General features: G+C 64.2%; 46 protein-coding genes (1 of these 46 running past the window's edge). 24 read left to right on the top strand and 22 right to left on the bottom strand.

What is annotated here, in order from left to right:
* The 4 genes from GS429_RS22110 to GS429_RS06550 all read left to right on the top strand — a co-directional run.
* Positions 1–706 (top strand): aldehyde dehydrogenase family protein (locus GS429_RS22110; protein WP_235920749.1); only part of this gene is annotated, 706 nt, incomplete at its 5' end.
* 80 nt (positions 707–786) lie between these two features.
* Complete coding sequence (locus GS429_RS06560) at positions 787–1,206, top strand: DUF7994 family protein (protein WP_160063858.1); 420 nt, start codon at positions 787–789, stop codon at positions 1,204–1,206.
* 286 nt (positions 1,207–1,492) lie between these two features.
* Positions 1,493–2,416, top strand: coding sequence for a DMT family transporter (locus GS429_RS06555; protein ID WP_328821276.1), 924 nt, complete (start codon positions 1,493–1,495; stop codon positions 2,414–2,416).
* Positions 2,417–2,595: 179 nt separating this feature from the next.
* Positions 2,596–2,958, top strand: a complete 363-nt coding sequence (locus tag GS429_RS06550) for a hypothetical protein (protein WP_160063854.1) — start codon at positions 2,596–2,598, stop codon at positions 2,956–2,958.
* Between the two features lie 146 nt (positions 2,959–3,104).
* Here GS429_RS06550 and GS429_RS06545 read toward each other — a convergent pair whose 3' ends face one another.
* Positions 3,105–3,509, bottom strand: coding sequence for a CBS domain-containing protein (locus GS429_RS06545; RefSeq protein ID WP_160063852.1), 405 nt, complete (start codon positions 3,507–3,509; stop codon positions 3,105–3,107).
* A gap of 195 nt (positions 3,510–3,704) precedes the next feature.
* Between GS429_RS06545 and GS429_RS06540 the strand changes: the two genes are divergently transcribed.
* The 5 genes from GS429_RS06540 to GS429_RS06520 all read left to right on the top strand — a co-directional run bounded on the left by GS429_RS06540 (position 3,705) and on the right by GS429_RS06520 (position 12,675).
* The gene (locus GS429_RS06540; protein WP_160063850.1) at positions 3,705–6,095 is read left to right on the top strand and encodes a PD-(D/E)XK nuclease family protein; all 2,391 of its coding nucleotides are present in this window, start codon (positions 3,705–3,707) and stop codon (positions 6,093–6,095) included.
* A complete protein-coding gene (locus GS429_RS06535; protein WP_160063848.1) occupies positions 6,088–7,140 on the top strand; it encodes a PD-(D/E)XK nuclease family protein in 1,053 nt (350 codons plus the stop codon). The genes GS429_RS06540 and GS429_RS06535 overlap by 8 nt, the downstream gene beginning before the upstream one ends.
* Positions 7,133–10,975 (top strand): UvrD-helicase domain-containing protein, encoded by a 3,843-nt coding sequence (locus GS429_RS06530; protein ID WP_160063846.1) that lies wholly within the window; start codon positions 7,133–7,135, stop codon positions 10,973–10,975. Before GS429_RS06535 ends, GS429_RS06530 begins: the two co-directional genes overlap by 8 nt.
* 204 nt (positions 10,976–11,179) lie before the next feature.
* Positions 11,180–11,698 carry an 8-oxo-dGTP diphosphatase gene (locus GS429_RS06525; protein WP_160063844.1) on the top strand — a complete coding sequence of 173 codons (519 nt, stop codon included), beginning with the start codon at positions 11,180–11,182 and terminating at the stop codon, positions 11,696–11,698.
* 131 nt (positions 11,699–11,829) lie between these two features.
* Positions 11,830–12,675, top strand: a complete 846-nt coding sequence (locus GS429_RS06520) for a bactofilin family protein (protein WP_160063842.1) — start codon at positions 11,830–11,832, stop codon at positions 12,673–12,675.
* A 56-nt stretch (positions 12,676–12,731) separates the two neighbouring features.
* Here GS429_RS06520 and GS429_RS06515 read toward each other — a convergent pair whose 3' ends face one another.
* Positions 12,732–13,703: a quinone oxidoreductase family protein gene (locus GS429_RS06515; RefSeq protein WP_160063840.1), complete on the bottom strand. Its 972-nt coding sequence runs from the start codon at positions 13,701–13,703 to the stop codon at positions 12,732–12,734.
* Between the two features lie 446 nt (positions 13,704–14,149).
* Here GS429_RS06515 and proS point away from each other — a divergent pair, with 446 nt between their 5' ends.
* Positions 14,150–15,631, top strand: coding sequence for a proline--tRNA ligase (gene proS, locus GS429_RS06510; protein WP_160063838.1), 1,482 nt, complete (start codon positions 14,150–14,152; stop codon positions 15,629–15,631).
* A 464-nt stretch (positions 15,632–16,095) separates the two neighbouring features.
* Complete coding sequence (gene gltB / locus GS429_RS06505; RefSeq protein WP_160063836.1) at positions 16,096–20,646, top strand: glutamate synthase large subunit; 4,551 nt, start codon at positions 16,096–16,098, stop codon at positions 20,644–20,646.
* A gap of 675 nt (positions 20,647–21,321) precedes the next feature.
* On the opposite strand, the gene GS429_RS06500 is transcribed toward gltB, so the two are convergent.
* Both GS429_RS06500 and GS429_RS06495 read right to left on the bottom strand, forming a co-directional pair.
* Positions 21,322–21,876, bottom strand: coding sequence for a peroxidase-related enzyme (locus tag GS429_RS06500; RefSeq protein ID WP_425438189.1), 555 nt, complete (start codon positions 21,874–21,876; stop codon positions 21,322–21,324).
* A gap of 458 nt (positions 21,877–22,334) precedes the next feature.
* Entirely contained in the window at positions 22,335–22,790 is a 456-nt protein-coding gene (locus tag GS429_RS06495; protein ID WP_160063832.1) for a hypothetical protein, read from the bottom strand.
* A 75-nt stretch (positions 22,791–22,865) separates the two neighbouring features.
* Between GS429_RS06495 and GS429_RS06490 the strand changes: the two genes are divergently transcribed.
* On the top strand, positions 22,866–23,348 hold the full coding sequence (locus tag GS429_RS06490) for a hypothetical protein (RefSeq protein ID WP_160063830.1): 483 nt from the start codon (positions 22,866–22,868) through the stop codon (positions 23,346–23,348).
* Between the two features lie 15 nt (positions 23,349–23,363).
* Positions 23,364–24,197 (top strand): hypothetical protein, encoded by an 834-nt coding sequence (locus tag GS429_RS06485; protein WP_160063828.1) that lies wholly within the window; start codon positions 23,364–23,366, stop codon positions 24,195–24,197.
* A gap of 26 nt (positions 24,198–24,223) precedes the next feature.
* Here the strand turns inward: GS429_RS06485 and GS429_RS06480 are convergent, their stop codons facing one another.
* Positions 24,224–25,213 (bottom strand): RAD55 family ATPase, encoded by a 990-nt coding sequence (locus GS429_RS06480; protein WP_160063826.1) that lies wholly within the window; start codon positions 25,211–25,213, stop codon positions 24,224–24,226.
* Between the two features lie 117 nt (positions 25,214–25,330).
* On the opposite strand from GS429_RS06480, the gene GS429_RS06475 reads away from it, so the two are divergent.
* Positions 25,331–26,380 carry an NAD-dependent epimerase/dehydratase family protein gene (locus GS429_RS06475; protein ID WP_160063824.1) on the top strand — a complete coding sequence of 350 codons (1,050 nt, stop codon included), beginning with the start codon at positions 25,331–25,333 and terminating at the stop codon, positions 26,378–26,380.
* Between the two features lie 108 nt (positions 26,381–26,488).
* Here the strand turns inward: GS429_RS06475 and GS429_RS06470 are convergent, their stop codons facing one another.
* Entirely contained in the window at positions 26,489–27,790 is a 1,302-nt protein-coding gene (locus GS429_RS06470) for an MFS transporter (RefSeq protein ID WP_160063822.1), read from the bottom strand.
* A gap of 81 nt (positions 27,791–27,871) precedes the next feature.
* Here GS429_RS06470 and GS429_RS06465 point away from each other — a divergent pair, with 81 nt between their 5' ends.
* A complete protein-coding gene (locus GS429_RS06465; protein WP_160063820.1) occupies positions 27,872–28,933 on the top strand; it encodes an NAD(P)-dependent glycerol-1-phosphate dehydrogenase in 1,062 nt (353 codons plus the stop codon).
* Between the two features lie 60 nt (positions 28,934–28,993).
* On the opposite strand, the gene GS429_RS06460 is transcribed toward GS429_RS06465, so the two are convergent.
* From GS429_RS06460 to GS429_RS06445, 4 genes are all read right to left on the bottom strand, one after another.
* Positions 28,994–29,830: an ABC transporter permease subunit gene (locus GS429_RS06460; RefSeq protein ID WP_160063818.1), complete on the bottom strand. Its 837-nt coding sequence runs from the start codon at positions 29,828–29,830 to the stop codon at positions 28,994–28,996.
* Positions 29,827–30,804 (bottom strand): ABC transporter ATP-binding protein, encoded by a 978-nt coding sequence (locus GS429_RS06455; protein WP_328821275.1) that lies wholly within the window; start codon positions 30,802–30,804, stop codon positions 29,827–29,829. Before GS429_RS06455 ends, GS429_RS06460 begins: the two co-directional genes overlap by 4 nt.
* A gap of 124 nt (positions 30,805–30,928) precedes the next feature.
* A complete protein-coding gene (locus tag GS429_RS06450; RefSeq protein ID WP_160063816.1) occupies positions 30,929–31,948 on the bottom strand; it encodes a lysylphosphatidylglycerol synthase transmembrane domain-containing protein in 1,020 nt (339 codons plus the stop codon).
* Between the two features lie 66 nt (positions 31,949–32,014).
* Positions 32,015–33,847, bottom strand: coding sequence for a S9 family peptidase (locus GS429_RS06445; protein WP_160063814.1), 1,833 nt, complete (start codon positions 33,845–33,847; stop codon positions 32,015–32,017).
* A gap of 300 nt (positions 33,848–34,147) precedes the next feature.
* On the opposite strand from GS429_RS06445, the gene GS429_RS06440 reads away from it, so the two are divergent.
* The 3 genes from GS429_RS06440 (at position 34,148) to GS429_RS06430 (ending at position 36,751) form a co-directional block, all read left to right on the top strand.
* Positions 34,148–34,837, top strand: coding sequence for a hypothetical protein (locus GS429_RS06440; protein ID WP_160063812.1), 690 nt, complete (start codon positions 34,148–34,150; stop codon positions 34,835–34,837).
* A 335-nt stretch (positions 34,838–35,172) separates the two neighbouring features.
* Positions 35,173–36,234 carry a glycosyltransferase family 4 protein gene (locus tag GS429_RS06435; protein WP_160063810.1) on the top strand — a complete coding sequence of 354 codons (1,062 nt, stop codon included), beginning with the start codon at positions 35,173–35,175 and terminating at the stop codon, positions 36,232–36,234.
* A 106-nt stretch (positions 36,235–36,340) separates the two neighbouring features.
* Positions 36,341–36,751, top strand: a complete 411-nt coding sequence (locus GS429_RS06430; protein ID WP_160063808.1) for an HIT family protein — start codon at positions 36,341–36,343, stop codon at positions 36,749–36,751.
* Positions 36,752–36,784: 33 nt separating this feature from the next.
* On the opposite strand, the gene trpB is transcribed toward GS429_RS06430, so the two are convergent.
* Complete coding sequence (gene trpB, locus GS429_RS06425; protein WP_160063806.1) at positions 36,785–37,936, bottom strand: tryptophan synthase subunit beta; 1,152 nt, start codon at positions 37,934–37,936, stop codon at positions 36,785–36,787.
* 353 nt (positions 37,937–38,289) lie between these two features.
* On the opposite strand from trpB, the gene GS429_RS06420 reads away from it, so the two are divergent.
* Positions 38,290–39,720 (top strand): hypothetical protein, encoded by a 1,431-nt coding sequence (locus tag GS429_RS06420; protein WP_160063804.1) that lies wholly within the window; start codon positions 38,290–38,292, stop codon positions 39,718–39,720.
* 60 nt (positions 39,721–39,780) lie between these two features.
* On the opposite strand, the gene GS429_RS06415 is transcribed toward GS429_RS06420, so the two are convergent.
* The 5 genes from GS429_RS06415 to GS429_RS06395 form a co-directional block, all read right to left on the bottom strand.
* Positions 39,781–40,614, bottom strand: a complete 834-nt coding sequence (locus GS429_RS06415) for a phosphate ABC transporter ATP-binding protein (protein WP_160063802.1) — start codon at positions 40,612–40,614, stop codon at positions 39,781–39,783.
* Positions 40,611–41,471 (bottom strand): PstA family ABC transporter permease, encoded by an 861-nt coding sequence (locus GS429_RS06410; protein WP_160063800.1) that lies wholly within the window; start codon positions 41,469–41,471, stop codon positions 40,611–40,613. The genes GS429_RS06415 and GS429_RS06410 overlap by 4 nt, the downstream gene beginning before the upstream one ends.
* Positions 41,471–42,409, bottom strand: a complete 939-nt coding sequence (pstC, locus tag GS429_RS06405) for a phosphate ABC transporter permease subunit PstC (protein ID WP_160063798.1) — start codon at positions 42,407–42,409, stop codon at positions 41,471–41,473. Before pstC ends, GS429_RS06410 begins: the two co-directional genes overlap by 1 nt.
* 8 nt (positions 42,410–42,417) lie before the next feature.
* A complete protein-coding gene (locus GS429_RS06400; protein ID WP_201293971.1) occupies positions 42,418–43,395 on the bottom strand; it encodes a PstS family phosphate ABC transporter substrate-binding protein in 978 nt (325 codons plus the stop codon).
* Positions 43,396–43,796: 401 nt separating this feature from the next.
* A complete protein-coding gene (locus tag GS429_RS06395) occupies positions 43,797–44,780 on the bottom strand; it encodes a YeiH family protein (RefSeq protein ID WP_160063796.1) in 984 nt (327 codons plus the stop codon).
* A gap of 386 nt (positions 44,781–45,166) precedes the next feature.
* Between GS429_RS06395 and GS429_RS22105 the strand changes: the two genes are divergently transcribed.
* Positions 45,167–45,532: a DUF7553 family protein gene (locus tag GS429_RS22105; RefSeq protein ID WP_235920748.1), complete on the top strand. Its 366-nt coding sequence runs from the start codon at positions 45,167–45,169 to the stop codon at positions 45,530–45,532.
* A 30-nt stretch (positions 45,533–45,562) separates the two neighbouring features.
* Here GS429_RS22105 and GS429_RS06385 read toward each other — a convergent pair whose 3' ends face one another.
* Both GS429_RS06385 and GS429_RS06380 read right to left on the bottom strand, forming a co-directional pair.
* On the bottom strand, positions 45,563–45,907 hold the full coding sequence (locus GS429_RS06385; RefSeq protein WP_328821274.1) for an NADH-quinone oxidoreductase subunit D-related protein: 345 nt from the start codon (positions 45,905–45,907) through the stop codon (positions 45,563–45,565).
* Positions 45,880–47,010: an MGH1-like glycoside hydrolase domain-containing protein gene (locus GS429_RS06380; RefSeq protein ID WP_160063794.1), complete on the bottom strand. Its 1,131-nt coding sequence runs from the start codon at positions 47,008–47,010 to the stop codon at positions 45,880–45,882. Before GS429_RS06380 ends, GS429_RS06385 begins: the two co-directional genes overlap by 28 nt.
* Before the next feature lie 168 nt (positions 47,011–47,178).
* Between GS429_RS06380 and GS429_RS06375 the strand changes: the two genes are divergently transcribed.
* The 3 genes from GS429_RS06375 to GS429_RS06365 all read left to right on the top strand — a co-directional run bounded on the left by GS429_RS06375 (position 47,179) and on the right by GS429_RS06365 (position 49,043).
* A complete protein-coding gene (locus GS429_RS06375) occupies positions 47,179–48,066 on the top strand; it encodes an acyltransferase (protein ID WP_160063792.1) in 888 nt (295 codons plus the stop codon).
* Between the two features lie 135 nt (positions 48,067–48,201).
* Positions 48,202–48,531, top strand: coding sequence for a DUF7577 domain-containing protein (locus GS429_RS06370; protein WP_160063790.1), 330 nt, complete (start codon positions 48,202–48,204; stop codon positions 48,529–48,531).
* 191 nt (positions 48,532–48,722) lie between these two features.
* Positions 48,723–49,043: a HalOD1 output domain-containing protein gene (locus tag GS429_RS06365; RefSeq protein ID WP_160063788.1), complete on the top strand. Its 321-nt coding sequence runs from the start codon at positions 48,723–48,725 to the stop codon at positions 49,041–49,043.
* 69 nt (positions 49,044–49,112) lie between these two features.
* Here GS429_RS06365 and GS429_RS06360 read toward each other — a convergent pair whose 3' ends face one another.
* On the bottom strand, positions 49,113–49,862 hold the full coding sequence (locus GS429_RS06360; protein ID WP_160063786.1) for a hypothetical protein: 750 nt from the start codon (positions 49,860–49,862) through the stop codon (positions 49,113–49,115).
* Positions 49,863–50,214: 352 nt separating this feature from the next.
* Between GS429_RS06360 and GS429_RS06355 the strand changes: the two genes are divergently transcribed.
* Entirely contained in the window at positions 50,215–50,460 is a 246-nt protein-coding gene (locus GS429_RS06355; protein WP_160063784.1) for a PRC-barrel domain containing protein, read from the top strand.
* Between the two features lie 284 nt (positions 50,461–50,744).
* Here GS429_RS06355 and GS429_RS06350 read toward each other — a convergent pair whose 3' ends face one another.
* The 3 genes from GS429_RS06350 to prf1 all read right to left on the bottom strand — a co-directional run.
* Positions 50,745–51,545, bottom strand: coding sequence for a helix-turn-helix transcriptional regulator (locus GS429_RS06350; RefSeq protein ID WP_160063782.1), 801 nt, complete (start codon positions 51,543–51,545; stop codon positions 50,745–50,747).
* Positions 51,546–51,737: 192 nt separating this feature from the next.
* Complete coding sequence (locus GS429_RS06345; RefSeq protein ID WP_160063780.1) at positions 51,738–53,879, bottom strand: COG1361 family protein; 2,142 nt, start codon at positions 53,877–53,879, stop codon at positions 51,738–51,740.
* 363 nt (positions 53,880–54,242) lie between these two features.
* A protein-coding gene (prf1, locus tag GS429_RS06340) for a peptide chain release factor aRF-1 (RefSeq protein ID WP_160063778.1) crosses the window boundary here: on the bottom strand, positions 54,243–55,226 show its 3' portion. 276 nt of this gene lie beyond the right edge of the window; the window shows 984 of its 1,260 coding nt (coding positions 277–1,260); its start codon lies off the right edge, out of view — the gene reads right to left on this strand; its stop codon occupies positions 54,243–54,245.

Raw genomic sequence — 55,226 nt, 5'->3', positions numbered from 1 at the left:
GACGACCGGCCAGCGCTGCGTCTCGAGCGAGCGCCTGATCGTCCACACGGACGTCTACGACGAGTTCAAAGAACGGTTCGTCGACATCGCCGAGGACATCGCCGTCGGCGACCCGCTCGAGGAGGACACGTTCATGGGGCCCGCGATCGAGCCCGAGCACGTCGAGAAGATCCACAAGCACAACGAGTTGGCCCGAGAGGAAGGTGCCGAGGTGCTCGTCGACCGAGCGGACCTCGAAGACGGAGCGATTCCGGACGGCCACGACGAGGGCAACTGGGTCGGTCCCTTCGTCTACGAAATCGACTACGACACCGATCTCCGGTGTATCAAAGAGGAAGTGTTCGGTCCGCACGTCGCCCTCCTCGAGTACGACGGCGACATCGAACGCGCCCTCGAGATCCACAACGACACGCCTTACGGCCTCGCCGGCGCGGTCATCTCCGAGGATTACCGCCAGATCAACTACTTCCGCGATCACGCTGAACTCGGGCTCGCGTACGCGAACCTGCCATGTATCGGCGCGGAGGTCCAGCTTCCATTCGGCGGCGTGAAGAAGTCCGGCAACGGCTACCCGAGCGCGCGCGAGGCCATCGAGGCCGTCACGGAGCGGACCGCCTGGACCCTGAACAACTCGAAGGACATCGAGATGGCCCAGGGACTGTCGGCGGATATCATGACCTCGAGCGAGAGCGACAACGACGACTGATCGTCGTTCCTCGCCCGATATCGAGAGTTCCCGACGGCAATCCGAACGGTTAACGGTCGCCGGCGGCGAATAGCAGCGCGATGAACACCCGAAAGCGGGTCGTTCGCCACGGACTCGTCGGTGGCGGATTCGTCACGCTGTTGCTGGCCGCCAGTTTCGGCCTCGCGCTCGGCGTTCCGACGACCGTCTCGACGGCGCTGCTGTTTTTCTGGCTCGTCGTCGTCGGGACTGCGATGTTCGCCGCCGGCAGGTGGGAGCGCGTAGTAGTCGGGCCGGCGGTCATCGGCTGGCCTCGCATCGCTGCGTTCGCCATCGTTGCGCTCGCAGTCGGCTGGACCGCCATCAGCGTCACGAGCCTCCTCGAGGGCGACGGCGTTACCGGACTCGGCCCCGTTGAGGTCGTCATCACGGCCGGAATGGTAGGGTACTTCGCGTGGTTCGCCCGCGAGTGCTGGGTCGGCGGCGCGCGGATCGACGAGGAAACGTTCGCTATCGAGTGATACGGTTTACTGTAGTCAATTACCGCCGATCACCGATCCCGTCCCTGGTGATCGGCGGTAACTAGTTACAGCAATCCGTATGAGTGCTCGAGCGGCGGGTTCGACGAGCAGCCGGTGCTGGCGGGAACCGCGTTCCGAATGGTATCATTCATCCCGTGACTGCGTTGGGGCTGTTCCGGTGACCCAACTACTTCCCGAGACAGACGCGCCTCCTCGTCGAAGGATCGTGTTGCTACGTGTCAACATAATAGTAATTTATTTGACAATAGCTCTCGAAGCGGAGGGTGTGGCGTCCACTCGATACACCACGGTCGGGCTGTTCGTCCTCCTCGCAGCCATCTGGGGACTGTCGTTCGTCGCGGCGCGCGCAGCCCTTGCAGACGTTTCTCCCGTACTGCTCGCCGCGCTTCGGTTCGATATCGCCGCCCTCCTGCTGTTCGGGTACGCCGCTGTGACCACGACGAGGTTGGTGCCCGCCAACCGGCGGGAGTGGTCTACCGTCGCGATCGGCGGCTTTCTGTTCATCGCGCTCCACCACGCGCTTCTCTTCGCCGGGCAACAGTACGTCACCAGTGCCGTCGCCGCCGTCGTCATCTGTCTCGACCCTATACTCGCCGCTGGGTTCGCCCGGGTGTTGCTTCCCCAGGAGCGGCTCTCGTGGGTCGGCGGAGTCGGGTTGCTTCTCGGCGTGGTCGGCGTCGGGATTATCGCGCGCCCGTCGCCAGACGCGGCACTACGGGCGGACGTCGTCGGCGTCGTCCTCGTGTTTCTCGCGGCAGCGGCGTTCGCACTCGGCGCAGTCGTCACGCGGAGAGCGCGTACGGGGACGGACTTCCCGGCCCAGTCGATGCAGGCGTGGATGATGCTGATCGGCGCGGTGATGCTGCACGCCGGTGCGATCGTTCTCCCGGGAGAGGAATTCGTGGCTATCACGTGGTCGTGGTCAGTAGTTGCCGGTCTCGGCTACCTCGCGGTGATTGCCGCGGGAGTCGGCTACTTTCTCTACTTCGAACTGCTCGAGCGACTCGGCGCGATCGAAATCAATCTCGTCGCGTACGTCACCCCCATCTTCGCCGCGATCGGCGGGTGGCTTGCGCTCGGAGAACAGCTACAGGCACAAGTCGTGGCCGGGTTCGGTGTTATCCTCGTCGGCTTCGTTCTCGTCAAACGACAGGCCCTCAGAGCGGAACTCGACAAATACCGAGCCTGAGTGACAGACGTTCGAGGGTGCAACACCCGGGTTGCGAGCCGTTCCACGAATCTCCCGTGCGTGTCGCTGCAAGACGCGCGTTATCGGCCCGGGGTCCGGCGACGTTCGATAAAACCGATCACCCGGTATCGATCCCTTCCGGGAGTACAGCCAAGGTGAAGGCGATACAACCGTACCCCATGACGGACGATACCAGCCCCGATCGGTCCGAGGAATCGGAACCGACGCCAGCCAAAGCGGATCCGACGGACTCGTTCGATCTCGAGCACTCGGAGCGCGTTCGGCTGGGTGTCAGTCGCGGCGAAACCGATATCGAACTCGGGCCGCCGCGGGACTACCCCGACCGGGCCGACGTCTCGGTCCGACCGGAATCGGCGGACGGCCACCGAGTCGTCCTGAGCATCGACGCGATGGCGGGGGACCACGGGACGGGTCACGCCGACATCGAACTGACGCCGGCGGAGGCCCGTGCGCTCCGCGACCGCCTCGACGAAACCGTTCGCTGGATGACCGAAGACGACGATTCGACGTCCGATAGCTGACGCCAATGGGGTCGCTCGAGGCCGCACCTCGAGTGTGAACGGGATAGACGACGTAACTCGAGTTGACGACGGTCACAGCGGACGTAACGACCAGTCATCGGTGGTGACCAACCGTCTCCGTCCCCGGAAAGAACCGCTCGTAACCGTTACTCCGGGCTCGGCGTCTCTTCTCGCGAGAGGTACGAAGCGAGATCGGAGGTCGTGACCATGCCGATAACGCCCTCGTCCTCGTCGACGACGGGGAGGTGATGGAAGCCGTGCTCGACCATCACGTCCGCGGCATCGCGGATGCTGTCCTGAGCCGAGGCAGTGATAACGTCCTCGGTCATGTACGTCGAAACCGGCGTCTGGTCCTTCGGCTTCCGTTCGGCGACGATTCGAACGAAGTCCGTCGTCGTCAGAATCCCCTCGAGTTGGTTGTCGTCGTCAGTGACGACGACCGAGCCGATTTTGTTCTCGAGCATCGACTGTGCGGCGTCCTCGACGAGCGTGTCCGGCGACACGGTGTGGAGCGACGGGGACATGATTCGGGCAACGAAAATATCGTCCATACACGGTTGTACTCCTTATACATTATAAGAATTGCCGAACCGGACCTTGCTACGTTTCCGTGAGCTCACGCCAGCGCACTTGCAGACGCGTACAGGCGGGTGTCGACGACTCGCCAGAGCGGCCGACGAAATCACGTTCGCGCTGCGGCGCACATTTAAGTATCAACTCGGCCTTACTGGGTGACGTATCCACTGATGGCGTCACCGCCGCCCACCCTCCACGGAACCTGTAAACTCCGTTCCACACCGGTGCCGAGTACCGAGCTACTCGAGCACGTCGCGACGGAGTACGCCGCTCTCGCCGACGAGTACGGCCCCCGGAACGTGCTGGTCCTGAAACGTCATCCGACGGGTCTCGACCCCCTCACCGAAGCCCTCGCCGGCGTCGAAGCGACGACCGGATCGCCCCGGTCGCCCCGCGTCGAATCGCTACCCGAACACGCCTCGAAGGTGCTCGAAGAGTACGATCCGACGCTCGACCGACTCGAGTACGAAGAGCGGATCGAACTCATCTCGCTGGTGATCGACGGCGCCAGCCGCGACGTGCCGGACTACCTCGAGCGCGCTTCGACCCACGAAAGCTTCGCCCGAGACGTGGGGCAGTTGCTCCTCGAGGCGACGCGCCAACGGCTGGGACTCGCCGATATCGAGGCCGAAGAGGCCGACGAGCGTCTGGCCTTTCTGTACGCGATGAACGATCGCTTTCACGCGGAACTCGAGGACCGAGGCTACGTCGAGCGAGCGGACGTGATCCCGCGGACCGTCGAGTTGCTCGAGTCGAACGCGGACGGCCTGAGAGAGCGAGTCACCGACTCGATTGACGCGGTGTTGGCCGTCGAGTTCGAGGAGTTCCGGCGGCTCGATCGGCGCTACCTCGCCGCGCTCACCGGCGACGCGCAGCTCGTCTGTCTGGGAGAACGCCACGCCAGCGTCGAGCGCACTCGCGTCGAACCGGGCCGCATCGAGGACCTCGTCGGAAACGGGCTCTCGGTCGAGGTCCTCGAGTCGCCCCGCCGACGGAGCGATGGGGATGCATCGAACGAGAACGGTGGAGAGTCGCCACCACACCGACCGATAACGCGGTTTCTTTCGACGGGCGAGTCGCCACGGCGGTCGCGTTCGGACGCGCAGAGCGACTCGAGTACGGACGAGCCGACAACTGAATCAAGCGAGCGAGACACGGGGCGAGCGCGCCGAATTCGGACCCGAACCGGCCGCGAACAGGTCAGAGCGGTCGCCGCCGAGATCCAGGCGCTCCGGGACCGTCACGACTGGAGCTACGACGAGTTCGCCGTGGCGGTGCCGCGGATCGAACGGGTTCCGGAGACGAGAACCCGACTCCGCGACGCCGGCATTCCGACGGCGACGATCGGGACGCCGTCGCTCGCGGAGGACCCCGTGGTCAACGAGCTCTACGCGTTCGTAACCCTCCAGCGCGAGCGTGAACGGGCCGGCGGAAGCGAGCGGCTCGAGACCGAACTCGCCCGCCACGCCGACCGCGAGCGCAACCGCGACGCGGGGGATCCGCGCGAGGTTTCGATCGAACGCCTTCGCGCTCGCGTTCCCGATTTCTCGATCGAGTTGCTCGAGTCGTGTGCCGCCTCGAGCATCGCCGAATCGCTCGAGCGGTGGATCCGGCGGACGGACCTGAAGGGGCGAATCGCCCGCGAGGAGGACTGGGTCGACGCCCGCGAGCAGTACGCGAGCATCCGGCGGGTGCTCGAGATCGCTCGGTTCGTCGAGGAGACGGACCTCGTCGGGCCGGACTGGCAAGGGCTGCGCCGGATGCTCCGGCGGACCATCCAGTACGACGCGCCGTACGTCCACGCGGTCGAGACCCGGTCGCCGACGGGCGGCGTCGCGGTCTGTGCGGTCGACGACCTGAAGTACGACACCCGGGAAGCCGTCTTCCTGCTGGATCTGATCGACGACACCTATCCCGGCGAGCAGTTCCTCACGCAGCTGTTTCCGTCGGCGTGGCTCCGCGAGATGTCGACCTATCCGGCCGTCACGGATCCGTCGCCGACGGAGCTTACGGAGACGTTCGCGACGGTCGGTGCTGACGCCGGGGACGGGTCCGAAGCCGAGGTCGAAGCCGACGCCACCATCTCCACACCCACCACCTCCCCCCCTACCCACACCGTCAGCGACCCCTTCGAAACCTACCACGCCCAGCGCTCTCGGCGGCGGCTCGCGCTGGGTTCCCGCGCCGCCCGAACCCACCTCTACTGCTGTTCCTACGAGCGCGGTTCCGGCGGTCTGCGCCGCACGCACGACGAGTCTCGCTATCTGCAACTGATCGACGCAACGCCCGGACTCGTTCTCGAGGACATCGAAACGGGAACCGAGGCGACGATCCACGGTGAGACGAACGCGCTCGAGGCGCTGCTCGCCCAGCCGCGGGGCGAACTCGAGCGGATCCTCGGCGAGGCGAGTACGGGCGGCGAGGCCGATCTCGGGACGACTGAGGAACTGTTCGAGGAAATCGCGGTCGTACTCGAGGAGGGCGACATCGACCCCGACCTCGCGGAGGCGGTCCGGTCACAGTTCGAGTTCGCCGCCGGGGAGGTGGTCCGCGATGACTGAGGCGGAAATCGACGGCGAGGCGGCCGCCGAGAAGCTCTCCGTCGAGGGACTCACCGCGTACCTCACCTGTCCCCGGCGGTACGAGTTCGCCCACGTCCACGGTCTCGAGGGCGGCGACGACGACAGTACGGTCGACGACCGCGTCGGACTGCTCCGAACGGCGATCTGCGACGCTCTCCGGGGTGGGAAAACCGACCGCGAGACGCTCGCAGCCACCGCACGGAACCGACTCGAGGCGCTCTGGGCGGATCACGACGAACGGTTTCACTCGCGGACCCAGCGACGCCACGAGCGACGGGTCCTCGAGGCGACGCTCGAGGCCTACGTCGAGCGGGTCGGCGTCGATCACGCGGCCGGAATCGAGCGGCTGGCGGCCGACGCCGCGGGCGGGGAGTTGATCGGGCCGGAGCTTCCGGTCTCGAGTACCGTGTCGCCGCCGGATGGGGGTAATGGCGACGCCGACGCCGTCACGATCGACGCCACGGTCGACTACGTCTACGGCGACGGCTCGTCGGTCGTCGGGGTTCGGTTCGTCCCGACGCTCGCGCCGCTTGGCTTGCTTCGCTACCGATCGGACTGGGAGGGGTCCGTCGCCGAGGCGTTTACCGACCACTTCGATCCCGACGCGGACGCGTTCGAACCGTCGCTCGTCGGATCGCTCTTCGAGACCGCCGTCGTGATCGACGGCCTCCGCGACCGCTGTGAACGGCTCGGACTCGAGGACCGGACCTGTCGGTACGTCCAGATTCCCCTCGCCGACCGCTCGAGAACCGCGGTCAACTGGGTCCGGGAAACGGTCGAGACGAGCCTCGACCTCGCGGATCTGACCGACGTCTACATCGACCACCACACCTACGGAATGACCCACGAACACCGAAACCGGACCGTCGACGACCGACTCGCCGCCGTCGTCGGGCGACTGACTGCGGGCGCGTTCGACCCGACCGATCGCTGGGACGACATTTCCGACGCTGCCTGTCCCGACTGCGGGTACACCGTCTGCTGTCAGGACTACCTCTCTCAGGAGGTGCGATTCGATGGGTGACGCACCCGGCAATCGAGACCCGTTCGAACGATCGGACGCCGATCTCGAGCCGAAAGGCAACCAGCAGGCAGTCATCGACGGTCGAGCGGCCTGTATCTCCGTCGACGCCGGGGCGGGAACCGGAAAGACGACGACGATGCTCATGCGAATCGAGCGCGCGATCGAACGGGGCGACGTCGACCCCGACGACGTGCTGGTCCTGACGTTCGCGAACGAGGCCGCCGGCAGCATCCGCGAGGCCGTCGCCGAGCGCCTCGACCCCGAGGCCGCCGCGGCGATCGACGTCTACACCTACCACTCGTTTTGCTACCGGCTGGTCCGGGAGTACGCCTACTATCTGGGCTACTCGCCGGAGTTCGACGTCGTCACCGAGCGCAAACGCCGCCGGATCGTCGGCCGGCTCCTCACCGAAAACGAGTACGACTTCGCGGCCGCCTCGCCCCGAGGCGACGGCTCGCCGGCCGACCTCACCGCCGAGGTCGACCGGTTCGTCCAGGCGATGAGCCAGGAGGACATCACGCCCGAGCAGTTACAGGCCCAGCTTCCGGCGGTGCGAACCCTCGAACTCTGCAACGAGTTCGTCCTCTGGCTCGAGCGAACGGCGGGCGAGGAGCTCTCGTTCGACACCGAGGCGCTGCGGTACTTCAACCGGGACGAACACCTCGAGGGAGCCCGCGAAGCGCTGGTCGACTACGGGAAGCTCATCTCCTACTGTCGCGAGAAGATCGCGGAAGCGCCGGCGGCGTTTCGCGAAGACGACGTGGTTCGGGACGTCGATCGCTATCTCCGGGTGCTCCAGCAGTGCGTGACGAACACGATCGACGCGCTGGACCTCGACGATCCGACCACGAAACAGCTGCCCCGAGCGCTGTTCGGCAACGAGATCTGGCGCACCGCGACGGAGCGCATCGAGCAGAGTCCGTTCGGTCGCCTGAAACACTACGTCGAGTTCCTACGGCTCGCCCGCCACTACACCGCAGTGTACGCGGATTATCACGAGTATCTCGAGGCGGAGCGGACGCTGGACTTCGACGAGCTGGTGCGGACGGCGACGGAGCTGCTGGACGACGAGGAGATCGCGGCCGAGATCACCGACCAGTGGACGCAGGTCTACTGCGACGAGTTCCAGGACACCGACGAGACGCAGTTCGCCCTCATCACCGAGCTCACCGAGGGCCCCGATCGACCCGACCTGCTCGCCATCGGTGACAAGGATCAGGCGATCTACGGCTGGCGCGGCACCGACCGGGAGGGCCTCGACAGGCTCGCCGACGCCTACGACGACCACGAGGCGATCGAACTCGAGCTCAACTTCCGCTCGCGCCAGGAGATCCTGGACCTGACCAACCACTGCGGGTACGGCCCCCAGTCCTCGAAGACGCTCAGGGAGGTCGGCCGGACGCCGGGCGAGTACGAGTACGGGCGTGAATACGGGGACGAGACTGAACGTGAAGACGGCGAAGCCAGCGAAGACGGCAAAGATAGCGAAGACAGCGCGGGCGGCGGAACGAAGCCCTCGAACCCGCCGGATCGCGTCGTCAAAGTCGAGAGCGAGGAACTTGGCTGGTCGACCGCCGAGCAGGTCGCGACCACCGTCTCGCGGCTGTTAAACGGCGAGTCCGAGAACGTCCCCCGGCGCTCGCTCGAGGATATCGCGGTCATCGTCCGGACGAACCGCCACGCTCAGGCGGTCGCGGACGAACTCCGCGATCGACAGCTCCCCTACGAGATTTCGGGATCGCCGCGCGGCGAAATTTCGCCCGGAATCCGGACGGTTCTGTCCTATCTCCGCGTGCTCGTTGATTCCACGGCCGACGCCCACCTCCGGCGGGTACTGCTCTACCGGTATCGCCTCGATGAGGCCGATCTCGCGACGCTCCAGCAGCAGTCGGGGTCGCTGTACGACGCCGTGATGAGCTTCGAACCGGACGCCGACAAACGCCCGGTTTTCGAGAATCCCGACCGACTCGAGCGAGCACGCGACCACCTCGCGGAACTGGAGACGCTCCGGGACGTCTACCCGCTGTCAGGGTTCGTCCGCCGGTTCCGCGAATTGACGCGCCTCGAGTGGTTCCTCACGAGCGAAGAGCGGGACGAACTCGATCGTCTCGAGCGGTTCGTCGAGGCCTACAACACCGACTCGGTGATCCAGACGCTCACGCCGGCGTTCGTCGACGCGCTCGAGGGGACGCTACAGGGCGGCGGCAACGAGCGCACTCGCGGCACCCAGTCGACGGACTCCATCGACGTGATGACCGTCCACCAGGCCAAGGGCCTCGAGTTCGATACGGTGCTCGTTCCCTACCTCTCCGACGAGGAGTGGTGCGTCGAGAGCGATTACGCCAGGCGCGCCCGGTATCGGCTGCTCGCGGCGGCGCTCGACCACGAGACCGAGTCGCCGCTGCTCGCTGATCTCGCGGCCGAGACCGTCGGCGAGGAGTGGCGGGTGCTGCACGTCGCGCTGACGCGAGCGGAGAATCACCTCTTCGTGTTCGGCTCCGAGTACGACTACGACGGCGAGGAGAGCGAACTCGCGGCCTCGACCGCGGCGGCGTGTCTCGCGGACGATATCGAGTGGTCGGTCACCGGCCAGCGGATGGACCTCTGGTCGTCGTTGCGGGAGAGTTTCGACCGAGTCCAAGAAACCTACCCCGAGACGGTCGTCGATCGTACCGACGAAATCGCGCTCTCGGCCGGCGTCAGTCCGGGAACGATCACCTACTACGCCGACTACGGCGACCGCCCCGTCGAACCGCTCGAAACGCGCGAGGCGATCGAGACCGTTCACCGGCTGGGTCGGCTGCTGCGAAACGGGACGCTGTTGCCGGCGGCCGACGCGGCGAGTTACGGGGTGCTCGACGACGGCGGCTCTGCCGGCGCAACGGGACGAGTTCCGAGCGGTCGTCGCCCGGCCGCGCTGACGACCGACACGGTCAGATTCCCTGTCGAGACGCTCTCGAACGCGACCGAGCTCCCGGTGGCGATGCGTCACAGCTACACGGCGATGGAGACCCACGACACCTGTCCGCGAAAGCACTATCTCGATCACGTCGTGTCCGCGATCGACGATCCAGGGGGCGGGCAGTTTCGGACGGTGGAGTCGCTCTCGAGTGGGTCCCGCCTCGTCGGCACCGTCTTCCACGACGTCGCCGAAGAAGCGTTCTACCGAGAGTACCGGACCCGCGAGGAGTGGCGAGAGGCCGCCGTGCGACAGCTGACCGCGAGGAATCTGCTCGAGCACCGCGGGGCCGTCCTCGCCTGTATCGACCGCTACTTCGAGGCCGCCGCCCCCGTGTTCGACGAGCCGGTCGCCGACTGGGAGCTGCTCGCCGCGGAACTGCCGTTCGCGCTCGAGGACATCGCCGACGTCGACGGCGACGTCGTCGGCTACGTGGATTCGGTCCGACGGACGCCGGACGGCGACCTCGCGGTGCTCGACTACAAAGCGACGGCCGAGCGGATCGCGGCCGACGAGGCGACGCAACTGGCACTGTACGCGAGGGCCTGCGAACAGCGGTTCGAGGAGCCGGTGTCGGCCGTCGGCTACGTTTACGTCGGCGACGTCGAGGGCTCGCGAGTCGATCTCATGGCTCCCGACGACCTGCCGCCGTGGTCCGCGGTGCTCGAGACGCTCGAGGCGGTCGATCAGCCGTCGTTCGACGAGACGACGCCGGGCGATCACTGTCGGTATTGTCCGCACCGGTCGCTCGGTTGCGGGCCCGAGGAGTACGAGGATGTGGATGGGGGCGGGAAGAGAGACGGAGACGGAGACGGAAACGGGAACGGGAACGAAGGACCGAAAGCGTACGCGAGCGACACCGTAGTCGACGATTGACGGTGCCCGAACTGGGTACGCGGCTCTCGAGCCGGCTGCCGAGCGAGTCGTCGGACGGCAGCGGTGAACTCGAGGATAGCGACACGAGGACGACCGCGAAGAAAACGCACACCGCGGAAGACGATAGCGCGCGATCGGGTCGCCCAGGGGGCGAGAACGAAGCCGAAACTGACGCTTTATTTCCCGTCAGACGAACGACCCCGTATGATCGAAGCGACGCTGTGTTTTCCGAGGCGGAGTCGCACTGACGGGAGCGGGAACGAGCGAACGGACGAAGTCCTCCTGATTGAGAAGCGCCGCGGACTGGGCGAGGGCTGGTACAACGGCCCCGGCGGGAAGCTCGAGGGCGACGAGACCCCCCGAGAGTGTGCCGGTCGGGAAACGCGCGAAGAAGTCGGCCTCGAGATCGATCCCGAAGCCCTCGAGAAGGCCGGCGAACTCACCTTCCTGCTCGACGGCGAGGCCCACACGTTCTGTCACGTGTTTCGAACGCGGTCGTTCGCGGGCGAACCGACCGCGTCCGAGGAGGCGCGCCCGGAGTGGGTCCCCGTGGAAGACGTTCCCTACGATCGGATGTGGGAGGACGACCACCTCTGGCTCCCCGGCGTCCTCGAGGGGAAGACAGTCGTCGGCGAGTTCCGGTTCGAGGGCGGCCCGCCGCTAGACGAGGCCGAGTTCGTCAATCACGACCTCGAGTGGGACGTGGCCCTCGGAACGCGATAGGCACTGACACAGTACGGCCGATTCAATTAGTTCGGCCAGAAGACGGCCTATATCGGCGTATTCCCAGACGATGCAACTCGAACAGGGGGCGATTACTCATTTACCAGACGATAATAGTCCCGTCTAACAGAATGACCGATACGACTCGTCGACGGACGTTCGTTGCAGCGGTCGTCGGAACCGTCGGTTCGCTCGCGGGGTGTCTGGGTCAATCCTCTGAACCCAGCGCCGAGAACGGCACCGAGACCGTCGAAAACATGTTCGCGGATGACGAGGACGACGGAGAACCGATCGAAGTCAACGGTGGTGAAGACGAGGAAGACGACGATGACGAGGACGGCGAAAACGAAACCGATGACGTGACGGTCGAAGAAGATACGGACGAGGATATCTCGACCGAAGGCACGGTCGAACTCCTCGCGGACGTCGACGTTGGCGGTTCGATCGACGCCGGAGCCTACGTCCTTCTTCGAGCGGACGCCGAGGTCGACGGCTCGATCGACGCCGGAGAGGACGTGCTGGTCGGAACGGACGTCGAGGTCGACGGCCCGATCGATGCCAGCAACGTTATCCTCGAGGCGGACGCGGAAGTCGACGCCGACGTCACGGCAAGCGGCGACGTGATGACCGCCGAAGACGTCGAAATCGATGGGGCGGTCGACGCCGGCGGCGCTGTGGATCTCGGCGACGACACCGAGGTCGACGGCGACGTGGCTGCGGGCGGATCGGTGACGACACGTGCGGACGTCGAAATTGACGGCTCGATCGATGCCGACGGGGACGTCTCACTCGGTGACGGCACGACGGTCGACGGCGACGTCTCCGGCGACTCGGTCGAGGAAGGCGAAGGTACCGACATCGACGGTGACATCGAAGAAGACGATGCTGCTGACGACGACTCCGGCCCGTTCGATGACGATGGCGATGGCGATGGCGATGACGACGACGATGGCGACGATGACGATGCCGACGAGTAAGAAACGATAATCCGCTGCAGTTCCCGTTCGAACAGGTACGGGCCCAGGCCGTCCGGTTACGGCTGTAACACGACCTTCCCGGAACTCTTGCGGTCTTCGATGTACTGGTGGGCCTCGGCAGCGTCCTCGAGCGCGAACGACTCGCCGAGAATGACCTCGAGTTCGCCGCTCGTCAGCCCCTGGGTGAGTTCGGGGACGGCCTGCATGATCGTGCTCGGATCGTGGTAGGAGGCCTGACCGAGGTGGAACCCTTTGACCGTCTTGTTCTCGAAGAGCAGCCGTCGGTTCTCCACTTCCGCGGGAACGCCGCTGGCGACGCCGTAGGTGACCATCCGACCGAAGTGAGACATCGCGTCGAGGCTGCGCTCGAAGACGTCGTCGCCGACGCTCTCGAGGACGAGGTCGACGCCGTCGCCGTCGGTCTCCTCGTCGACGACCTCCCGGAAATCGGTCTCGGTGTAGTTGATCGGGTGGTCACAGCCCAGGTCTTCGGCGAGGTCGAGTTTTTCCTGCGTGCTCGCGGTGCCGAAGACCTCCGCGCCGTAGTTCGACGCCAGCTGGACGGCTGCGGTTCCGACGCCGCCTGCGGCGGCCTGGATCAGGACGGTCTCGTCTTCCTCGAGCCCGCCCCACTCGAACAGACAGCTGTGGGCGGTGAGGAACTGGACCGGAAAGCCGGCGGCCTCCTCGAAGCTCATTCCCTCGGGGATTGGAAACAGCATCTGGGCGTTTGCCGTTGCGTACTCGGCGTAGCCGCCCGTGTTGAGCATCGCGACGACGCGGTCGCCCTCGTCTAATCCGACACCGTCGCCGGTCGCATCGATCGTGCCAGCGGCCTCCATCCCGGGCGTGTAGGGCGCGTCGGGACCGCCCGGGTACACCCCGCGGCGTTGCATGATGTCCGCGAAGTTGATCCCCGCCGCCTCGACCTCGATCCGGACCTCGCCAGCCCCCGGTTCCGGCAGGTCGGCGTCGATTGCCTCGAGTTGGTCGCTATCGCCGTACTCGCGCACCTCGATTGCCTTCATATGCTATTGTGTGTGACACACCTGCAAAAAGGTGTGAGAACCGGAATAAACGAACGCATCGTTGTGTGTCCGACGGGAGCGACGGGTGTCTACGGTTTGCTGTAACGATTGTCCGGTGGGACCGCAAGCCGTCCTGCAGTCCCATCGGAAGTGACTGAGGACAGACAGTAGTCGGAGCTCGAGATCGGGTCTCCCGTATCGGTCTCGAGATCAAATGTGATCCTCGGCGGGGACGGGAAGACGGACGGACAGTCGAGGCGTCATCGACGGCGGCTGTCCTGATACTGTCAGACAGAAGTCACTGAGGTGTCGGTCGCGAATTCGCGGCCGTCATCCCCCAGGACGGCCGCAGTAGTGCGACCGATCTTCGAACAGTTCTGTTCGGCAGTATGAAGCGGCGTCTGCCCTTCGCATGGTTTAAGACTGCGCTGGCTGATTCTCGAGGTATGAGCGACGAGAGTCAGGAACTCGGGATCACCGAGTCGAAATCGCACAAACCCGGCGAGTGGTACGCCGAGGTCGTCCAGAAGGCGAAGCTGGCGGACTACGCGCCGATGGGCGGATTCATCGTGACGCGACCGCGAGGGTACGCCCTCTGGGAGCGCATCCAGGACGCGCTCGACGGCTGGTTCAAAGAGACCGGCGTCGACAACGTTTACTTCCCGATGTTCATCCCCGAGTCCTTCTTAGAGCGCGAGAAGGACATCGTCGAGGGGTTCGACCCCGAGGTCGCGTGGGTCACCCACGGCGGCCACGACGAACTCGAGGAGCGACTGGCCGTCCGCCCGACCAGCGAGTCGATCATCGCGCCCTTCATGGCCGACTGGACCCGCAGCCACCGCGATCTGCCGCTGCGACTCAACCAGTGGTGTTCGGTCGTCCGGTGGGAGGCCACCGAGACGAAACCGTTCTTCCGGACGAAGGAGTTCATGTGGCAGGAAGGGCACACGGCCCACGCCACCGACGAGAGCGCCTGGGAGGAGGTCTGGACCCGACTGGGGCAGTACGAACGCGTCTACGAGGACGTGCTGGCGATTCCGGTCCTCCGGGGCAAGAAGCCAGAACACGACAAGTTCCCCGGCGCGGACACGACGACCACCGTCGAGGCGCTGATGCCCGACGGCAAGTCGGTCCAAGGTGGCACCAGCCACAATCTCGGGCAGAGTTTCGCCGAGGCGTTCGACATCACCTTCGTCGGCGAAGACGAGGACGAACAGACCGCCTACACCACCTCGTGGGGGCTCTCCTGGCGCGCGATCGGTGCCCTGATCATGACTCACTCCGACGATCAGGGGCTGGTTCTGCCGCCGACCGTCGCTCCCACGCAGGTTGCCATCGTCCCCATCTGGCAGGAGGACACGAAAGAAGACGTCCTCGAGTACTCCGAGGAGATCGCCGACGACCTCGAGGACGCCGGCTTCCGCGTCGAACTCGACGACCGCGACGAGCGCAATCCCGGCTTCAAATTCAACGAACACGAACTCAACGGCGTCCCGCTGCGCCTCGAGATCGGTCCCTACGAGGTCGAAGACGGGGAAGTTACGCTGGTCCACCGGCCGGACAACGAGGAGGCGGTCGAGGATCGAGACGAGATCGTCGACGCCGTCGACGAACACCTCGAGGACGTCTTCGATAAACTGTACGACGCAGCCGAAGCGAACCTCGAAGAGAATATTCGCGAAGCCTACAGCCCGGAAGAGATCCTCGGCACGATCGGCAAACACGGCGGCTACGTGAAGACCTCGTGGTGTGGCGATGAGGCCTGCGAGGAAGCCATCAAAGAGAAGATCGCGGCCGAGATCGTTATGCAGCCACTCGAGGACGAGGGCGGGAAGACCGCGGGCGAGGTCCCCGAACCGGAACACGACGAGTGCGGCGTCTGCGGCGATCCCGCAGACGAGGTAGCATACTTCGCGAAGTCGTACTAACGCGCGACTCACTCACCGGTTCGCCTCGATATCGTCGCGTCTCAGTCTGAACCGCCGTAATTCGCCGCCGTTTGCGAGTTCCGACGAGCGGACTCGGTCGAGAAATTGTGTGCGTGTATCACACCCAAACCTAACTCTTTAACCCAATACTGCTTACGGCTAGCTCGAGAACAGGCTACTGTGGTGTTCACTCTGGTGGGTGAGCACTACGTGCCTCTGACATTACTGCCCTCCCGGGCAGTCATCTCTGTTCGAACGTAACGCGGAGTACAGCGAGTCGATAGTGATCAGTCACGAGTTCCTGTTTCGCTGATCGGGTGCTACCTACTGTTTTCCAGTGGTAAATCGTTCGTATTGGACCCTCCAGCGGGAGAAAACACCACCTTATATACCATTATATGTGTTTATAATACACTTAGTCATTATGGGTCACCCTCTTATATTCGTTTTCGCTACCGTGGTATATGTCACAGCCACACATAGCGTCATCCACCGATCGTTCGGTGGGGCTTGCAGACCCCACCGACGAGCGGTCGAACTGCGGCGTCGGCGTCGTCATGGACCTCGATGGGGATGGAGGACACGACATCGTCGCTGACGGACTCGAACTCCTGAGTAATCTCGAGCACCGCGGGACGACGGGTGCCGAAAAAGACACCGGCGACGGAGCAGGTATTCTGCTCCAGATACCCGATTCGTTCTTCGAGGGCGTTCTCGAGGCTGATCTCCCCGACACCTACGCCGTCGGCTCACTCTTTCTTCCGCAGGACGCCGCGGCACGCGAGGCGCTCGTCTCCCTCGTCGAGGACTCACTCGCGGCGTACGACCTCGAGGTCCTCGAGTGGCGCGACGTACCGACGAACAACGAGGGGCTCGGAAAGACTGCGGTCGACTCCGAACCAGACGTCTGGCAGGCGTTCGTGACGCCCGAAGACGACGTCGCTGGTGACGAGTTCGACCGACAGCTCTACGTTGCCCGGCGTGCGCTCGAAAAAAGAGTCGAAGGCGCCGACGTCAACGGCACGGAGCGATTCTACGTCTGCTCACTCGACTCGGAAACGGTCGTCTACAAGGGCCTGCTCAAGGGGGTGCAGGTTCCCTCGTACTACCCCGATTTGACCGACGAACGCATCGAGTCGACGTTCGCCATGGTCCACGAGCGGTTCTCGACGAACACGCTGGGGGCCTGGCACCTCGCCCATCCCTACCGCAACATCATCCACAACGGCGAGTTCAACACCATCCAGGGCAACATCAACTGGATGCGAGCCCGCGAGACCGACCTCGAAAGCGACGTGCTCTCCGATCTCGACGCCGTCAAGCCGATCATCGACGATCCCGGCCAGTCCGACACGGCAAGCGTCGACAACGCGCTCGAACTGCTCATGCAGGACGGCCGCGACTTAGAACACGCGCTGCGGATGCTCGTCCCCGAGGCCTGGAGGGGTGACGACGCGATGGACCAAGACCGCAAAGATTGGTACGACTTCCACGCCTCGCTCGTCGAGCCGTGGGACGGGCCCGCACTCGTCGCGGCGACCGACGGCGAACGCGTCGGTGCCGTCTTAGACCGGAACGGCCTGCGTCCCTGCCGGTACGACGTCACGACGGACAACCGCCTGATCATGGCCAGCGAGGCGGGCGCGCTCGAGACCGATCCCAGCGAGATCGAAGAGCGCGGGCGGCTCCAGCCCGGCCAGTTGTTCCTCGCCGACCCGAACGAGGGCCGCGTCATTCCCGACGACGAAATCTTCGAGGACCTCACCGACGACCGGTACGGCGAGTGGATCGAGCAGGAGCAGGTCCAACTCGACGAGATTCGGACGGCAGGCGACAGCGAGCCGCGTCAGGCCGTCGACGGACTGCGCGACCACCAGGCCGCCTTCGGCTACACCCACGACGAACTCGAGAACTTGATCGAGCCAATGACCCAGAAGGGGAAAGATCCCGTCGGCTCGATGGGAGACGACACGCCGCTGTCCGTCCTCACCGAGTTCAACCGGCCACTGTTTTCCTACTTCAAGCAGCTGTTCGCCCAGGTCACCAATCCGCCGCTTGACTACATCCGCGAGGAACTCGTCACCTCGATGGAGTCGCGACTCGGCTACCAGCGCAACCTCCTCGACGAGTCGCCCGAACACGCCCGCCAGCTCGTCCTCGATTCGCCGATTCTCACCGACGCCGAACTCGAGTCGATCCGCGGCTGTGATACCAACGGGATCACGGCCGCCACGATCGACATCACGTACGAGCCCGAGAGCGACGAGCCGGGCGAGGACCTCGAGGCGACGATCGAGCGCGTTCGCCGGGACGCCGTCGAGGCCATCGAAGAGGGTCACGACGTGCTCGTTCTTTCGGACCGAAGTGTCGACGCGGACCGGGCGGCGATCCCGAGCCTGCTCGCGACCGGCGGCGTCCACCACCACCTCGTGCGTAACGGGCTGCGCAACCACGTCGGACTCGTCGTCGAATCCGCCGATCCGCGCACCGTCCACCACTTCGCGACGCTGGTCGGCTACGGTGCCGGCGCGGTCAACCCGTACCTCGCCTACCAGACGATCGAGGACCTCACCGCCGGGCCCGACGGCGCGGACACCGAGGTCGCCATCGACGCCTACGTCGGCGCGCTCGAGGATGGCCTCCTGAAGATCATGGCCAAGATGGGGATTTCGACGGTCGAGAGCTACCAGGGCGCCCAGATCTTCGAGGCCGTCGGGCTCGATAGCGATCTCGTCGCCGAGTACTTCGAGGGGACCGAGAACCGAACCGAAGGGATCGGCCTCGCCGAGATCGAAGCAGACGTTCGGGAACGCCACGCGTCGGCCTTCGGTGAGGAGGACTCCAAACTCGACCGCCACGGCGAGTTCGAGCACCGTTCGGACGGAATCTCCCACCAGTGGAACCCACAGACCGTCGGCGCGCTTCAACAGTCCGTCCGCTCGAACGACTACGAGCGCTACCGGGAGTTCGCCGAACTGATCAACGATCAGCAACAGAACCTGCAGACGCTTCGCGGCCTGCTCGAGTTCGACTCCGATCGGGAGTCGATCCCGGTCGAGGACGTCGAGCCGATCAAGGACATCGTCCAGCGATTCTCCACCGCCGCGATGAGTCTCGGTTCGCTCTCGCCGGAGGCCCACGAGAACAACTCGATCGCGATGAACCGGATCGGCGGAAAGAGTAACTCGGGAGAGGGTGGCGAGCCGCCCGAGCGGTTCAACACCGAACGCGAGTGCAACGTCAAGCAGGTCGCCTCCGGACGCTTCGGCGTCACCTCGACGTACCTCTCGAACGCCGACGAACTCCAGATCAAGATGGCCCAGGGCTCCAAGCCCGGCGAGGGTGGCCACCTCCCAGGCTCGAAGGTCAACGAAATGATCGCCCACGTTCGCAAGTCCACGCCCGGCGTCGGTCTCATCTCCCCGCCGCCGCTGCACGACATCTACTCGATCGAAGACCTCAAGCAGCTGATCTTCGATCTGAAGGCGGCAAACGAGGAGGCGGACATCAACGTCAAGCTCGTGAGCGAGGCCGGCATCGGCACCGTCGCCGCCGGCGTCGCGAAAGCGAACGCCGACGTGGTCCACATTTCGGGCCACTCCGGCGGCACGGGTGCGTCACCCCGAACCTCCATCAAGAACGCCGGCCTCCCCTGGGAGCTCGGCCTCGCCGAAGCGAACCAGATGCTCTGTGCGACCGGTCTTCGCGACCGCATCCGCGTCTCCGCCGACGGCGGACTGAAGACGGGCCGCGACGTCGCCGTCGCCGCCTTACTCGGCGCCGAGGAGTACATCTTCGGCACCGCCTCGCTCGTCACCGGCGGCTGCGTGATGGCTCGGCAGTGTCACAAGAACACCTGCCCGGTCGGCGTCGCCACCCAGCGCGAGGACCTGCGCAAGCGATTCCCCGGCGAGCCCGAACACGTCATCAACTACATGACGTTCATCGCCCAGGAACTGCGCGAGATCATGGCTGAACTCGGCTTCGAGACCGTCGACGAGATGATCGGCCAGGTTGACGTCTTAGCGCAGCGCACCGAGGTCGACCATCCGAAGGCCCGCAGCGTCGACCTCTCGCAAGTCCTCGCGAATCCCGACGGCGACGTCCGTCGAAAGATCCGCGAACAGGACCACGAACTCGAGGACCAACTCGACCGCGACCTCATCGAGGCTGCGACCGACGCCATCGAAAACGAGGAACCGGTCACGCTCGAGACCGAGGTCACGAACGTGGACCGGACCGTCGGCGCGATGCTCTCGAACCGCATCACCAGCCGCTACGGCGAACCCGGCCTCCCCGAAGATACGATCACTGTCGATCTCGAGGGAACCGCCGGCCAGAGCTTCGGCGCGTTTCTGGCCAGCGGCGTCTCGATGCACTTGGACGGCAGTGCCAACGACTACGTCGGCAAGGGCCTCTCGGGCGGGAAAATCACCGTTCGAACGCCGGAGACCGCGGCCTACGATCCGACGGAGAACATCTCGATCGGTAACGTCGCGCTCTACGGCGCGACCGACGGCCAGTGTTACGTCAACGGCGTCGCCGGCGAGCGGTTCGCCGTCCGTAACTCCGGTTCCAAGGCCGTTGTGGAAGGCGTCGGCGACCACGGCTGCGAGTACATGACCGGCGGCGTCGTCGCCGTGCTGGGCGAGACGGGGAAGAACTTCGCGGCCGGCATGTCCGGCGGCGTCGCCTACGTCTACGATCCCGACGACGAGTTCGAGGCCAAGGCTAACACCGGCATGGTCTCGCTGCACGAGGATCTCGAGGAGAAAGACGAAGCGATGCTCCGACGGCTCGTCGAGAACCACGTCGCCTACACGGGCTCCGAGCGAGGCGAACTCCTGCTCGCAAACTGGGAGCGCGCGCTCGAGGCCTTCGTGAAGGTCATGCCCGAGGCCTACCACGAGGCGATCACCGAACAAGGATCGGACGACGTCCGCAACGAACTGCCGGGCGCGCCCGAACCCGGAATCGAATCCGAGTCGGCGAACTTCGCGGCGAGCGACGACTGATCCGGGTCGATTCCACTCGGGTTCTGTTTCTCGGGCGAAACCGCGTATTCGGGCCCCGTTCCGGCGGTACGAAAGATCGGTGAGTTCCGTGGTAACGGTATTATTAGACTCGTCTAAAAATGGCGCTTCCATACCCGGACAACCGAGAGATCAGAGATCAGCTTCCGATAGCGGTACGACGGGAGGAAAACACGTTCAGGTCACCATTCGGCGAAAACGCTCGGATACGGTACGAACGTCGGACTCGAGGCACGAAACACACATCGACCGTCGAAACAGCGGAGTGTAACGGGCTACAGGAACTCAACCACCGACTGACGGTTACGAGTGACTGACCACGCGTGGGGGAGTTGGTCGTAACCACGTGTCGGTTTCCGCTGTCTACCGGGTGGGTGTCACCTGGCACGATCGGACCCGGTAACAGTCATGGTCAGAGATGCCGATTTCGTTTTCGTTGCGTTATCACCTCCATTACGACCACCGTTTTAGCCCTCCTAACTTAATGTTTAGCCTTGGCTAATCCATGTCGATTCCGTCCCAGACCATCGCCGAATTGCTGGTCGTCGAACGCCGACTGCGGGCACATCCGGTCGCGATAGTACCGATTGGGGAGTTCAAGCTACTCACATAACTATCGCCCGATCAGGGTGTTGGCGTCCGGCGGCGACGGTAGTATCACTCTCGACCGAGCGCGTGAAACTCGTCGTTCGGGCGCATATCGGCGAACATCGCCATCCGATTGCTCAGGTTGAAAAACGACGTTACGGCGGCGATATCCCAGATGGCTTCCTCGCTGAACCCGGCCGCACGGAGCGTCTCGAGGTCGTCTTCTTCGACCTCGGTCGGCCGTTCGGTCAGCTTTACGGCGATGTCGAGCATCGTTCGATGCGCGTCGTTGACGTCTGCGGTCCGGTAGTTAGCGACCAGTTGGTCGGCCAGCAGCGGATCGTCGGCGTAGATCCGGGCGAGTGCCCCGTGGGCGACGTTGCAGTAGTAGCAGTGGTTGACGCCCGAAACCGCGACGATGATCATCTCGATTTCCTCGCGCTCGAGGGCGGTGTCGTCGACGAGCGCATCGTGGTAGGCGAAAAACGCACGGAAGTGTGAGGGCTTGTACGCCATCGCCGAGAAAATATTCGGCGTAAACCCCGCTCGCTCGGTTTCGTCCTCGATACGCTCGCGGAGGTCTTCGGGGAGGTCCGCGAAGTCGGGAACGGGGAATCGCGTCATCGCGTCGTCGCTGAGCGGTTGGCTGTGCGCCGAGTCGGAGTCGGAGTCGGAATCGGAATCTGAATCGTGTTCAGCCATAGACACCAGTTTGCGCGGGCGGGTAATAACTCACCGTGACCGGACCAGTCCGTCGGGTCGAGAACCGGCCGAGTGCTGCTCGCGGTCGACCCGACCGCCGTCGGCCGCGGCTACCTCGCGGCCGGTCGCGGCGTCGGGTGCGGCCAACAGGTGCGGCGAACGGTCGCAATCGGGGCCCGAACTGGTAGACGGGGTCAGCCGGTAGCGCCTCCGCCAGTTCGCACTTCCGGACGGCGGTAAGAACCGACTTCGATGGTCGTCGCTCGAGGGACGTCGATACTGAGAACGTCGGTGCCGTCCGTATCGGGTGGTGGCGATGGAGGGACAAAAACGGAAGCGAAGCAAAAGCGAAAGCCGAACCGGTTCGTCGCAGTGAGCCGTTAGCTGTCCCGGTAGTGGTCGCCGCGACTCTCCTCGTCCCGGTGTTCCTGCTCGTTCTCGTGGACGTGGCGTCGGTTGCTCATGTCCTCGTCCGATTGCTGGGTGCGCTGGCGGTCCTCACCGTCGCCGGCGCGCTGGTTCCGACCCTGATCCTGCCGATTCCGGTCGGTATCACCGCCCGTGTTCGATTGCCCCCGCTGACGGTTCCAGTCGCGGGTGTGGGACTCGTGGGATCCTCGAGTATCTTGCCGCCGGGAGTCTTGGGTGTTCTGTGACCGATCCATTTCGGGGTCGTCGGTCCAGTTGCCCTGTTCGTCTCGGCGCCCCCGCTGGCGGTACTCGAGGCCGCCGCCCGACTGATCGTCCATTCGCTGGCGGCCGATATCGGTTCGGTCACCGGTGTCCCGCTGGCCCTGTCGGCCGCGACGAGCGGGCTGACCGCGCTGGCCCTGCATCTCCCGGCCGGACTGGTTGGATCGGGATTGAGACCGAGAACGGGAATCGTCCCCTCGAGATTCCGTGCGGCGCTCGTGACCGCGCTGGAAGCCCTGCTGGCTGCCGCCGCGCTGGGAATAGTCCCGTCCCCGGCCACCTTGGCCGCGGTGGCGGCGCTGCTGCTGGTTCTGCTGGCCGTGTTGTCGACCGCCGGATTGACCGGATTCTCCTCGTTCGTGGCGGCCGCCCTGGTCCTGCTGGTCGCGGTGGTTCTGTTGACCCTGCTGACGCTCCCTGTCTTGCTGGTCCCGCATCTGCGATGCGCCACGCGGCTGGCGCTCCTGCCCGCCGCGGTCCTGCCGACTCTGGTCTCCCTGGTGCTCCCGCTGCTGATCCTGCTGGCCCCGGTCGCTCCGGTGCTGACGCTGACGGTGTCCCTGTTGCTGTTGCGGTTGGTACTCGCCCTGTTGTCCCTGCTGGTCAACCCGCCGAGCCTCGCCGCCGTACTCGAGGTTCGATTCCGTGCGAACGTCGGGTTCGAACTGGCTTCCGGGGGTTTCCTGCCGTTCACGGCGTGACTGTTCGCGTCCGCCGTGGTCGTCGGACCGTCCCTGTTGTTCGCGTCCTCGACGCTGTTGGCCTCGCCGGCCCTGTTGTTGATCCTGCTCTTGCCGCTGTCGTCCGCGTCCCTGCTGTCCGCGCCGAGATTGCTGGCCGCTCCTTTGCCGGTGGTCCATTCGATGCTGGTCCTGCTGTCCTCGCCGTCCCTGACTGTGTTGGTGTTGCTGACCGTGCTGACCCCGGCTGTGCTGCTGTTCTCCGTGCTGGCTCTGTCGACTCCGCCCGGATCGGTATTGCTGTCCGCCTTCCTGCTGGTGTTCGTCCCGCCGAGCGACGCCGCCGTACTCGAGGTTCGCCTGTTCGCGCGCGTTCGTTTCGAAGTCGCTGTCGTTGCGTTGGCCCTGCTGTCGCTGCTGGCCCTGTCGGGAACGGCCACCGCGATTCATCCCTTGGCTCTCTTGTCGGCCCTGTCCCTGGGGCCCACCCTGAGACTGGCCACCTCGAGACGGGCCGCGGCTCTCCGCACTCTCGCTGCCCTGTCGCGAGTACAATCCGTGAAGCCAACCGCGATCGTCGCCCTCACGGCTCTGTCCGCCGTCGTCCCGATCGGTTCGCTCACCGGAATCGCTCGAGCGTTCGGTCCCTCGATCGCGCGTCCGTCGGCTGTCGTATCGGTCGTTCATGGCTGTGAAGTGGGTAGCGTGATCTCGCCGGCTGCTCGTCTCTCCCGCCGATGGCGTAGGGTGCACATTCCGCGCGCCAGTCGATCGCTGGCCGGTTGGCCGCTGCGTACCGACGTACCGGCGCATCGACGGCCGATTCGGCATCCGCTGTTCGACCGTCGAGCGGATAAAACCAGAGCGTGAGTTATCGTGCACGGACGACGGACCCGTTACCGACGCTCCTGAGCCACTCGAGGCGTAGGCGCTCCGGGAGCCCGCTGGCCGCTGTCTCTCACCGGCCCGGAGACGAACAGGCCGCGGGCAGGTTCGTACTCGTAGGTGAGCCACTGGGGGAGGTGCTTTGCGCCGGCCAGTTTCCGAACGCTGAGCTGTCTGTGGCGGACGTCCGGCTCGAGGTGATCGGTCAGTCGCAGATCGACGATTCCGTCGAAGATGGACTCGTTGCCGGGATCGAGTTCGTTACCAGCCGTCGCGCCGGCGACGATAGGCACGTAGCGAGCCTTGCAGACCGTCGCTCTGGTCTCCGTGATGAACTCATGGAGGTGGTGGTCCTCGAACTCGTCGAGGGAATCGATCGTTACCAGCCCGGTCTCGGTCATCTCGAGGTCGCCGAGCGCCTCGTTCAGGCCGGTCAGTATCGACCGAAGCTCGGTCGGCTCCTCGATCGCGACGATCGATTCGGCGGCGGTCGCTCCGACGAACTCGATCCACCGGCTTCGGTGCTCGAGGAAGTCCTCCCGATCAGACAGCCGGTGGGTGAAACAGTCGATGAGACGGAGCCGATCGTCCTCGAGTGCGGGCAGGACGTTCCACCCGTTCTCGAAGAAGCGCTCGAGGACGGCCGTCGGCGGGGTCGTCGCGGTGATGACGACCGCGGGTTCGCCGCGTTCGAGGGCCCGCCAGACGAGTTCGGTCAGGAGTTCGCTCCGACGAGTACCCGCATCGCCGGAGACGCAGACGAACGAGTCCGCGGGGACGCCGTTCGGAACGACCGAGTCCAGCGGTTCGACGCCGGTGGCGATGCGCTTATACGCGCTGGGCTCGGGCATCGCCGACTCGTCGTCCGCAGCCTCGAGACAGGCCGTCGAGCAGAAGCGACCGTCGTCGGTGTCCTCCGACTCGCCCGGGATCGGATAGTGACAGTGATCGCACTCGAGTGGCTGCTCGGGAGATCGATCCGGTTCGTGATGTGCTGCCATACGTACGTCGACGGTCCACGGACAGGCAAAAAGAACCAGTTCGTGGCTATCGTGACTGTTCCGTTCGCGGGGGCGTTCGATCGTCGGAATTTTTACCGGGACCCCCGATGTCTGACCATGGACAGCGCACTCGTTATCGGCGGCACGCGGTTTATCGGTCGGCATCTCGTGGACGAACTCTTAGAGCACGCCTACGACGTGACGATTCTCAACCGCGGCAATCACGAAAATCCCTTCGAGGACGACGAGCAGGTTACCCACATCGAGGGCGACCGAACCAACGACTCGGCGCTCGAGGCCGCCGCAACGACGGTCGAACCCGACGCGGTCTTCGACTGCGTGGCCTATCACCCGAAAGACGTCCGCGCGGCGACCCGGATCTTCGACGACTGTGAGGCGTACGTCTACATCTCGAGCGGCGCGGCCTACGGCCGCGAGGAAATCCCCAAACGCGAAGGGGTGACGCCGCTCGAGCCCTGTACGCCCGACCAGGCGACCGACGACTCGAGCGAGACCTACGGTAACCGGAAGGCCGAGGGCGACCGCGCCGTTTTCGCGGCCGCGGAGAAGGGTGTCAATGCGATGAGTGTTCGACCCTGCATCGTCTATGGGCCCCACGATTATACCGAGCGACTCGACTGGTGGATCGACCGGATCAACCGCTTTGATCGGGTTCTCGTCCCCGGCGACGGGACGAACGTCTGGCACCGCGCCTACGTCGAGGACGTCGCCAGCGCGATGCGAATCATCGCCGAACGCGGCGACGCCGGCGAGGCGTACAACGTCGGCGACCGGCGACTCGTGACTCTCGAGGAGATGGTCGAACTGATCGCCGACAAACTGGAGTGCGTGGCGTCACGTGCCACGGAAAACGCGAACGGTGAGCGAAGCGAACCGAGAGCGGCGAGCGTCGACATCGCTCACGCCGGTGCCCGCGAACTTGCGGCCGGCGACATCGATCCCGACGACTACCTCCTCTACCGGGAGTACCCACACGTCCTGTCGACGGCCAAACTCGCCGCGCTGGGCTGGGAGTCGACGCCGCTCGAGGACGCGATGGAACGCGCCGTCGAGTCCCACCTCGAGAGCGACCGCGACGGGAGCGAGCACGGTCCGGAACGGGACGCTGAGGAACGCGTCCTCGGAATTTTGGAAACGCTCGAGTAGACGAGCGAGCCGGGAACGGGGAGAAACGGGTGATCGAATCAGTGACAGGGGGAAACGGGTAGCGTAACCGGCCGCGGGCACGGGCGCGGGTACCGCTACCGCTAACCGCTACCAGGTCGACAGCGCCGACCGGCCGTGGGATCGCCACAGTACCACCAGAAAGGCGAACGCACCCGTGATAGCGAACGCACCGCCGAAGTAGAACGCGTAGGCCATGTTGTAGTCGGTCAGGACGCCGGCGATCATCGGGCCGAGAACGCTGCCGGGTCGCCAGACGAGTTCGCGGATACCGAAACTCGAGGCGACGCCGCCGTCGCTCGTGCCTTCGTCGGCAAACAGCGCCATACTCGCCGGTTCTCGAAACGCGTCGGTCACGCCGAGCAGCCCGCTCAGAACGAGCAGCGGCAGAAACGCCGGCCCGAACGCTGCGATCGTTTCGGCGGGAACGAACGCGGGGCCGGCAGCATCGACCGCCGAAAGTGCGGCAGGGAGCGCCAGCGCATCGCCGATTCTGGGTGAGAAGGGGACGAGAAAGGCGATAACGCCGTAGGCGCCGCCGCCGGCGAAGACGAACAGGGCACGGCCGAACCGGTCCGACAGCCGACCGGCGTAGGGCTGGACAACCATGTTCGCGGCGCGTTCGGCCGTGACGACGAGACTGACCGCGACTGCACCGTAGGCCAGGCCGCCGGTTGCGGCGGCGGCCCCGGCGTAGATCGGTACCCAGGCGCGAACGACCTCGACCGAGAACGCGTACTGAGCCCGGAAGGTCGTCAGCGTCAGTATCCGACGGTTAAGCGCCAGGTCGGAAAACGGAAACCCGCTGACCCGGGTCGGATCGCGATCGACGAACAGCGTCACGGCACAGACGGCCGCGAACATGAGCGTCACGACGACCGTGTAGACCGCCGAAAACCCGGCGTACTCGTACAACTGTCCCGCGGCGAGCGCGCCGACGATCCCCGCGGCGAGTCGCCACGCGTTCGCCTTGCCGATCGCGTTCGCGCGCTCGTCGACCGGCGCGAGTTGGCCGACGAGTGCGGTGCTCAACAGTCCCGTTGCAACGAGGGTGACACCTTGCAGCGCGCGAACGCCGATGAATCCCAGACTCGAGGCGACGAGCGCGAACGCGGCGTAAACGACGACGCCGAGACCGATCCCGACGAGCAGTACCTGTCGCTTGTCGTATCGGTCCCCCGCCCACGCCAGCGGGACGATCGCCCCCGTTTTCGCGATCGTTACCGCGCTGACGAACAGTCCGAGCACGAGCCCCGACGCTTCGAACTGGTTGATGTAGACCGGTAACAGCGTCACGAGTGTCATCAGCCCGAATCCGGCTGCAAATCGCGTCAGATACAGAGCGTACAGCTGTCGGTTCGGGTTCGCCACGCACTGCGGTCTCGCATCCATGGGTATGGTTATTTCGATTCGAAACACGAACGGCGACGGCGAGGAAAAACACGTATGCGTGGTGCGTGAGTCAGTCGACGTATGTTCGAGAAGTCGACGTGGATTCGGCTGCCGCGAAACGTCGTCGTCGGCCACGGGGTCATCGACAGGGTCGTCGACGTCATCGACGACCTCCACCTGCAGGGTCGGCCGTTATTCGTGACCAGCCCGACGCCGCGTAAAGTCGCCGCGGACCCGATCGCTGCCGATTTCGAAGCCGCCGGGATCGACCCCGCAGTCGTCACGGTCGAGACGGCGTCGTTCGACGCCGTCGAGGACGTCATCGAGACCGCCGAGGCCGAAGAAGTGTCCTACCTCGTCGGCATCGGCGGTGGGAAAGCCATCGACATCGCCAAGATGGCGAGTCACCACCTCGAGATGGGGTTTTTGTCCGTTCCGACGGCGGCGAGTCACGACGGCGTCATCAGCAATCGGGGCTCCGTCCCGGAGGGTGATACCCGACACAGCGTCGCGGCCAAACCGCCGCTCGCGGTCGTCGCCGACACCGAAGTGCTCGCCCAGGCGCCGTGGGAACTGACGACCGCCGGCTGTGCCGACATCATTTCGAACTACACCGCGGTGATGGACTGGCGGCTCGCAAAGCGGCTCAAAGACGTGGAGTACTCCGAGTACGCCGCCGCGCTCTCGGAGATGACCGCCGAGATTTTGGTCGGCAACGCCGATCTCGTTCGGCCCGGTCTCGAGGAGTCGGCCTGGATCGTCAGCAAGGCGCTCATGTCCTCGGGCGTCGCGATGAGCATCGCCGACTCCTCGCGGCCGGCAAGCGGTGCCGAACACCTCTTTTCCCACCAGCTCGATCGGCTGGCTCCCGGCGCGGCGTTGCACGGCCACCAGGTCGGCGTCGGCTCGATCATGACCGCCTACCTCCACGGGGGCGAAGACGGCATCTGGCGGGATATCCGGAACGCGCTCTCGAGTATCGACGCGCCGACGACCGCCGACGAACTCGGTATCGACGACGAAACCGTGATCGAGGCGCTGACGACCTGTCATTCGATCCGCGATCGCTACACGATTCTTGGCGACGGGATGAACGAGCGGGCCGCTCGAGACGTGGCGACGAAAACGGGCGTCATCGACTGATACGGATTGCTGTAACTAGTTACCGCCGATCGCCAGAACGGGGTCGGCGATCGCATTCGGTTATCCGAGATCCGCACGTCGAAACTGCCAGATACCGAGTGCGAGCGGAACGACCACCCAGCCGGCGAGGATCACGAGCATGAACCAGTCCTGGACGTAGAACGGGTCGACGCCAGCCGCGACCTGACCACCGAATGCCGTTTCCGGGAACGCGAGTCCAAGCCCGTTGAGATACGCGCCGGTCGGACTGAGACTGAAGATGAACTGCAGGTGCTCGTCGGCGTAGCCGATCCCCAGTTCTTCGAAGACGAACTCGGCCATGTACGTCGGACCAACCGGGAGGAAGTTCCAGACGATGTTGAACACGAAGAAGAAGCCGATCGCGCTGCTCATCGCCCGCGACCGACTCGAGGTCGCCGCCGAAATCGCGACGGCGACGGCGACGTAGGCGGACGCGTACAGTAGCGTGAGACCGACGAACGCGGTGTAATCGCCGTACTCGACGGTCATCTCCGGAACGAGAATCCAGGCTGCGACGATGCCGATAGCGAACGCGGCGAGCAGCGCGGCGGCCACCACGCCCGTTCGAGCGAGCAGTTTGCCGAGGACGACATCGGTCCGTGAGACCGGGAGACTCAACTGGTATCTGATACTGCCCGATTCGCGCTCACCGGCGATCGAGAGGTACGCCGCGACGAGTGCGACGAGCGGGACGAGCAACACGCCGCCGACCGTCGCGAGGCTGAACATGACCGCATAAAAGTCCGGGTTCGAACTGTTGCTCTGGCCCCAGTAGAACAGGAGCATGAACACGACGTACAGCGCGACGGGCGCCCAGACGAGTTTGGCCCGGCGGACGTCCAGGAAGTCGCGCTTGGCGACCGAAACGACGCTCATGCGATCACCTCTGGCTCCCGGTCGCGAGCATCGTCCGGCGTCCCGACTTCGTCGCCGGGTAACGCGTCGGTCTCTCCGGTGTACTGGTTGAACAGCTCCTCGAGTGACGTATCGCTCGAGAGGATGTCCGTTACGGTGGCCCGTTGATCGAGGTGGCGGACGACGTCGACCTTGACGCCGGGCGTCTCGCAGACGGCGGTTACTGCGCCGTCCTCGACGGTCGCCCCTCGGACGCCGTCGATCGAGTCGACCGCGAGCGACTCGGGATCGGCCGGCGAAGCGAGTTCGACCTCGATGGTCGCCTCCCCGGTCGCCTCGTCTCGAAGCGTTGCGATGCTATCCAGTGCCACGAGCCGTCCCTGGTTCATGATACCGACCCGGTCACAGACGGCTTCGACCTCCGAGAGGATGTGACTCGAGAAGAAGACGGTCGTTCCCGACTCGGCCTCCTCGCGGAGCAGTTGCCGCATGTCCTGGATGCCGTTCGGATCGAGCCCCGAAGACGGTTCGTCGAGGATTAGCAGGTCCGGATCGCCGACGAGCGCCATCCCGAGGCCGAGTCGCTGGCGCATTCCCTTCGAGAACCCGCCGGCCGCTCGGTCGGCGTCCTCGAGGATGCCGACCCGGTCGAGAATCGCATCGACGTCCGTGGTCGAACGCTTCGTGTCAGCGACCCATTCGACGTGTTCGCGAGCCGTCAGTCGCTCGTAAAGGGTTGCCCCCTCGGGCAGGACGCCGATTCGCTCGCGGATCGCGCCGGTTTCGTCTTGGGCGTCGTATCCCAGCACCGTTGCGCGTCCCTCGGAGGGGCGGACGAAGTCCAGTAACATGTTGATCGTCGTCGACTTTCCGGCACCGTTAGGTCCCAGAAAGCCGAATATCTCTCCTTCCTCGACCGTCAGATCGAGGCCGTCGACGGCGAGGATGTCCTCGCCGTACCGTTTGGTCAGGGCGGTCGTTTCGATAGCGGGCACGGTTGTGCATCTTGCGCGAGTAAATGTAAGTTTTGCTGAACAAAGCGACTAACGATTATCGATGATAGCGACCCAAAATCGGTGTGGAGACGGCACGGGAGGGCAAGGCCGACCCCGGCGTGACTCAAACCGACACGACCCGCCTCCCGGAGACGGAAAGGTACACTGCACCGGCACCGCTGATAGCCAGGTGGAGCCAGTAGGTCGTCAGCCGGTACAGCAGCGCCGCCGCCGTCGCCACATCGCCGGTCAGTCCGACGGTGGCGACGAGCAGGCTGGCCAGGACGACTTCGATCCCACCGGTCCCACCCGGTAACGGGAGCACGCCGCCGAAGGACGCAAGCGGCGCACAGAGGAGCGCGATCGAGAGCGGCGCCGAAACCCCCAGCGCGAGCAGACTGAAATACAGCGGCAACGCGTTGATGACCCACCCCGCGAGTGCCGCGCCGAACGCGATCACGAGCGTTCGGCGAGCCGCCCCGATCCGCTCGAGCGCCGAAAACAGCCGCTCGAGCCGACGGGTGAGGACCCCGTCGATGCCGTTCACACGCGGGAGTTTCCCGGCGGCGGTCTCACACGTCAGCGCGAAGTCGAACAGGAGCGGGCGAGCCCAGCCCCGATCGACGGTCAGGACGACCGTTCCGGCGACGAGCAATCCGCCGGTGCCGACGAGGGCCCCGCTCGCGAGCAGGCCCTGTGGCGCGTTCGAACCGCCGATAACGTACGCGGTGAGGCCGACGAGCGCGATCACCAGGCTCGCGGCGAAGCCGAACAGTTCGGCGGTCGCGACGACCGCGAGATTGTCTTCGAACTCGGAGTCGGAATTCGCTGCGAGGAGATACGCCGTGATCGGTGTCCCGGTCGACCGTCCCCACGGAAGCGCGCTTCGGGCGAAATAGCCGGCCAGAAACGCCGTGGCAAACGTGGACCCGCGAGCGGATCCCTGAATGGGTTTGAGTAACCGCTCGACGATCAGCCCGCGAAAAAGGAGGATGCCGAGCCCGGTTACGGCAGCACCCATCAGCGCGAGCGGGTCGGCTCGACCGACGTGCTCGAGGACGGCTTCCCAGCCGACGCCGTAGACCAGCAGGCCGACTAGCGCGATCGCCAGCGTGAGCCCGGCCGCTGCGCGTCGCCAGCGCATACCGAACCTATGCGAGGGGGGTTGGTTAACGCCCGTGAATCGGTAACGTTAGCTGTTTGTTAGCGCTCAGACGTGTTCGTCGAGGAAGTCGACGATCGCGTTGTAGGCCTCGATGCGGTTCTCGAGCTTCGAGAAGCCGTGGCCCTCGTCGTCGAAGATCAGCTTCCGAACCGGGACGCCTTGCTCCGCGGCCTGCTCGACGATCTGCTCGGCCTCGCCCACGGGAACGCGCGGGTCGTTTTCGCCGTGGAGCACGAACAGCGGCGAATCGATGTGTTCGATGTTATTCGTCGGCGAAATTTCCGCCAAGAATTCGCGGTCCTCCTCGAGACTGCCGTACTCCGCCTCGCGGAGTTCGCGCCGCCAGTCGCCCGTGTTCTCGAGGAACGTGACGAAGTTGGCGATGCCGACGATGTCAATCCCGGCGGCCCAGAGGTCGGGGTACTCCGTCAGCGCGGCGAGGACCATGAACCCGCCGTAGGAACCGCCCTTGGCGACGATTCGATCGGGATCGACCGCCGGATGGGCTTGCAGCCACTCGACGCAGGCTTCGATGTCGGCGACCGAGTCCATTCGTTTTTCGACGTCGTCGAGGGCCGCGTAGTCGGCACCGTAGCCCGACGAGCCCCGGACGTTGGGTTCGAAGTAGCCGTAGCCCTGATCGAGGAAGTACTGTTTGACACTCGAGAACGACGGCCGGCGCTGGCTCTCGGGACCGCCGTGGATGTCGACGATGACGGGAACGCCGTCGTCGCTGTCGGCCGTCCCATCGTCGTCGGGAAGCGTCAGAAAGCCGGGCACCTCGAGCCCGTCGAAGCTCTCGATATGGACCAGTTCGGACTCGTCAAACGAGTCCCGTGGAATGCCCGCTGTCGGGGCGTCGGTCCAGCGCTTGGTCTCGCCGGTCTCGATGTCGACTACGAAGACGTTCGTGTTGACCGTATCGCCGGTTGTTGACAGTGCAAAGCGCTCGGCGTCAGGGTCGAAGCTCACGCCGCCGGAGATACCGCCCGGCAGGTCGGGTTCGGGAAACGTCTCGAACGCCGTGGGATCGTCCGCGTTGAATTCCCCGATCGTCAGATCGGTGTAGCCCTCCACGTTTCGGGAGTAGACGAACCGACCCGTCTCGTCGTCCAGCGCGATGCCACCGACGTTCCATCCGTCGCCATCCGTGACGGTCTCGAGGTCGCCATCCTCGAGGTCGAGATAGGCCAGATAGAGCGTGTCCGCATCGCCCTCGTCGGTCACGAGATAGATACCCTCGCCGCCCGGTGCCCAGCTCGCGCTTTGATAACGAACGTCGCCCTCGTGGGGCGTGAGGTGCTCGAGTCCCGGCTCGTCGGATGCGAGATCGAGCACATAGAGATCCTGATCGAAGTTGGAGTAGGCCTGCGAGACGAGCAGTCGGGAGTCGTCGGGGCTCCAGCCGGAAAGCGAGAGCCAGCCGTCGCCCTCGTAGACGAGTTCAGCTTCATCACCTGTTTCGTCGCGGTCCTGAACGTAGATGTCGAAGACGGACTCGTCGCGTCGGTTCGAGGCGAACGCGAACCGTTCGCCGTCGTGGCTCCAGCCGCCCCAGCGATGCTTGGCGTCGGGCATCGCCGTCAGGTTCTCGATTTTACCCGTCTTGCCGTCCAGTTTGAACAGTTGGGCGCGTTCGTTGCCGCCCTCGTCCATCCCGAAGATCAGTTCGGGTCGTTCCGGCGACCACGAGGCGAAGGTCACTCGTTCGTCGTAGAACGTCCGCTGTTCGGGCCACGAGCGAGGGTCCTCGAGCGTCCAGACCTGTGCGGTTCCGGTCGTATCCATCAGGAACGAGAGTCGGTCACCGTCGGGGCCGAACGACGTCCCGTAGGCGCTTCGAATATTGAGGTAGCGTTCGATCTCGTAGCGTCCCATACACGCAGGTGTCGACTCGGTACGGTAGTCGTTTTGGTTGCGGAACCGCGGACGCGACGGGCGCTGTTTGGTGAGGGAGGACACGCCGAGCCGAAGGCACAAGTTCGACCCGGCACTGTGGCCGTCTAGTCCGACCTTACACCGGTGGTCGTCGCCACGCACTCGTGCGATTCAGCACCAGGGAGCGGCGAGTGAACGCGCGATTCGTCCCGCTCGAGTCGAGAAGTGTGTGCCACCGACCACCATGATACTGATTGTGGTTCGTAACAAAGCGTCTCGAGTCCCAGACTACGTCCTACGATGCAAGATACGGGTGGGAAGAACGGCGACGATCAGAGCGCGGTTTCGACCGCAGCCGTCCTCGTGACGATTCTGGTCGTGCTCGTCGCGTTCGGTATGACCATCGCGGCCGTCGGTGCCGGGTTCTCGCCCGGCAGTTCGTCGGCTGATGACGGCGGTGACGAACCAGTCGACGTCGACGACCCCGGTACTGAGTCGAATGACTCCGACGAAACCGACGACGAGAACGACTCGGAGGAGGACAACGAGACGGACGACTCGGTAGATGAGACAGCCGATGACGACGACACCGATGAGGAAGGTGAGGCGGGCGACGAACCACCATCGGACGACGACGATGCGGAAACGGGCGACGAGTCGGATGACGACGACGACACGGAGACGGACGATGATGAAGACGCTGAGGAGGATACAGACGGATCGGACGATGACGACGAAACGGATGAGAGTAATGAGGAAGAGGACGAAGACGACGCCGACGATGATGACTCATCAGGTGACGAAAACGGCAGCGACGATGGAGATGGCGAAGACGACAGTGACGACGAAGACGATACGGACGGGGACGACGATGAAGGTGATGGCGAAGACGACGGAGATGACGACGAGGACGACGAAGACGAAGATGCGGGTGTCGTCGACCAAATCACCGAGTTCATCACTGATGCACTCACCGTCGGCGACGACTAACTGATCGGTCGCGACCGGGATTTTCGTCGTGGTACTGCCTTCTCTCACAGCACTATCGGTGGTGCTGAAGCGATTTACACACCGATCACAACGCTGCCCGTCAGGCGGATGTGAGACGAGAAGAACGATGGCGATGACACGAGCGCCAACGGAAACGACACCACCGGAGACAACGCCACCGGCGACACAGACAGCAACGAGTGAAGATCCGAATGGGCTGACCTCAGTAACAAACTGATCACCCCTGGAACCTCGAGTCGAACCGAAATCGGTCGCCCAACGGACAACTGGCCGAAAGAAGTGACTTTTTATCCTATCGTTACGTTCCGCGGTGTATGCGCGTCGTGTTCGTCTCGATCGACACGGTTTTTCACCGCGATACCGAGACGAACCAGCGGTTCCAGTCGATTATCGAGTTACTCCGGGACCACGGTCACGACGTCCACCTGTTCTGTGCCAAGTTCTGGGACGACGACGCGACCACGCTCGAGCGAGACGACATTACCTACCACGCCGTTTCAGCGAGCCCCGAGGCGCGCCGATCGTTCTGTCTCCGACTCCCGTTCGATCTGCTGGCAGCGAGTCCCGATGTCGTCCACGCGAGTGCACAGCCCCCAACGGCCCTGCTCGCGGCACGCTGGGGCGCAACGCTCGCGCGGGCCCCGATGCTCGCCGAGTGGTACGGCGACGGCGGCATCGCTGCCGATCGATGGACGAGGCGAGCGCTCGGACGGGGCGACCGGCTCGTCACGCCGTCGGAACTCGTCGCCACGTGGATCCGAGAGCGCGGTGCCGACGGCGACGTCGTCGAGACCATCCCGAATCCGATCGATCTCGAGCGCGTCCAGTCCGTCCCACCGGGCGATCGGGTCGATATCGTCTACGCCCGCCGACTCGACGAGGGGGCGAATCTCGAGAGCCTGTTGCTCGCGCTGGCAGAACTTCGAGACCGCGACTGGTCGACCGTCGTCGTCGGCGACGGTCCCGAGCGAGCGGCCTACGAACGTCTCGCGAGCGATCTTCGGATCGACGACCGGATCTCGTTCGCCGGCGATCTGGAACTCGAGGAGCGGATCGCCGTCTACCGGGGCGCACACGTCTTCGCGCAGACGGCCGAACACTGCGTGTTCCCGACGGAGATGCTGTGGGGAGTGGCGTCGGGGTGTGTCGGGATCGTCGAGTATCACGCCGACTCGAGTGCACACGAACTCGTGGAGGGGTGGGATCGGGGGTTCCGAACGACGAGCGAGGCGGAGCTCGCCGACGCCATCCTCGAGGCGGGCGACCTCGAGTATCGCGATGTCGACGATCGGTTCGCCGAGTACGACCGGTCGGCGGTCGCCGAGCAGTATCTCGAGCAGTATCGGACGGTGCAAGACCAGCACGGACTGTTGTGATACAGTGTGTGGGCTGCTGGCGGTCGAGGCGGGCTGACGCCACCGGACTCGAGTCCGGAGACGGAAACGGAGACAGCTATATGAGCGTTCAGGAGAGGGGTGAAATATGCACGACAACTGCGAGTTCTGCCGGATTATCGCCGGTGACCGGCCAGCCCACATCCTCTATGAAGACGACCGAACCGTCGCCTTTCTCGATCGGAACCCGGCTGTAACGGGCCACACGCTCGTCGTTCCACGGGTTCACGAGGAAGAGATTCTGCTGATCGATGACTCGACCTCGGCGGCCGTCTTCGAGACGGTCCGGACCGTCACGAACGCACTGGAGGCGACGCTCGAGCCCGACGGATTCAGCGTCTTCCACACAAGCGGGCCGTTGGTCGGGACCGTCGACCACGCACACGTTCATCTCGTGCCCCGTTCCGTCGAGGATGACGTCACGGTGTCGCTTGCGCGGACGGAACTCGATCCCGACGAGGCGACCGAGTTGGCGACTCGAGTGCGGGAATCGCTGTAAGGCGGGGCGCGATATGCGGTGTGTGTCTGCCGATCAGAGATCGAACTTCGACGCCGCGGTTTCCATGTCCTTGTCGCCGCGACCCGAGAGATTCACGAGGATCGTCTCGTGCTCACCGGCTTCGGCCAGTTGGATCGCCCGCGCGATAGCGTGACTGGACTCGAGGGCCGGAATGATGCCCTCCGTTTCGCTCAGTTCCCGAAACGCCGCGAGCGCCGCTTCGTCAGTGATCCCCTGATACTCACAGCGGCCGACGGCCCGGTACATGGCGTGTTCGGGGCCGACACCGGGGTAGTCCAGGCCGGCCGACACCGAGTGGACGTCGACGTCGTCGTCGATCACCCGCGTCTTCATCCCGTGGATGACGTCGTCCGTCCCCTTCGCGAGCGGGGCCGCGTGCTTGCTCGAGTCGGCGCCTTCGCCGCCGCCTTCGGCTCCGTAGAAGTCGACGTCGTCCTCTCGGAAGGCGTGAAAGAGCCCGATCGCGTTCGAGCCGCCGCCGACGCAGGCGACCGCGGCGTCGGGGAGTTCCCCAGTTCGGTCTCGGAACTGTTCGCGAGCTTCGCGACCGATGACGCTCTGGAAGTCCCGTACCATCCGCGGGAACGGATCTGGGCCGACGACGCTGCCGACAAGATAGTGGGTGTCGTCGACGTTTTCCGCGAAGTCCTCGAGTGCCGCGTCGACGGCGTCGGCGAGCCCCTCGTTGCCGCGGGTCACCTCGTTGACCTCGGCACCCATCAGTCGCATCCGGAAGACGTTCATCTCCTGGCGCTCGACGTCTTTCGCGCCCATATAGATCTCCGTCTCGAGACCGAGCAACGCCCCGACCATCGCGGTCGCGGTGCCGTGCTGGCCGGCCCCGGTTTCCGCGATGAGGCGGTCGCGTCCGGCTCGCTTGGCGAGCAACGCCTGTCCGAGGCAGTTGTTGATCTTGTGTGCGCCGCCGTGGAGCAAGTCCTCGCGTTTGAGGTAGATTTCGGCACCGTACCGATCGCTCAAATTGCGCGCATGGTACAGCGGCGTCGGCCGACCGGCGAACTCCTCGAGATGGTCCCGAAGGTCGGACCGGAACGCGTCGCTGTCGGCGACGTCGTCGTAGGCGGCCGCGAGTTGCTCGAGCGGCTCGAGCAGTGGTTCAGGCACGTGTCTCCCCCCGTACTCGCCGAATTCTCCGTTGGACATCTGCCAGTTCGGTTGCGCGTTCACGGACAAGTATGTTTTGTCGGGTTGCGGTGAACAGCATCGAGTCCGTTCATACTGTCGGACAGCAGTCAATACGAAGCCGATCGTGAATTCGGGGTCGTCGCCCACGGTGACGACCCCAGCAAAACATCGGATTCACGTCGTTCTGTCCAACAGTATCAGCCGTCGGTCGCACCCGCTGCCGGGTACAGTATTATCCGATGGAACGTGGTACGCTTCGTCGCTGAATAACCGATGTCGACTACCGCCGTTCGTTCGGGACCGGACCACGACGAGCGAGTTGTATCGTTCCGCTCACTCGAGGCTGCGTGCGAATCCGAGGTGTCGTCTCGATGAAGGTCTCGAGTCTGCTTGCGGGCAGTCGATCGACGCCGCCCGCGATGCCGAACTTCGATTCCACGACGGTATTCGTTCGCGCCGCGGCCAGCTACCTCCGCGGCGAGGAGTTTCCGGCGCTCGGAATGATCAATCCCAAACTGGCACCGCTCGGTGCGCGACTCAACTATCTCCCTCGACGCGCGCGGACGGCGATATACACACAGGGGGGCGCAAACGAGGGCGTCTCGCCGGACGACCTCGGCGACGTCGACATCGAGCGGTTCCGGGAGTGGGTCGTCGAACAGTACCCGACGCGGGGGTATCCCGCCGTCGTCGTCGGCTCGAGCAACGGCGCGGCGGTCCACCTCGCGGCCATGCTCGGGGTGCCGTGGCTGCCCCATACCTTTCTGGTTCCCGTGCGACGGGATATGGATCCCGACGCGATTCGCGAGGACGTCCGCTGGGGTCGCGAGCACGCACGACCGTTTCTCGAGGCCAACCCGGATATCTCGCTGCATCAGATGCACGACCCGAACCAGGATCGGCTCATGGTCCAGAAGTTGGCCTACTTCCGGACGAAATCCCGAACCCTGGGCGACGCCTACGAGGAGTTCATCGAGACGGTGCTCGCACCCGGCGGGACGATCATCTCGCTCGAGTGCGAGTACGACTGGCCAGCGATCGATCTGGGTGACCGACACAGCTTCCAGGTCGGCGGCCTCGGCGGACTCGCCCCCGAAGAGTACTACGAGGGAAGCGAGACCGTCGCGGCGTTCCTCGCGCGTCAGAACGCCGGGATTCGCGAGTGGGATACGCCGGAGCCCGACGGCCGAATTCCCGAGGCCGAGTGGGGGTTCGATCCGGCGCTCCGGGACGATATCGAACGACTCGCGAGCGAACGGGGGTACGATATGCGCCGACTCGCCTTCGACGATCCGCGGGATCTGAGCCCGTTCGTCGCCGACTGGTACCGCGAGCGCTACGCCGAGCGGGACCGGCCGATCGAACGGCTGCTCGTCCAGTCGTTCGCCCTGGTCGAACCCTGGTGGACGATGCGGACCGGCTCGATACCCTACTGGGCCGCCTTTAACACCCAGTCCGACGCCGACTGTCTCGAGGAGTACCTCGAGAACGCGGACCCCTACGACGAAATTCGGGCGACGCTGTTCGGCCACGGCGTAGAGTCGGCCGGATTAGCTTCGACGGACCGCTGGCGAGACGTGCTCTCGAACGCGCGGAACGGCCACGGATTCGTCGGCGTCGATACCAGTGAGTTCCCGTACGATATCGAAACGCACGTCCGCTATCACCGGGATCTGCCGAACGAAATCGACGATCGGCAGCCGCATCTACCGCCGCTATCGATCGAGGCGTTCGACTCGAGAACGGCCGAGATGGAAGAGGAGTACGCGATCGAATGGAGCGACGGACAGGACGACGACTGAAAGGCCAGGAGTGACGGAACGAAAGGGGAAAAGAACAGGACTGAGCAGAAACGCGGCGCGTTATCGTTCGGCCGGCACCGTCTCCGAGTCCGCTCCGGATTCCTCGCTGGACTCGGTGTACTCGACCGCGGTGTGACCCGTGACGAACTGCTGGGTCCGCTCGTGCTGTGGGTTCTCGAAGAACGACCGCGTGTCGTTGGTCTCGATGAGGTCGCCGAGATAGAGGAAGACGACCTCGTCGGCGAGCCGTTTCGCCTGGTCCATACTGTGGGTGACCATGATGATCGTGTACTCCTCCTTGAGGTCCGCGAGGGTCTCTTCGACCGTCTCGGCGGAGATTGGGTCGAGCGCGGAGGTAACCTCGTCACAGAGCAACACCTCCGGTTCGACGGCCAGCGAGCGGGCGAGACAGAGCCGCTGGATCTGTCCCGTCGAGAGTTCGGCGCCGGGAGCGTCCAGCCGATCCTTCACTTCGTCCCAGAGGTTTACCTTCCGGAGGTAGGTCTCGACGCGCTCGTCGAGTTCGTCCTTCGAGTCACAGCGTCCGTGGATCTTTAGCCCGTACGCGACGTTTTCGTAGATCGACAGGGGCAGCGGCGTCGGCTTCTGTGGGACGTAGCCGATCCGTTTTCGAAGTTCCGGCACCGGCTCGTCGGTGTTGTAGACCGACCGGTCGCGCAGCAACACGTCGCCGGTGATCTCGACGTTCGGCTGGATCTCGTGGAGGCGGTTCAACGACTTCAGCAGCGTCGACTTGCCACAGCCGGAGGGACCGATGATGGCCGTCAGCTGGTTCGCAGGGAACTCGAGACTGACGCCTTTCAGGGCCTCCACTTCGCGGTTTCCGGTGTACGTTACGGCGAGATTTTCCGTGGTGAGTGCAGTGTCTGTCATGAGTTGCGACCTCCTGGGGCGAACCGGGCGTACCGCCCGGCCAGCAGTTTCGAGACGATGATCAGCCCGAGCACGGCGACGATGAGGACGAACGACGCGGCGTAGGCGTGGGAGCGAACCTCGGCGTTAAACGACATCGCCTGATCGAAGATGAGGACCGGCAGCGTCGTCGACGGTTCGAAGAGCCCGGCCGGCATCCGCGTACTCCGTCCGGCGGTGAACAGCACCGTCGCGGCGTCGCCGATCCCGCGGGCGAAGCCCATGATGATCCCGGCGATGATGCCCGGCATCGCCGCGCGCAGCGTCATCAGCGCGGTCTCGAACCGGGTCCCGCCGAGACCGTACGTTGCTTCCCGCACCGTGTCGGGTGCGGATCGTAGCGCCTCGTCGGTGTACCGGGTCATGATCGGGTACTGGAAGATACCGATGGCGATGATCCCGAAGAACAGGCTCGTCTGTGCGCCGACCGCGATGATCACGGTCAGGATGAACACGCCGTAGACGATCGGGGGCGTCCCCCAGAGGACGTTCAGGAACATGTTGACGACGTCCGAAAACCGCTCGCTCGAGTAGTCGCTCTGGAGGTAGATCGCCGTCGAGACGGCGAGCGTCGCCGACGCGATCGTCGCCGGAACGACGATGAAGAGACTCCCGAGCACCGCGTGGAGGAACCCGCCGTCGCCCTCGAGCATGTACCGGGATCCGGGTGGCGTAACCGCGATAGCCGGATCGGTGAGGAGCACGCGTCCGCCTCTGAAGATCGTGACGCTGACGACCAGGACCATGACGGCAACGACCAGTGCGGCGGATCCACGCGCGAGCAGGCCGAAAAGCCGCTGTTTGGCGTATCGGTCCATCAGTACTGCCACCTCTGTTGGAGCCACCGACGGAGGAGCATCGCCGAGAAGTTGAACAGCCAGACGATGACGACCAGCATGAGGCCGACGAAGATCAGCGCCGACTGGGTGAGCGGTATCGACATCAGCTCGCCGAAGTCGTTGACGATCAGCGTCGGTAGGGTCTGGCCCGTCGAAAACGGCGAACTCGGCAGTTGCGTCTGGCCGCCGATGAGCATGGCGGGAACGATCGTCGCACCGAAGACGCGACCGAATCCGAGCAACACCGCCGAAAAGATACCGGGGCCTGCAGCCCGCAACAGCACGATTCTGATCGTCTCCCACTTGGTCGCTCCGACGCCGAGCGAGGACTCGCGCAACTCGTCCGGCAAGGCCTCGAGCGACTCGACGGCGAGCGAGATCATGAACGGGGTGACGACGATCGCCATGACGAGACTAACGGTGAAAATTCCGGTCCCGGTGGCGCCGGAGCCGAGAGCCGGCGCGAGGTAGTCGCCGACGAAGGGGACGACGACGATCAGGGCGACCAGTCCGAAGATGACGCTCGGAATCGCCGCGAGCACGTCGATGAACGACGAGACGAGCGTCTTCGTTCGACCCTCGGCGTACTCGGCGATGTAGATCGCCGCGAGAATCGCGATCGGCGTGCCCATCACCATCGTGAGCGCGGTCACGTAGATCGTGCCCACGATCGCCGGCAGGAACCCGAACTCGTTTTCCGCGGGGTTCCAGTTCGACGAGGCCAGCACCTGAACCAGCGAGTACTCCGACAGCAGCGGCAGCGACTGGTAGAGCAGCGCCAACACGATGAAGGCAAACAGCGCGATCGCGAAGTAGCCGGCTCCCTGCAGCCAGTAGCTACTCAGCCGCTCGGTGAGCAGCCGCCGGCCAAGACGGCTTCGGCCTTCGGACGCCGCCGTATCCGTCGAACCCTCCATCGTTCAGGTTATGGCCCCGCTTCGAGGTTGTTCTGTGCTTCCTCGAGACGATCGTCCTCGAGCGGGACGTAGCCGTTGTCCCGGACGTGTTCCTGCCCGTCCGTGAGGACCCACTCGACGAAGTCCGCGGCGTCGCCCTCGAACCCGCCGTCCGAGGCGAGATACATCTCGCGTGCCGGCGGTGCGGGATACGTTCCCTCCTCGACGGCGGCGAGGAATTCGTCGCGAGTCTCGTAGAAGTCCTCTTCCTCGGAGAGACCTTCTCCATCGATGTCGAGCGGAATCGGGCGGACGTCGCCCTCGAGTTCGCCGCTCTCTAGCTCGTAGACGTAGTTGATGTTGTTCAGCGAGACGGCGTTCTCGTTGCGGCCGATGGCCTCGGCGACGGCTTGATCGCCGTTGTGGTTCTCGTCGGCGAGGTTTTCGAGTTCGTTCTCGGTGTAGTAGTCGTCTTCGCCCGCGAGGAAGTCCCCCCACTGTTTGTAGGCCGCCGAGGTGTCCGATCGACCGTACACCACGATTTCCTCGTCGACATCGTCGTCGACGAGTTCGCCCCAGTTCGTGATCTCCCGCGTGAAGATATCCTCGAGATCCTGCCGGGACAGGCCGTTCTCCTGGAGTTCATCGAGGACGGGGTTGTCGACGTTGACAGTTCCGACGACGGTGTCGATCAGCATCGGGACGGCGAACAGTCCTTGATCGATCTCGTCTTCTTCGGGGTCACGCCCCATCATCGCGACATCTACCTGTCCGTTGAGAAGGTCGTTAACGCCGACGCCGGTGCCGCCACCGGAGATATCGAACACGGTGTCGGTTGCTTCTTCGTACATGTCCGCCCATACCTGAACCATCGGCAGCGGACCGACTCCACCCGAGATACGGACGTCGGCGCTTTCGCCGAGCAGCGACGTACAGCCGGCGAGCGAGACTGCCGAGCCAACTCCTGCAAGACGCAACGCAGAACGACGCGAATAGGTTCGTTCCATGAGTGTACGCCCTTATCCACTACACCCTTGTATCGGCTCGCGACGCAGCAATTCTTCGGTTCATAACTCGAAACCAGCAAAACTCTCGTTAGGGTGCGTGAGAGACACACACAACTGACAGAAAGAGAGACGTTCTAACAGTATCGGCGATAGAGCACCACAGACCCGAGGTGGCTGCACTCTACGAACGATAAGATGAGCTGATCGCTTCCGTCTCGAGTTACGGAAGACGGAATCGTCGATACGTGAGATCGTCGAAGCGTGCAAACCGGATCGGGAACCATCCCTCGACCGGAATGGACAATGTTGCCGCGACCTCCGACGGTCGTCGGACACCCTGCTGAACTGTCGATAGTCGGTCGCGTCTCGCAGTGGAAAGCGAACTGAATCGGATTCGGTGCTCAGAACAACAGCGCGAGCAACAGAAGCGACAGTGTGCTGCCGACGAGCAACGATAACAGCACGACGATGACGGGTAGCAGGCCGGTGTTTCGAAGCCCAGCAAGTCTGATTTCGGTGCCGAGACCGACGAACGCCAGCACGAACAGCCAGCTGTAGGCGTTTTCGATCGATGCGCGCTGGGCCGGCGAAAAAACGCCCGCGCTCGCGAGGACCACGAGCGCGAGGAACCCGAGAACGAACTTCGGGAACTCGTCCCAGAGGGTTCGAACGGACGGGCGAGCCCCCTCGCCTGTGCGTGCGTAGTAGCTCGCGTAGCCGAGAACGACGACGCCGATCAGGGCGTTCCGTGCGAGTTTCGTCATCGTCGCCCACTGGCCGGCGAGCTCCGAACGGGCGAACCCGACCGCGACAACCGGTCCCGTCGAGAACATGCTAACACCGGCCCAGATTCCGAAGACGACGTCCGATAAACCGAGTAGGTCGCCGACGATCGGATAGACGACGATGGTGGCCGCATCGAACAGCAGGACCGTCGCCGCCGCGTAGGCGATCTGGCCCTCTCGTGCACGTATCGCACCGGCAACTGCCACGACCGCCGAAACCCCACAGATACCGGCTCCGGCCGCGAGCAACGACCCGAGTCGGTCGGCCAGCCCGAAGACGTTCCGCGAGAGGAGTTCGACGAGGGCGATCGTCAGTCCGGTGACGAGAACGACGACGAACAGGACGACCGCGCCGGCCTCGAGGATAGTGTTCAACGTCAGCGACGCGCCCATAAGAACGATACCCGCACCGAGCCAGAGCTTGTGAGTGGCGAGACCCGGCTCGAGGCGGGACGGAATACCGAGGCCGTTCGCCAGGACGAACCCGAGGGCGATGGCGACGAGCAAGTGATTGAATCCGGCTGTCAGTTCGATTGCCCGTGCCAGAATTGCACCGAGACAGAGCACGAGAAGTCCCGGAAGCAGCCGGTAGACAGCCATATCACTACCAGGGTATCTGTACACCGAACACGGTAGTCAGTGCGACGGTTGCCACACCGACGGCGACGCTCTGCCAATCTCGCTCGAGGGCCGTCCAGTAAGAGCGAAGCGCCGTCACAGCCTGCTGCCAACGGTCGATCGACATCCGTTCGGTGTCTGCGGACCGTCGCACTTAATGTTTCGCTATTCCGTCACTGGTACCAGACTATTTTGCAGGTTCCTGTGACGAACTTCGATCGATAGGTATAGTAATTGATAATTTGGGTTGGGAAAACGGCTCGAGTGTGGGACAAAAGGCCCCTTGAATCGAGACGCCGTTCGTTCCCGTCTTTGCCCCCGTCACCGGCAAGCCGGAGGCCTACCCGACTCGGCGTTGGTCCGCCAGTATGGCGAACGAGACTCCCGGACAGAACCGCGACAACGACCGCGACCGCGGCCACGAACCCGAGGAACACCTAAAGCGAGTTCGTGAACAGCTCCAGCGAGCGACCGACGGTGCCGATCGCACCGTGAAATCACAGTTGGACTCGATCACTGCAGGCGTGTTCGAAGAGCAGGACGGGCATCTGACCCAGTCGGATCCGGGGCCAAAGATCGACCGAATCGCCGAGATTACCGAGAAACTCGACGGGTTGGCCCAAAAAGCGTCGGGAGAAACCGCCGACTACATCCTCGCAGCCCGAAATCATTGCCTCGAGTACCTCGAGGAACGCGATGGCGACGAGCAGTCGAGAGACGCGGGACCCGAATAGCGCGGGTGAGACGGGATAGAACGGGACGTCTCAGCGATCGACGCTGTCGCGGACGATATGGGGACTATCAAGCGAGGCGAGCAGGCCGACAACGTACTCGCCTTGGACCATCTCCGGGAGCGCCGAGAGGTTGTGAAAACACGGGCAGTGGATCGTGAACCGGACCGGCGAGTTAGAGCCGTCGGTGCGGATGAATATCCCCGAGTTTGCCCTTCGGAATTTCGACGACGCGGTAGTCTCGGTGCCCGCGTCCGGTTTCGACGTCCGGAGGACGTTGCTCGAGACGGGGTGATCGTTTTCGGGCGAGTTCTCGAGCAGTCGAGGTACTCGTCGTAGCCGTACTCCTGTCAGGTCCGCCGTCTGTACTCCGTCCACAGCGCCGCGGCGACGGTGAAATCCTCCGCGCTCGCGTATCCGCGCTTGATGTAGGGCTCTCCTTCGAGCGTACAGATCTCGAGGAAGTTCCCGTACGGCGCGAGCAGTGACTCGAGCCGGGCGACTTCCCGCCGGGCGCGCTCGTCGAACCCGTACCGTCGGAGCCCGACGGCGTACATGAACCCGTTCCAGGGCCAGATGTGGTAGTGGTAGTCCCGGTGCAGGAGGAAGAACGGGTGGACCGCCGCGTGCGAGAACGGGCGGGCGCGCATGCGGAGTCCATGCGGCGTCTCGAGACGCTCGAGCGAGGCGACGATCGAGGCCGCGCGCTCGTCGTCGACCACGCCGAGATAGAGCGGGACGACGTTGGCGTCACAGGCGAGTACCGACGAACCGGAGCCGGAGCGTCGGCCGCGACCGCCGCCGAGACTGCGACCGCGCCGCGGATGACGGTGTTCGTCGAAGTACCGGCCGTTCCAGAGGTTCGAGTACAGGGCGTCCCGAATCGTCTCGGACTCGCCCGTAAACGTCGTCTCGACCGCTCGTTCCTCGAGACGCTCGACCGCGGCGAGCAACAGTGCAGTGTTGTACGCTTCCCGCGGCGCGGCCGCCGAGTCCCACCAGGAGCTGCCCGAGCCCGTGACCAACCCCGAATCGGCGACGAACTTCTCGCGGTGATGGACGGCGAGGTCGGCGATCGTCTCGGCGCGTTCGCGGAGCCGACCCGTTTCGGCGAGCAAGAGAACGAGCGCGGGGAACGTGTCGACCCCTTCCGACGGCGTCGCGGCGTGAAACCGATCGTGAAAGTCGGTGTAGAAGACGTCCGAGAGCTGATCGGCGATCCAGCGTCCCGCGTCCCCAGCGGCGTCGTCGAATCCCGCAGCGGTAAGCCCGCGTGCGGCGAAACAAAGGTCTCGGGGCCAGACGCCGCGAAAGTGCCCGCCCGACGCGAAGCCTCGTTCGGCCCGTTCGGCCAGGATCGTCTCGGCCGCACGCTCGAGCGAGCCGTGGTCCCGGTACCCTTCGCGGCGTTTCCGGCCGTAGTGTGCGAGCCGTCGCCAGAGCTCCCGAGCGTAGTACCGTCCGTTCCGAACGGAGCCCATACCGGTCTCGAGGGGGCGTATCCGGAAGTACCGCTTGATTGCACAGGACGGGATCGGTCGTCGGGTCGGGGCGAGATCGGTCGTCGGGTTGATCCGACGGCGCGCGTGCCCCGGCAAATCGACCGCACAACCGAACCCCTATGAACGCCGCGGGCGATACCTCGAGGTATGACAAAGCGGTACGTCTCGCTTCCCGACGAGGCGGAGGCGGGGATGCGCGAGTTCATCGACGAGGTCGACAGACGGCTATCGAGCGACGAAGATACGTGTTCCGTCGTCGAGGACGTGCTGATCGATCTCTCGGGCGACCGCGAGGCCTACGATCGCTGGCAGAACGGCGAATCGGTCTCGCCGGCCGAACAGGTACGTCTGCAGAGCTACGATCCCTGTAATACGACCCTCGAGAGCGAGTACTACGCCGAAAAGGACGAGGACCAGTTCCGCCGGTCGAAACACCTCCAGTGGCTCTGGCGGCAGTTCGACAGTCTACCGATCGCGGATAACGTCGAATTCGCCCTGCGATTTCGCCGGATGCTGGCCGACCACCTCTTCGAATCGTGTGGCGAGAATTGTCGGTTCTTCAAAGGGATCTCGTTTACCTACGGCCACAACATCACGATCGGCGACAACACGGTCGTCCACGACGACGTCCACCTCGACGATCGCGGGAAGCTCACCATCGGCGATCGCGTTTCGGTCTCCGACGGCGTACACGTCTACAGCCACGATCATGACGTCGTCGACCAGACCGAAGTCCGAAACTATCACACCGTCGTCGAAGACGACGTGCGGCTGACCTACGACGCTATGGTCCGTGCCGGCTGCAAGGTCGGCGAGAACGCCATTGTCGGCGCACGTGCGATCGTCCAACACGACATTCCCGCCCACCACATCGCCATCGGGATGCCGGCGAAGAGCGTCAAGATCAAACCCGGCTGGGAAGACGTCGCAACCCCTCTCGAGGAGGCTGGCGTCAACCGACAAGAGCAACGACGGATCGAGTACGACCTCCCCGACGATCTCGAGGTCTTCGACGAGTTCGGCCGCGACCTTTGACATCCTCCCCGCACTGAAGCGCGAGGTTTTGCGCCCGTTCATCCTATAAGCTCCCCGTTCAGTCTTCGTTTCGTTACGCTTTGCCCTTCGCAATACGGGGAATATCCAAGTGCCTTGAGAACGAATATCATACCGATGGAGCTCTGGGGCTGGCTCATCGGATACGTGGTGTTATTCGCCCTTCTCCACCTGATACTGTACTACGTTTACGTCCGCGGCGATGACGGTGAAAACGCGGGCTCGCCATCGTTTGCCGACCCCAATCGGGCGAGCCCTCGGACGACGCCTGGATCCGACCATTACCCTCGCGCACCCGACGACATCGACGACCCCGAGGAACTCGAGGACGACCACGAACTCGAGTTCGACGGCGAGACGATTCGCTGTCCGCACTGCGGCGTTCGAAACGACGCCGATCAGACGTTTACGTACTGCTGGAACTGCATCTCGTCGCTGCGACAGTAGGAGTCGGGGCTGGCGCTCGAGTCGCTTTCGAATGCCCGCTGAGGCGACCGGGTCGATAGTCGGTCGTTCACTAATTCGATACTATCTTAAAATATTATAGAAAACCGCAGGCGAGACGCCCACTCGATGGAGTAATAAACGATTACGCTTTTATCCTTCAAGCAAAGATAGCAGAGAGAAGTCGAATAGTCATGTACGGACAGACCCCCCGTTCCCCCGCCCCCCAGTCTCGCTCTCCATCGGTGTATCGCGTTACGCACGATCCCGACGGCCCGGCGACGCTCAGTACGACCGTGGCCCACGCGCTGGCCGACTGTCTGGGGACCGATGTTACCGACAGCCGCATCTCGCTGTACGACGCCGTCGATCCCGATGCGCTCGATCAACTCTTTCGACCGCGCCACGACGGCCGACCACGAAGCGGTGGCTCGCTTTCGTTTGCCATCCACGAACACTACGTAACGGTCAAAAGCGACGGCGAAATTTTGATCGAACCGCCCGTACAGCGGTAATGCGGCGGTGTCGTCCTTTATCGGACCACAGCTATCGTGCAGTCGAGACAGCCGCGAGAAGTCGAGTGGCTACGCCGCCAGCGAATCCGCGAGCGTCTCGAGGTGATCGACGCCGACGACGGCGACGACGTCACCGTCGGTAGTCTCACGAAGCTCCTCGAGGCGATCGATCATACACCGTTCGCGCGTTTCGTCACGGTAGGTGAGCGCGCTGTCGTCCGTCTGGACGCTCCCGAGCAACGCCTGTACACCGGCAACGTGCGAGCGTTCGTGGGCGGCCTGGCGCTCCGGCGAGTCGTCGTGATCGCACTCGTACTCGATCGGGTCGTCACAGGCGATCGTCATCGACGTCGCGTGAGTCAGCGTCGCAGCGACGCGACAGGTCAGGGCCTCCCGCGTCGCCCCGCCGAGACCCGAGATGACGCGGCGGGCCGTCGCCGTCGAGACGCGGTCGGCGATCAGTCGCGTCACGAGTCGGCGTAAGAACGACCAGTTCGGGGCGTCGATACCAACGACGTCAGCGGCGGTAGCAGCGTCAATCGCTGCGCTCATTTCGCCGCCGAACCGAGGCGGAGAGTCGTCCGTGCCGTCGCGAGCGTAGGCGCGATACAGCGGGAGAGCCGCCGTCGGAAGTTCGAGTGCGAGGGTGTCAGGCTCGACCGCCTCGAGGACGGTTTCGACGCGTGCGATGCTTGCAGGGTGGTCGTGGACGACGCCGAGAAGGAAACAATCGCCGTCCGACCCGGCCACCCGCCGACAGAACTGGGTGGTGATGCGAGGGTCGTCGAACGACGCGGCGAAGGGAGGGGATTCGTCCATTGATCGAGTGGTAATACGTGACTACCGGCATAACCCTTCTGTTGTATCGGGAGCGGTGGCGGCCAACACCAGGCTGGCGGCCAGTAGTGACTGACTAATCGATCACCGTCGGCGTATCGGTTCGTAACTAATCCGTGAGTGACGGAAACGGTTTTACCGCTTTATTGGTCGCGCATTCTTTGACCCGATATCCGACCCGTCCGCCAACGTATCATACGGTCTACCGGAGAGCAGTACCGGCACACCCACAGCCGCCGTGGGTACGCCGGGACCTCGGTACAACAGTCCGTATCAGGCTTTCAGCGGCACTGTCGGAACCCCACCGGATGATCAACGGGTCGATGGCCAACCAATGACTGAGGACACGATCACGAAAGACGACGAAGGCAAACGGGTGTTGAACACCGACGGAACCGAGATCGGTCGGATCGTCGAAGTCCGTGACGGTCACGGCTACGTCGAACCCGATCCGAGCATTACAGACACCATAAAAGCCAAACTCGGCTGGGCCTCGAGAAGCGACGAGTCTCACCCGCTCGACGAGGGCAGTATCAAGAAAATCACAGACGATGCGGTCCATCTCCGCGGTACGCTTTGAGGTGGGTCGGCCAAAGCGTAGAAGAGCACCACTGTCTCGGCGTCAACTACCGGTGATTTCCCGATTCAAACGGGATGCGGTACGAAACACCGTCCGGCGATAAGACCGTGAGATCGAGTCCGCGGTGCCCTCGCCGGCTCGACTCACGGGGCTTCGCCCCCTTACGCCATCCTTCACCCAGCCATCCACCCCGACCGTTGTGGCCGTCGTCGCCGTTGGTGACGTTCGCCAGGTCACTTCTTGAGGGTTGTGGCCGGTCGGGAGCAACGATTCGTGCTCGAGAGTCAGTCCGACGGCGGAGACAGCGGGCGTGCGGTCGCCCGAATCTGCGCGTAGACGTCGCTCGCCCACTCGAGGGCTGCGTCCGTCTCGTTCGTGATGACGCCGCGGATCTCCGCCGTCTCGTTCAGGATAAAGACGAACACCTTCGATTCGGTCGGCGTCTCGATGATCGTAAACTCGTAAGGGACCGACTCGACGGCGTACATGTCGAACGCACCCTCGAGAATGACGTCGCGGACCTGCTCCGGGTGCTGTTCGATCAGAAACGACGCGAGGTCTTCGGCAAGAACGGCTTCGACGTCGAGATCCCCCTCGACGGTTCGATCGTAGAGTTGCGTCCGGGTCTTCGGCGTCCGTTCGGCGGCGATCACACCCCGAATTCGATTGGCGACGGAGATTTCGTCGACCAGCCGTTCGAGCGGTTCGTACGGTGCGTGTGACGGCGGTTCCGTTACGCGGGCTCCTTCGAGTAACGCGGAAGACATCGGCGCATCCCGCGGGACGTAGCCGAGCACTTCGGTCGCCTCGCCGATCGCCTCAAATGTTTCGACGCTCCGACGGTACGCCTCGAGGGCGAGGCGTCCGGCGGCGGTCAACCGATAGCCGCCGCTCGCTCCCTCCTCGCGTCGAACGAACTCCACCTGCTCGAGCTCGCGAACTCCCCGATCGACCGTCGATCGTGAGCAGTCGAGCCTCTCCACGAGATCCCGTTTCTGGCGTGGACCGTCGGCGAGCGCCTCGAGAAGGGCGCGTCGCTGGGCGACGGTTCGAAGGACATCGCGGTCCGAGTGCGGCGAGGGCATCGAAAGTTCTCGAGGTGGTACGGTTTCGTCGGGTAAAACAGCGCCGATCGTCGCGGCGCGCGGTCGGAGGTCTCATACGGTTTACTGTAGTCAATTACCGCCGATCACCGACCCCGTCTCTGGTGATCGCCGGTACATAGTTACAGCAATCCGTATCAGGACAGGTGAACCGGTAGTCTGAGAGTGTCGTTTTTACCGGAACTCGAGACGTGTGTTCGCGTCCTCAGCTTCCGTTTCGGCGGCGTCGTCGGGGTCAGCACCGGTTTCGGCATCGTCGTTTGTCGCACCCTCGTCGGCCGACCCGCCGTCGGCGTCGGGAGTTGCCTCGTCGTTCGTTTCGGGGTCATCCGGTTCTTCAGGTGGTTCCTCGGCAGGTTCGTCATCCGGTTCTGTGTCCGGTTCTTCGGTCGATTCCTCATCTGGCCCGTCGTCCGGCTCTTCAGGTGGTTCCTCAGTAGGTCCATCGTCCGGTTCTGTGTCCGGCCCGTCGTCCGGCTCTTCACGTGGTTCCTCGGCAGGTTCGTCATCCGTCTCTGTGTCCGGTTCTTCGGTGGGCTCCCCATCCGAGTCGTCGTCCGACTCTTCTTCCGGCTCCTCGTCTGTCTCCGCTTCGGGGCCGTCATCGACTTCCTCGTTCGGCTCTTCTCCGGTCCCAACTACCTCGACAGATCGAACATCGGAATCGTCCTCGCTCTCGACTCGAGCCGGAAACTCGGTGGTCCGTTCGGTCCCATACGTTTCGTAACCGAGCGTCACCGTTTGGCTTGTACCCGGCTCGAGCGTCACCGACGACGAATCGACTGTCTGCGGGTCGTGTCCGACGACGAGTGAGACGGTCTGGGTCACCGTTTCGCCACCGGTGGTCGTGAGTTGGGCCGTTACCTCGAGGAACTCGCCCGCCTGAACGGGTGCGTTCGTTCCGGTGATCGAAACGTCGAGCGCCGCCTCCTCGGATTCGTCGTCATCATCCGTCTCATCGTCGTCCGTCTCGTCTTCGTCCTCGCCGTCGTCGGCAATCTCGTCGAGACACGACCCGGCCTGTGGATTGCCGTGGGTGATCGTCGCCGTCGCGTAATCCTCGGGTAACGTGATACCCGACAGGACGGTCCCCAGATCGCCGTACGCCGGAACTTCGACCCGTATCCCGCCGTCCGTTTCGGAGACGCTGCGTTCCTCGCCGATTTCGAAGACGATCGTTCCCGAAAACGGTGGATCGACGTGGGTGCCGATCTCGATCCAGTCCTCCATGCGCGTGTTGCCGTAGAGGGGCTCACCACCCGTCTCGTCGTAGAATCCCGTACTCGCCGCCACGTTATCGCCCGCCCCGAACGTGCCGGAGACTTCGGCTCGCGTACAAGAGGGAAACGTCACGTCCGTTTCGACGGGATCGTCGTCGGTGCCGAGAACCTGCACGGTCCGTTCGGCGGCAGCGTCGTCGCTTTCGACCCGGATCGGGAACTCCTGTGTGCTCTCGACGACGGCCGTCTCGAAACCCAGTGAAACCGATCGCCTCAGTCCGGGGTCCAGCGTGACGAGTTCGGAATCCACTTGCTGCGGATCGTGGCCGACGATCAGCGCGATTTCCTCGGTCACTGCGCTCTCAGCGGTGTTTTCGAGCTGTACCGTTACCTCGAGGAATTCGCCAGCCGCAACGGGGTCGTTGGTTCGGAGAATATCGACCGGCACCGTGGGTTCGTCCGCGTAAACGAGGACGCTCTGTTCCGCCGTCTCGGTCCCCGTCTCGACCCGGACGGGAAACTCCTGGTCAGTGTCGATCGCCGCCGTCTGGAACCCCAGTGTAACCGTCGTTGCCTCGTCGGCGCCGACCGTCACTGCCTCCGAATCGACCTCCTGTGGATCGTGCCCGACGACGAGCGACACGTCCCGCGTCGTTTCGCTCCCGCTCTCGTTTTCGATCCGCGCGGTGACTTCGAGGAACTCGCCCGATACGACGGGGTCGTTCGTCTCGAGGACGGTCACGTCGACCGGCGGTTCATCGACGTAGACGAACGCGCTCGTCCGATCGACGGCGTCGTCGACGACGACCCAGACCGGAAACTCCTGATCGTTAGCGACGGTCGCCGTCTCGAACGAGAGGTCGACCGTCGCCGTCGCTCCGGGCTCGATTTCGACGGACTGGTTGTCGACCACGGTCGGGTCGTCTCCGACGACGAGCGTAGCAGCCGTGTCGATGGGGTCGGTTCCGCCGTTTTCGACCTCGGCCGTCACCTCGAGGACGGCCCCGGTCTCGACGGGTGTATTCGTCTCGAGAATTGTTACGGCGATCGGCGTCTCCTGGAACGCGGCGGTCGTCGCAACGGTCTCGGGCCGCATCGCAATCGGAACGATACTCCCACCGGCGACACCCTTGAGAATACCTCTACGCGTCGGTCCGTTCGGCCACATACTGCGGGAAATCCCGATCGAGTATTCGAAAAAGGACCACACCGTTACGGGAAATAACCGATAATTCACTCGTTCTCCCGCGGCCGGACGGATTACCGCGCGCTGGTAAGACCGATTCGACCCGGCTGACCGTCACTCGAGGAAAGCAACCTTCTCGAAGTGATCGATCCCCAGGATCGACAGTTAGCGGAGCGCAGCGCGGGAAGCAGTGGGGACGGCGCGAAGGGGTGAGAGTAGGGGAGAGCGAAAAAGACCGTGAAAGAGGAGAGACAGGAGAGCGACAGGAACACCTTAGACGCCCGTCGAGTACCGCAACACGCCCGCGAACCCGCCGAAGGCGTTGAGAAGCTGTTCGCCCTTCTCGAAGTCGGTCGAGATGAACTTGGTCTCAGTTCCGCGCTGTTCGGCGATGTCGATGAGGTGGTCGATCGCGTCCTCGCGGTCCTCGTCGCTCGCTTCGACGTCGCTTCCGCAGTCCGTACAGGTGTGTGCCGAGGTGGACTTGCGTCGGTCTACGACCTCGCGGTCGGTGTTGCCACACTCGCCGCAGTCGTAGGTAATGACGTCCTTCCGCAGATCCTCGCTGATCAGGAGTCGGTCGACCGCGCCCATCACGAGGTTCCTGCGGGTCTGGTCGAACCCGTAGGTCGCGAGGTCGCCCGCGTTGAGTTCCTCGAAGAACTCCTCCATCTGCTTTTTGTCCTTCATCACCTCGGCGTCGGCCAGCGCGTCTTCGGCGTTGTCGACCAGATCCTTCAGGCCGGATTCGTCGGTGTAGGCGACGTCGAACTTGCCCAGAACCTCGTCTTGCAGTTCGTGATGGAGGTAGTCCCCGTCGAGGAACTCGTCTTTGGTCGGCGAGGGACCGCCGACGAGGATCCCGTCGATCTCGTGGCGCTTGGGGACGAACAGATCGTTAGCCATGCCCGCGACTTCCTGATAGAAGTTGTCGATGGCCTCGAGGCGCAGTCGGGCGAATCGCTGTGCGGACTGGCCACCCTTACGCTGTTTGCCGGGAACGAGCGAGGAGGCGGATTTGACCGGTTCGATGCGCTTGCCTTTCAGCCAGCCGACGTTGGCTTCGCGCCGATCGAGGACGATCAGGCCGTAGAGACCCTTGTCCGCGAGCATCTCCTCTAACGGCTCGGTGAGAAAGTCCGAGTCGCAGTGATAGCGGAAGGACTCGACGGGCTGGGGCGGGCTCTCGAGTACTTTGGTGACCATGTCGGTCCGGCCGCCGCCGGAGTCGACGGCTCCGGAGAACAGCACGAGACC

This window comes from Natronorubrum halalkaliphilum (assembly GCF_009834785.1).
Lineage (GTDB): Archaea > Halobacteriota > Halobacteria > Halobacteriales > Natrialbaceae > Natronorubrum > Natronorubrum halalkaliphilum.
This window is presented reverse-complemented; position numbering and strand designations above follow the sequence as displayed.

Bases quoted from the DNA above. Each gene is read 5' to 3' on its own strand.
- GS429_RS06560 (WP_160063858.1), top strand. From the start codon at position 787: ATGAACACCCGAAAGCGGGTCGTTCGCCACGGACTCGTCGGTGGCGGA.
- GS429_RS06535 (WP_160063848.1), top strand. From the start codon at position 6,088: ATGACTGAGGCGGAAATCGACGGCGAGGCGGCCGCCGAGAAGCTCTCC.
- GS429_RS06380 (WP_160063794.1), bottom strand. From the start codon at position 47,010: ATGGGCTCCGTTCGGAACGGACGGTACTACGCTCGGGAGCTCTGGCGA.
- GS429_RS06410 (WP_160063800.1), bottom strand. From the start codon at position 41,471: ATGGACCGATACGCCAAACAGCGGCTTTTCGGCCTGCTCGCGCGTGGA.
- GS429_RS06460 (WP_160063818.1), bottom strand. From the start codon at position 29,830: ATGAGCGTCGTTTCGGTCGCCAAGCGCGACTTCCTGGACGTCCGCCGG.
- GS429_RS06355 (WP_160063784.1), top strand. From the start codon at position 50,215: ATGACTGAGGACACGATCACGAAAGACGACGAAGGCAAACGGGTGTTG.
- GS429_RS06370 (WP_160063790.1), top strand. From the start codon at position 48,202: ATGGAGCTCTGGGGCTGGCTCATCGGATACGTGGTGTTATTCGCCCTT.
- GS429_RS22105 (WP_235920748.1), top strand. From the start codon at position 45,167: ATGGCGAACGAGACTCCCGGACAGAACCGCGACAACGACCGCGACCGC.
- gltB (WP_160063836.1), top strand. From the start codon at position 16,096: ATGTCACAGCCACACATAGCGTCATCCACCGATCGTTCGGTGGGGCTT.
- pstC (WP_160063798.1), bottom strand. From the start codon at position 42,409: ATGGAGGGTTCGACGGATACGGCGGCGTCCGAAGGCCGAAGCCGTCTT.
- GS429_RS06545 (WP_160063852.1), bottom strand. From the start codon at position 3,509: ATGGACGATATTTTCGTTGCCCGAATCATGTCCCCGTCGCTCCACACC.
- GS429_RS06520 (WP_160063842.1), top strand. From the start codon at position 11,830: ATGACCGATACGACTCGTCGACGGACGTTCGTTGCAGCGGTCGTCGGA.
- GS429_RS06515 (WP_160063840.1), bottom strand. From the start codon at position 13,703: ATGAAGGCAATCGAGGTGCGCGAGTACGGCGATAGCGACCAACTCGAG.
- GS429_RS06480 (WP_160063826.1), bottom strand. From the start codon at position 25,213: ATGGCAGCACATCACGAACCGGATCGATCTCCCGAGCAGCCACTCGAG.
- GS429_RS06350 (WP_160063782.1), bottom strand. From the start codon at position 51,545: ATGCCCTCGCCGCACTCGGACCGCGATGTCCTTCGAACCGTCGCCCAG.
- GS429_RS06450 (WP_160063816.1), bottom strand. From the start codon at position 31,948: ATGCGCTGGCGACGCGCAGCGGCCGGGCTCACGCTGGCGATCGCGCTA.
- GS429_RS06495 (WP_160063832.1), bottom strand. From the start codon at position 22,790: ATGCAGGGCCAGCGCGGTCAGCCCGCTCGTCGCGGCCGACAGGGCCAG.
- GS429_RS06465 (WP_160063820.1), top strand. From the start codon at position 27,872: ATGTTCGAGAAGTCGACGTGGATTCGGCTGCCGCGAAACGTCGTCGTC.
- GS429_RS06550 (WP_160063854.1), top strand. From the start codon at position 2,596: ATGACGGACGATACCAGCCCCGATCGGTCCGAGGAATCGGAACCGACG.
- GS429_RS06415 (WP_160063802.1), bottom strand. From the start codon at position 40,614: ATGACAGACACTGCACTCACCACGGAAAATCTCGCCGTAACGTACACC.
- GS429_RS06500 (WP_425438189.1), bottom strand. From the start codon at position 21,876: ATGACGCGATTCCCCGTTCCCGACTTCGCGGACCTCCCCGAAGACCTC.
- GS429_RS06445 (WP_160063814.1), bottom strand. From the start codon at position 33,847: ATGGGACGCTACGAGATCGAACGCTACCTCAATATTCGAAGCGCCTAC.
- GS429_RS06430 (WP_160063808.1), top strand. From the start codon at position 36,341: ATGCACGACAACTGCGAGTTCTGCCGGATTATCGCCGGTGACCGGCCA.
- GS429_RS06530 (WP_160063846.1), top strand. From the start codon at position 7,133: ATGGGTGACGCACCCGGCAATCGAGACCCGTTCGAACGATCGGACGCC.
- GS429_RS06440 (WP_160063812.1), top strand. From the start codon at position 34,148: ATGCAAGATACGGGTGGGAAGAACGGCGACGATCAGAGCGCGGTTTCG.
- GS429_RS06475 (WP_160063824.1), top strand. From the start codon at position 25,331: ATGGACAGCGCACTCGTTATCGGCGGCACGCGGTTTATCGGTCGGCAT.
- GS429_RS06525 (WP_160063844.1), top strand. From the start codon at position 11,180: ATGATCGAAGCGACGCTGTGTTTTCCGAGGCGGAGTCGCACTGACGGG.
- GS429_RS06375 (WP_160063792.1), top strand. From the start codon at position 47,179: ATGACAAAGCGGTACGTCTCGCTTCCCGACGAGGCGGAGGCGGGGATG.
- GS429_RS06360 (WP_160063786.1), bottom strand. From the start codon at position 49,862: ATGGACGAATCCCCTCCCTTCGCCGCGTCGTTCGACGACCCTCGCATC.
- GS429_RS06400 (WP_201293971.1), bottom strand. From the start codon at position 43,395: ATGGAACGAACCTATTCGCGTCGTTCTGCGTTGCGTCTTGCAGGAGTT.
- GS429_RS06435 (WP_160063810.1), top strand. From the start codon at position 35,173: ATGCGCGTCGTGTTCGTCTCGATCGACACGGTTTTTCACCGCGATACC.
- GS429_RS06420 (WP_160063804.1), top strand. From the start codon at position 38,290: ATGAAGGTCTCGAGTCTGCTTGCGGGCAGTCGATCGACGCCGCCCGCG.
- GS429_RS06540 (WP_160063850.1), top strand. From the start codon at position 3,705: ATGGCGTCACCGCCGCCCACCCTCCACGGAACCTGTAAACTCCGTTCC.
- GS429_RS06470 (WP_160063822.1), bottom strand. From the start codon at position 27,790: ATGGATGCGAGACCGCAGTGCGTGGCGAACCCGAACCGACAGCTGTAC.
- GS429_RS06345 (WP_160063780.1), bottom strand. From the start codon at position 53,879: ATGCGGCCCGAGACCGTTGCGACGACCGCCGCGTTCCAGGAGACGCCG.
- trpB (WP_160063806.1), bottom strand. From the start codon at position 37,936: ATGTCCAACGGAGAATTCGGCGAGTACGGGGGGAGACACGTGCCTGAA.
- proS (WP_160063838.1), top strand. From the start codon at position 14,150: ATGAGCGACGAGAGTCAGGAACTCGGGATCACCGAGTCGAAATCGCAC.
- GS429_RS06395 (WP_160063796.1), bottom strand. From the start codon at position 44,780: ATGGCTGTCTACCGGCTGCTTCCGGGACTTCTCGTGCTCTGTCTCGGT.
- GS429_RS06365 (WP_160063788.1), top strand. From the start codon at position 48,723: ATGTACGGACAGACCCCCCGTTCCCCCGCCCCCCAGTCTCGCTCTCCA.